The 57,671-nt window shown below is 41.0% G+C and carries 50 protein-coding genes, 1 tRNA gene, 1 pseudogene and 1 riboswitch (1 of these 53 only partly in view); of the genes and pseudogenes, 17 read left to right on the top strand and 35 right to left on the bottom strand.

The features are described 5' to 3' along the window. The 4 genes from thiI to ACYSNU_RS01405 form a co-directional block, all read right to left on the bottom strand. Positions 1 to 517: the start of a tRNA uracil 4-sulfurtransferase ThiI gene (thiI, locus tag ACYSNU_RS01420; RefSeq protein WP_461735443.1), read on the bottom strand. It extends 686 nt beyond the left edge of the window; the window shows 517 of its 1,203 coding nt (coding positions 1–517); the start codon lies at positions 515 to 517; its stop codon lies off the left edge, out of view. Between the two features lie 26 nt (positions 518 to 543). Beyond that, a complete protein-coding gene (locus tag ACYSNU_RS01415; protein WP_461735442.1) occupies positions 544 to 1,686 on the bottom strand; it encodes a cysteine desulfurase family protein in 1,143 nt (380 codons plus the stop codon). Between the two features lie 216 nt (positions 1,687 to 1,902). Continuing rightward, the gene (locus ACYSNU_RS01410) at positions 1,903 to 3,630 is read right to left on the bottom strand and encodes a septation ring formation regulator EzrA (protein WP_461735441.1); all 1,728 of its coding nucleotides are present in this window, start codon (positions 3,628 to 3,630) and stop codon (positions 1,903 to 1,905) included. Positions 3,631 to 4,002: 372 nt separating this feature from the next. Next, positions 4,003 to 4,419: a septation ring formation regulator EzrA gene (locus ACYSNU_RS01405; RefSeq protein WP_461735440.1), complete on the bottom strand. Its 417-nt coding sequence runs from the start codon at positions 4,417 to 4,419 to the stop codon at positions 4,003 to 4,005. Between the two features lie 263 nt (positions 4,420 to 4,682). On the opposite strand from ACYSNU_RS01405, the gene ACYSNU_RS01400 reads away from it, so the two are divergent. Next, positions 4,683 to 6,032: an aspartate kinase gene (locus tag ACYSNU_RS01400; RefSeq protein ID WP_461735439.1), complete on the top strand. Its 1,350-nt coding sequence runs from the start codon at positions 4,683 to 4,685 to the stop codon at positions 6,030 to 6,032. Positions 6,033 to 6,119: 87 nt separating this feature from the next. Here the strand turns inward: ACYSNU_RS01400 and ACYSNU_RS01395 are convergent, their stop codons facing one another. The 3 genes from ACYSNU_RS01395 to ACYSNU_RS01385 are packed head-to-tail and all read right to left on the bottom strand — an operon-like array spanning position 6,120 to position 8,353. Beyond that, positions 6,120 to 6,644, bottom strand: a complete 525-nt coding sequence (locus ACYSNU_RS01395; protein WP_461735438.1) for a pyrophosphohydrolase domain-containing protein — start codon at positions 6,642 to 6,644, stop codon at positions 6,120 to 6,122. A 7-nt stretch (positions 6,645 to 6,651) separates the two neighbouring features. After that, on the bottom strand, positions 6,652 to 7,491 hold the full coding sequence (locus ACYSNU_RS01390; protein WP_461735437.1) for a Cof-type HAD-IIB family hydrolase: 840 nt from the start codon (positions 7,489 to 7,491) through the stop codon (positions 6,652 to 6,654). Positions 7,492 to 7,519: 28 nt separating this feature from the next. Then, positions 7,520 to 8,353, bottom strand: coding sequence for a DUF72 domain-containing protein (locus ACYSNU_RS01385; protein ID WP_461735436.1), 834 nt, complete (start codon positions 8,351 to 8,353; stop codon positions 7,520 to 7,522). An 85-nt stretch (positions 8,354 to 8,438) separates the two neighbouring features. Here ACYSNU_RS01385 and ACYSNU_RS01380 point away from each other — a divergent pair, with 85 nt between their 5' ends. Continuing rightward, the gene (locus ACYSNU_RS01380) at positions 8,439 to 9,401 is read left to right on the top strand and encodes an asparaginase (RefSeq protein ID WP_461735435.1); all 963 of its coding nucleotides are present in this window, start codon (positions 8,439 to 8,441) and stop codon (positions 9,399 to 9,401) included. A 104-nt stretch (positions 9,402 to 9,505) separates the two neighbouring features. On the opposite strand, the gene ACYSNU_RS01375 is transcribed toward ACYSNU_RS01380, so the two are convergent. Next, the gene (locus ACYSNU_RS01375; RefSeq protein ID WP_461735434.1) at positions 9,506 to 10,246 is read right to left on the bottom strand and encodes an acyl-ACP thioesterase domain-containing protein; all 741 of its coding nucleotides are present in this window, start codon (positions 10,244 to 10,246) and stop codon (positions 9,506 to 9,508) included. Positions 10,247 to 10,515: 269 nt separating this feature from the next. Between ACYSNU_RS01375 and ACYSNU_RS01370 the strand changes: the two genes are divergently transcribed. Both ACYSNU_RS01370 and tenA read left to right on the top strand, forming a co-directional pair. Further along, on the top strand, positions 10,516 to 10,776 hold the full coding sequence (locus ACYSNU_RS01370; protein ID WP_265455702.1) for a hypothetical protein: 261 nt from the start codon (positions 10,516 to 10,518) through the stop codon (positions 10,774 to 10,776). Between the two features lie 220 nt (positions 10,777 to 10,996). Beyond that, a riboswitch (TPP riboswitch) is annotated at positions 10,997 to 11,098 on the top strand. A 78-nt stretch (positions 11,099 to 11,176) separates the two neighbouring features. Further along, positions 11,177 to 11,854, top strand: a complete 678-nt coding sequence (tenA, locus tag ACYSNU_RS01365) for a thiaminase II (RefSeq protein WP_461735433.1) — start codon at positions 11,177 to 11,179, stop codon at positions 11,852 to 11,854. 71 nt (positions 11,855 to 11,925) lie between these two features. Here tenA and ACYSNU_RS01360 read toward each other — a convergent pair. From ACYSNU_RS01360 to ACYSNU_RS01300, 13 genes and pseudogenes are all read right to left on the bottom strand, one after another. Beyond that, positions 11,926 to 12,575 (bottom strand): annotated as a pseudogene (locus ACYSNU_RS01360) (MIP/aquaporin family protein). 196 nt (positions 12,576 to 12,771) lie between these two features. Continuing rightward, the gene (locus ACYSNU_RS01355; protein WP_461735432.1) at positions 12,772 to 13,182 is read right to left on the bottom strand and encodes a GNAT family N-acetyltransferase; all 411 of its coding nucleotides are present in this window, start codon (positions 13,180 to 13,182) and stop codon (positions 12,772 to 12,774) included. 400 nt (positions 13,183 to 13,582) lie between these two features. Further along, positions 13,583 to 14,911, bottom strand: coding sequence for a C1 family peptidase (locus ACYSNU_RS01350; RefSeq protein WP_461735431.1), 1,329 nt, complete (start codon positions 14,909 to 14,911; stop codon positions 13,583 to 13,585). A gap of 197 nt (positions 14,912 to 15,108) precedes the next feature. Further along, positions 15,109 to 15,537: a hypothetical protein gene (locus ACYSNU_RS01345; protein WP_461735430.1), complete on the bottom strand. Its 429-nt coding sequence runs from the start codon at positions 15,535 to 15,537 to the stop codon at positions 15,109 to 15,111. Positions 15,538 to 15,839: 302 nt separating this feature from the next. Further along, positions 15,840 to 16,478 carry a TetR/AcrR family transcriptional regulator gene (locus tag ACYSNU_RS01340; RefSeq protein ID WP_461735429.1) on the bottom strand — a complete coding sequence of 213 codons (639 nt, stop codon included), beginning with the start codon at positions 16,476 to 16,478 and terminating at the stop codon, positions 15,840 to 15,842. 4 nt (positions 16,479 to 16,482) lie between these two features. After that, entirely contained in the window at positions 16,483 to 18,084 is a 1,602-nt protein-coding gene (locus ACYSNU_RS01335; protein ID WP_461735428.1) for an ABC transporter permease, read from the bottom strand. Then, positions 18,077 to 18,982: an ABC transporter ATP-binding protein gene (locus ACYSNU_RS01330; RefSeq protein WP_461735427.1), complete on the bottom strand. Its 906-nt coding sequence runs from the start codon at positions 18,980 to 18,982 to the stop codon at positions 18,077 to 18,079. The genes ACYSNU_RS01335 and ACYSNU_RS01330 overlap by 8 nt, the downstream gene beginning before the upstream one ends. 193 nt (positions 18,983 to 19,175) lie before the next feature. Then, positions 19,176 to 19,820, bottom strand: coding sequence for a DUF6891 domain-containing protein (locus tag ACYSNU_RS01325; RefSeq protein WP_461735426.1), 645 nt, complete (start codon positions 19,818 to 19,820; stop codon positions 19,176 to 19,178). A gap of 68 nt (positions 19,821 to 19,888) precedes the next feature. Continuing rightward, on the bottom strand, positions 19,889 to 20,869 hold the full coding sequence (locus tag ACYSNU_RS01320; RefSeq protein WP_461735425.1) for a LacI family DNA-binding transcriptional regulator: 981 nt from the start codon (positions 20,867 to 20,869) through the stop codon (positions 19,889 to 19,891). 32 nt (positions 20,870 to 20,901) lie between these two features. Beyond that, positions 20,902 to 22,380 carry a UDP-glucose--hexose-1-phosphate uridylyltransferase gene (gene galT, locus ACYSNU_RS01315; RefSeq protein ID WP_461735424.1) on the bottom strand — a complete coding sequence of 493 codons (1,479 nt, stop codon included), beginning with the start codon at positions 22,378 to 22,380 and terminating at the stop codon, positions 20,902 to 20,904. A gap of 83 nt (positions 22,381 to 22,463) precedes the next feature. Continuing rightward, positions 22,464 to 23,459, bottom strand: coding sequence for a UDP-glucose 4-epimerase GalE (gene galE, locus ACYSNU_RS01310; RefSeq protein ID WP_461735423.1), 996 nt, complete (start codon positions 23,457 to 23,459; stop codon positions 22,464 to 22,466). A gap of 20 nt (positions 23,460 to 23,479) precedes the next feature. Then, entirely contained in the window at positions 23,480 to 24,637 is a 1,158-nt protein-coding gene (locus ACYSNU_RS01305; RefSeq protein ID WP_461735422.1) for a galactokinase, read from the bottom strand. A 17-nt stretch (positions 24,638 to 24,654) separates the two neighbouring features. After that, positions 24,655 to 25,665 (bottom strand): aldose epimerase family protein, encoded by a 1,011-nt coding sequence (locus ACYSNU_RS01300; protein ID WP_461735421.1) that lies wholly within the window; start codon positions 25,663 to 25,665, stop codon positions 24,655 to 24,657. 525 nt (positions 25,666 to 26,190) lie between these two features. Between ACYSNU_RS01300 and ACYSNU_RS01295 the strand changes: the two genes are divergently transcribed. Both ACYSNU_RS01295 and ACYSNU_RS01290 read left to right on the top strand, forming a co-directional pair. Then, entirely contained in the window at positions 26,191 to 26,388 is a 198-nt protein-coding gene (locus ACYSNU_RS01295; protein ID WP_461735420.1) for a hypothetical protein, read from the top strand. Further along, complete coding sequence (locus tag ACYSNU_RS01290; RefSeq protein ID WP_461735419.1) at positions 26,372 to 26,815, top strand: zeta toxin family protein; 444 nt, start codon at positions 26,372 to 26,374, stop codon at positions 26,813 to 26,815. The genes ACYSNU_RS01295 and ACYSNU_RS01290 overlap by 17 nt, the downstream gene beginning before the upstream one ends. Positions 26,816 to 27,067: 252 nt before the next feature. On the opposite strand, the gene ACYSNU_RS01285 is transcribed toward ACYSNU_RS01290, so the two are convergent. The 3 genes from ACYSNU_RS01285 to ACYSNU_RS01275 form a co-directional block, all read right to left on the bottom strand. After that, positions 27,068 to 27,364: a hypothetical protein gene (locus ACYSNU_RS01285; RefSeq protein ID WP_461735418.1), complete on the bottom strand. Its 297-nt coding sequence runs from the start codon at positions 27,362 to 27,364 to the stop codon at positions 27,068 to 27,070. A gap of 233 nt (positions 27,365 to 27,597) precedes the next feature. Continuing rightward, on the bottom strand, positions 27,598 to 28,644 hold the full coding sequence (locus tag ACYSNU_RS01280) for a HAMP domain-containing sensor histidine kinase (RefSeq protein ID WP_461735417.1): 1,047 nt from the start codon (positions 28,642 to 28,644) through the stop codon (positions 27,598 to 27,600). Further along, positions 28,641 to 29,315 (bottom strand): response regulator transcription factor, encoded by a 675-nt coding sequence (locus tag ACYSNU_RS01275; protein WP_461735416.1) that lies wholly within the window; start codon positions 29,313 to 29,315, stop codon positions 28,641 to 28,643. The genes ACYSNU_RS01280 and ACYSNU_RS01275 overlap by 4 nt, the downstream gene beginning before the upstream one ends. 477 nt (positions 29,316 to 29,792) lie before the next feature. Here ACYSNU_RS01275 and ACYSNU_RS01270 point away from each other — a divergent pair, with 477 nt between their 5' ends. Next, a complete protein-coding gene (locus ACYSNU_RS01270) occupies positions 29,793 to 32,159 on the top strand; it encodes an ABC transporter ATP-binding protein/permease (RefSeq protein ID WP_461735415.1) in 2,367 nt (788 codons plus the stop codon). 124 nt (positions 32,160 to 32,283) lie between these two features. Here the strand turns inward: ACYSNU_RS01270 and ACYSNU_RS01265 are convergent, their stop codons facing one another. Then, complete coding sequence (locus ACYSNU_RS01265) at positions 32,284 to 33,045, bottom strand: alpha/beta fold hydrolase (protein WP_461735414.1); 762 nt, start codon at positions 33,043 to 33,045, stop codon at positions 32,284 to 32,286. Between the two features lie 331 nt (positions 33,046 to 33,376). Here ACYSNU_RS01265 and ACYSNU_RS01260 point away from each other — a divergent pair, with 331 nt between their 5' ends. The 3 genes from ACYSNU_RS01260 to ACYSNU_RS01250 are packed head-to-tail and all read left to right on the top strand — an operon-like array spanning position 33,377 to position 37,460. Next, complete coding sequence (locus ACYSNU_RS01260) at positions 33,377 to 34,699, top strand: citrate transporter (protein WP_461735413.1); 1,323 nt, start codon at positions 33,377 to 33,379, stop codon at positions 34,697 to 34,699. 12 nt (positions 34,700 to 34,711) lie between these two features. Continuing rightward, positions 34,712 to 36,832: a hydantoinase/oxoprolinase family protein gene (locus ACYSNU_RS01255; protein WP_461735412.1), complete on the top strand. Its 2,121-nt coding sequence runs from the start codon at positions 34,712 to 34,714 to the stop codon at positions 36,830 to 36,832. Between the two features lie 16 nt (positions 36,833 to 36,848). Further along, positions 36,849 to 37,460: a hypothetical protein gene (locus ACYSNU_RS01250; protein WP_461735411.1), complete on the top strand. Its 612-nt coding sequence runs from the start codon at positions 36,849 to 36,851 to the stop codon at positions 37,458 to 37,460. A gap of 63 nt (positions 37,461 to 37,523) precedes the next feature. Here the strand turns inward: ACYSNU_RS01250 and ACYSNU_RS01245 are convergent, their stop codons facing one another. Further along, positions 37,524 to 38,243: a GntR family transcriptional regulator gene (locus tag ACYSNU_RS01245; RefSeq protein WP_461735410.1), complete on the bottom strand. Its 720-nt coding sequence runs from the start codon at positions 38,241 to 38,243 to the stop codon at positions 37,524 to 37,526. Positions 38,244 to 38,407: 164 nt separating this feature from the next. On the opposite strand from ACYSNU_RS01245, the gene ACYSNU_RS01240 reads away from it, so the two are divergent. Genes ACYSNU_RS01240 through ACYSNU_RS01230 form a run of 3 tightly spaced genes read left to right on the top strand, consistent with a single transcriptional unit; the run spans position 38,408 to position 42,594 of the window. Then, positions 38,408 to 39,790 (top strand): glycoside hydrolase family 1 protein, encoded by a 1,383-nt coding sequence (locus ACYSNU_RS01240; protein WP_461735409.1) that lies wholly within the window; start codon positions 38,408 to 38,410, stop codon positions 39,788 to 39,790. 32 nt (positions 39,791 to 39,822) lie between these two features. After that, on the top strand, positions 39,823 to 41,136 hold the full coding sequence (locus tag ACYSNU_RS01235) for a PTS sugar transporter subunit IIC (protein WP_461735408.1): 1,314 nt from the start codon (positions 39,823 to 39,825) through the stop codon (positions 41,134 to 41,136). Between the two features lie 42 nt (positions 41,137 to 41,178). Beyond that, the gene (locus ACYSNU_RS01230; RefSeq protein WP_461735407.1) at positions 41,179 to 42,594 is read left to right on the top strand and encodes a glycoside hydrolase family 1 protein; all 1,416 of its coding nucleotides are present in this window, start codon (positions 41,179 to 41,181) and stop codon (positions 42,592 to 42,594) included. 184 nt (positions 42,595 to 42,778) lie between these two features. On the opposite strand, the gene ACYSNU_RS01225 is transcribed toward ACYSNU_RS01230, so the two are convergent. The 5 genes from ACYSNU_RS01225 to ACYSNU_RS01205 are packed head-to-tail and all read right to left on the bottom strand — an operon-like array spanning position 42,779 to position 47,651. Continuing rightward, on the bottom strand, positions 42,779 to 44,110 hold the full coding sequence (locus ACYSNU_RS01225) for a glucosaminidase domain-containing protein (RefSeq protein WP_461735406.1): 1,332 nt from the start codon (positions 44,108 to 44,110) through the stop codon (positions 42,779 to 42,781). A gap of 52 nt (positions 44,111 to 44,162) precedes the next feature. Then, entirely contained in the window at positions 44,163 to 44,537 is a 375-nt protein-coding gene (locus ACYSNU_RS01220) for a hypothetical protein (RefSeq protein WP_461735405.1), read from the bottom strand. A gap of 3 nt (positions 44,538 to 44,540) precedes the next feature. Further along, positions 44,541 to 45,038 (bottom strand): signal peptidase I, encoded by a 498-nt coding sequence (gene lepB, locus ACYSNU_RS01215; protein WP_461735404.1) that lies wholly within the window; start codon positions 45,036 to 45,038, stop codon positions 44,541 to 44,543. 12 nt (positions 45,039 to 45,050) lie between these two features. Next, on the bottom strand, positions 45,051 to 46,361 hold the full coding sequence (locus tag ACYSNU_RS01210) for a hypothetical protein (RefSeq protein WP_461735403.1): 1,311 nt from the start codon (positions 46,359 to 46,361) through the stop codon (positions 45,051 to 45,053). A gap of 42 nt (positions 46,362 to 46,403) precedes the next feature. Next, complete coding sequence (locus ACYSNU_RS01205) at positions 46,404 to 47,651, bottom strand: hypothetical protein (RefSeq protein WP_461735402.1); 1,248 nt, start codon at positions 47,649 to 47,651, stop codon at positions 46,404 to 46,406. Between the two features lie 534 nt (positions 47,652 to 48,185). Here ACYSNU_RS01205 and ACYSNU_RS01200 point away from each other — a divergent pair. Further along, a tRNA-Leu gene (locus ACYSNU_RS01200) sits at positions 48,186 to 48,267 on the top strand. 308 nt (positions 48,268 to 48,575) lie between these two features. Here ACYSNU_RS01200 and ACYSNU_RS01195 read toward each other — a convergent pair. Then, positions 48,576 to 48,830 carry a hypothetical protein gene (locus tag ACYSNU_RS01195; protein WP_461735401.1) on the bottom strand — a complete coding sequence of 85 codons (255 nt, stop codon included), beginning with the start codon at positions 48,828 to 48,830 and terminating at the stop codon, positions 48,576 to 48,578. A 140-nt stretch (positions 48,831 to 48,970) separates the two neighbouring features. On the opposite strand from ACYSNU_RS01195, the gene ACYSNU_RS01190 reads away from it, so the two are divergent. Then, the gene (locus ACYSNU_RS01190; protein WP_461735400.1) at positions 48,971 to 49,837 is read left to right on the top strand and encodes an aldo/keto reductase; all 867 of its coding nucleotides are present in this window, start codon (positions 48,971 to 48,973) and stop codon (positions 49,835 to 49,837) included. 268 nt (positions 49,838 to 50,105) lie between these two features. Here the strand turns inward: ACYSNU_RS01190 and ACYSNU_RS01185 are convergent, their stop codons facing one another. The 3 genes from ACYSNU_RS01185 to ACYSNU_RS01175 are packed head-to-tail and all read right to left on the bottom strand — an operon-like array spanning position 50,106 to position 53,918. Next, on the bottom strand, positions 50,106 to 51,416 hold the full coding sequence (locus tag ACYSNU_RS01185) for a dihydrolipoyl dehydrogenase family protein (protein WP_461735399.1): 1,311 nt from the start codon (positions 51,414 to 51,416) through the stop codon (positions 50,106 to 50,108). Then, positions 51,403 to 52,383 carry an ABC transporter ATP-binding protein gene (locus tag ACYSNU_RS01180; protein ID WP_461735398.1) on the bottom strand — a complete coding sequence of 327 codons (981 nt, stop codon included), beginning with the start codon at positions 52,381 to 52,383 and terminating at the stop codon, positions 51,403 to 51,405. Before ACYSNU_RS01180 ends, ACYSNU_RS01185 begins: the two co-directional genes overlap by 14 nt. 2 nt (positions 52,384 to 52,385) lie before the next feature. Continuing rightward, positions 52,386 to 53,918 carry an ABC transporter permease/substrate-binding protein gene (locus ACYSNU_RS01175; RefSeq protein WP_265455773.1) on the bottom strand — a complete coding sequence of 511 codons (1,533 nt, stop codon included), beginning with the start codon at positions 53,916 to 53,918 and terminating at the stop codon, positions 52,386 to 52,388. Between the two features lie 311 nt (positions 53,919 to 54,229). On the opposite strand from ACYSNU_RS01175, the gene ppdK reads away from it, so the two are divergent. Continuing rightward, positions 54,230 to 56,836: a pyruvate, phosphate dikinase gene (gene ppdK / locus ACYSNU_RS01170; RefSeq protein WP_461735397.1), complete on the top strand. Its 2,607-nt coding sequence runs from the start codon at positions 54,230 to 54,232 to the stop codon at positions 56,834 to 56,836. A 231-nt stretch (positions 56,837 to 57,067) separates the two neighbouring features. Then, a complete protein-coding gene (locus tag ACYSNU_RS01165) occupies positions 57,068 to 57,610 on the top strand; it encodes an NUDIX hydrolase (protein ID WP_461735396.1) in 543 nt (180 codons plus the stop codon). Positions 57,611 to 57,671 lie beyond the last annotated feature (61 nt).

Here is a 57,671-nt window from a genome sequence, read left to right as displayed (position 1 = left end):
GTAAACCGCCAGCACCTTTAATTGTTTCATAGGAAAGATATGCCCCTTCATCTCTGACTTCGACCCGCAGGTTAATATCAGGGCGTTTCATTTGCGCTTTGATGTCTGGAAAAATATCAACAATCGCATTGCCTAAAAATAATTGCAGCTGCTGGCTGTCGATTTCAAAGTGATGGTCGCTGCGCTTGCCGGTAATTTTGAAGGTTTCTGTGCCGGTATAAATTTCTTTCATCATTTCTTGAGCCTTGGCCTTAATCACCGCCAAATCTTTTTCTACTCGAATGCTAGGGGAAAAATTTTGAATGCCGAAAACCTTTGTGAGCTTCGGGATAATTAATTCGCTATCTTCCCCATTTAGCAATAGGTGCATCCGGTCCCGCTCGCCCCGCACCCGTAAGTCGGGGAATTCTGCCAAAGCCTCTTTGACATTTTGGGCCAGCTGCATAATAAAGGTCCGGCGATTTTTGCCTTTCGTGGACAATTCACCGTAACGGACCATAATTTCTGAATATTTCACGTTGGTTCCTCCATTTATCTCGTCTGCTAGTTCACTTTGGAAAAGCGTTGATACAATTGCTGAAAAATAATCATAAACTGTTCCACTTCTGCCATTGTATTGCTCTCATCTAAGCTCACCCGCACAGCACAGGTTGCCAAGCGACTAGGCACATGCATGGCACTTAAAGTTGAGCTAGCCGTTTTTTTGCGGCTAGAGCAGGCACTAGTGGTGGAAAGATAGATTTGCTTTTCTTCAAAGGCGTGGACTAGAACTTCGCCGCGGATTCCTTCAAGGGCAAAGCATAAAATATTAGGCGTAAAATTTTCTTCCCCAGTAAAAAAGTGAACCTTCGGAAAAGTTTTCAAAGCCTCTGTTAAGGCCTTTTTTAAATTTGCTGTGTGCTGCGGGTTTTCCGAAATCTTATCTTGATAAAGTCGCAGTGCTCTAGCAGTAGCGACAATTCCTGGTAAATTTTCCGTGCCGGAGCGCTGATTATTTTCTTGACCGCCGCCATTTAATAATGGGGCTAATTTACGCCCAGCCTTCCAATAAATAAAGCCGACACCTCGTGGACCGTGGAATTTATGAGCAGAAAAAGTGGCAAAGTCCACTCTTTCTGTTAGCCATAATTCCTGCGGCACCTTGCCGATAGCCTGTACCGCATCCACATGAAAATGAATTCGCGGATAAGCCTTTAGCAGTTCGCTGATTGCTTGAATCGGCTGAATGCTGCCAATTTCATTATTGACAGCCATCACAGAAACTAAAATGGTTTCTTTTTTTATCAGCTTGGCCAATTCCTCCACAAGGACAAATCCTTTTTCATCCACTGGCGCGATGCTGACATCAAAGCCGTTAGCCGCTAATTGTTGAGCCGTTTCACTGACTGCTGGATGCTCAATGCCGGAAATAATTAGATGGTTGCCAAATTCTTTTTTGGCAATGGCAGTGCCCTTTAAGACCCAATTATCCCCTTCTGTGCCGCCGCTAGTGAAAAAAATTTCTGCCGGTGCCACCGCCAGCTGTTCTGCAATTTGCTTGCGGGCTTGTTCCAATAAGCGATGGGCCTGATTGCCTAAATCATGCAGGCTGGCCGGGTTCCCAAAAATCCGTTGACTGGTTTTGGTATATGTATCAAGTGCCAGCGGATAAATTGCTGTCGTTGCACTATTGTCAAAGTAAATCATGGTATAGCCTCTTTTCTAAAATTCTTTCCTATTATAAAGGTTCTGTCACTTCCTTTCAAGGCGTTGAAAATTTTGACGGGTAGCAGCGAGTTGACCTTAAAACTTTTTTAATGAAAGCTTCGGCTGATTTACCAGCAGCACATTTTTGCCCGCAAAAAAGCCCCGAAAAATTTTTCAGGGCTTTTTCTATATTGGAAAAACGTCTTTATCGTATTCTCAGACTAGGTCTGGATTCTTAAAGTAAAAGGATTCAATGCGTTGGAAAGCGCCAGGTTCTACTCTTTCCAGGGCAGTGCCAATCGTATCAAGGGATTCTTGATAGCGATAGCCATTGTTGAACAACTCCATCGTTTGTGTGATGGCATCGCGGATTTCTTGATGGCTGTTGCGGTAGCGATTTGCATATTGCAACATTTGCTCAGTTAGAGCAGCAGCATCGACGAGATCATCCGTTTTTTGTTGTAAGGTTGCTAAATCTTCTTCTGATAATTGTAAGAGCTGATTGATTTCATCCATATCAATGCGAATCTTGTTTAAGGATTTGTTGAATTGTTCAATCCGATCAGTCGTTACATAGAAGAATTCCAGATAATCTTCTGGAAGACCAGGTAAACGTTGTTTTTCAACATAACGTTTTAAGGTCCGCAGGCGGAATTCAAACTCTTCCACCTTGACTTGTGCATCACGTTCACCTTTACGCAGATTACGCATATCATCATCGATTGCCATTTGTTGGTTTTCGATGTCATCTAAGACGCGGTAAACGTCTTTGAAAAAGACTTGCGCTTCTGTATAAGGGATTTCGTGATCATTAATTTGGGGTTCCATTTGTTGGTAACGACGCGTTAACTCGTCCAACTCTGTTTGGAAACCACGAGCTCGACCTAACTCATTATGATTTAAAGCATAACTTTGTGAGGTATGATCTAATTCAATCATCAGCTGACGATTGTTTTTCCCAGCGTGATCAATATAGTCTTTGATTACTTGACGGTTTTTCAGCACGTATTTCCGTGCGTTCATTTCCCGTTCTAACGTATCGTACAGGCCATCAATTTGACTGGCTGTATCTCTGTTTGCGACCTCAGCGGTGCTGACTTCAGTTTTTTCGATATCTTTAAGAGAGTTTTCGATACGTTTTTTCACTTGTTCAATACGCTCCGGAAAATCATCCGGCAGCTTGTATTGCTCATCGACCATGCGTTTGTACGCTTCTTCAATTTCTTGAACTTGATCAGGGAATACTCGGTTTAGATCTTCGAAAACGCTAGGAATTCGTTTCACTAAGTCAGATAACTCATAAGTGTGCTGTTCGGCAAGCTCTAACACTTCCCGAGCTTCAATCGGATCACCGGAGGTATTTAAAGTCACAAACTGAGTGAATTCAATTTCAATATTCTTGACTTGTTTTTTCAACTCAGAAAGTGCTGGACCAAAGATTGAGGAATCAGTCTTTAATTCAGCCTGTAACTCTTCATACACATCCAAGGCTTTTTGAACTTCAAGGGAGTTACGTTCTTCTCCATCTCGTAATTCTTCAAGCCCTTTACGGATTTCTTCCACTTCGTTTTCCATCTCATCCATTTTTCCATTTGCGGACTCGATAGCTTGCTTGGCACTGAAAATTTTGCTGGGGCGATTGTTTAAGCCTTCAGCGTCCATAATCATTGTTTCTAAAGTGCCGAACTCAACGGTTGAAACGGCAATCCAACGTTGGCTCCATTCACGGAAAGTATTTTGGCTGGAACCCACCATATGCATCTTCTTGACATCATCAACTTCTTCAAACACCGGTAAGTCAAATAGTTTTTCCTTACGTTTTTCCAGTTCGTCTATTTTACTCAGGTTTTGTCGCCGTAACAGCAGTAAAACCAGTCCTAAAATTGCTAAAATCACTACGACCGCGATGAATATGATGATGATGATGTTCACGTTACTTCCCATTATTGTTCCTCCGTTTTTAGTAACACATAATTGTATAAGAAAAACCGAAGTATTTTACACCTACTTATTAGGGCGCAGACATCTAATCTAGATTATATCATAATCATTATTGGATGGCACGGGATAATCCCGAAAAAATTTACATTTTTTTTCATAAGTAAATTTCTAAATTTTCTTGTAATAGCAAGGTTTTTAAGGCAAATTTTGCTGGGTAGTAATGGCTTTTAGCAATTATTTTTGACACTTAGTTAGTTTAAGGGATTTTTCAAATGAATCCTCTGCTAACCTTTTGCTGGATTCTTTGACTAGCAAAAAAGTCATTTACTTTTGTTTTAGCGAGTAACTAGTTTCCTCCAAACAAGACTGTCTGGACTATGCTTCCTCCTGAAATTTTGCTAAAGTCTGACGAATCTCAAAAATCGTTTTTTCCATTTCCGCCAACCTTTGATTGGCAGACGCAATCTTCCTTTTAGCAGCAAAAACTTTATTTGGGCGGGCATTTAAACTTTCCGCCTTCATAATTATTGTCTCTAGTGTAGCAAAGTCCTCTGTTGTAACGGTTTGCCAGCGCTGATTTACCTCAGCAAAAACGGCTTTTTGGGCAGCCGTCAAAGAAAGTTTCTCTGCTGCTGCAATTTCATCAAAAACTGTCATATCAAACAATTTTTCCTTTTGTCTTTCGAGCTGTTCGAGTTTGTAGCGATTTTGCCAACGCTGAAACAACAAAACTAGTCCAAAACCTAATAGAACAATGATTCCCACAATCAATATGAAAACAACAATTTCCATTTTTTCTCCTTTTCTTGGCAACTTCCCCTTATAACCAGCACTTTAATAACTAGCTGCCATTGCAAGATTTATTTATAGGAATTATATCACACTCCAGTTAAACGCTTTGAGCCGGCAATCATCTCTGACTATTTTTTCCTCTGCTAATTTCTAAATTTTCTTGTAATAACAAGGTTTTCCCTTTAAGTATCCCCAAGAACTACTTGCTTTTATCGACTAGTTTTTGTATTCTTAAAGAATCTAAGAGTTCAGGAGTGAATTTTGTGAAAGTAATAAAATTTGGCGGCAGCTCGTTAGCCTCCGCGAAACAATTAAAAAAAGTTTTGAATATTGTCAGCAGTGACCCCGAACGACGCTTTGTCGTTGTTTCCGCCCCTGGTAAACGGGAAGGCGATGACATTAAAGTCACGGATATGCTGATTGCTTATTACGATACATATGCTTCTGGCGGCGATACTGCAGAAATTTGCGGCGATATCATTGAACGCTATAAAAGCAATACCGATGCACTTGGCATTACCTCCATTATTTTACCGGAAATTGAAAATAATTTAAGAGGCTTGGCCCAGCTGCCGATTGAAAATAATCGCCATTTGCGGGATGCTTTTCTGGCAAGCGGTGAAAACAATAACGCCAAACTGGTGGCGGCTTATTTTGCCCATGAAGGTCTACCGGCTCGTTATATTAATCCAAAAGACTTAGGGATGTTTGTCTCTGATGAACCGGGGAATGCCCGGATTTTAAAAGATTCCTTTGCTAAAATTTACCAAAATCGCGATTCAGCTGAAATTTTGGTTGTCCCTGGTTTCTTCGGCTATACAGAAGATGGCGAAATTTGCACCTTCTCTAGAGGTGGCTCAGATATCAGCGGAGCGATTGTCGCAGCTGGTATGCAGGCTGACCTCTATGAAAACTTTACTGATGTTGACGGCATTTTTGCCGCTCACCCAGGCTTGATTCACAATCCTGAACTGATTGAAGAGCTGACCTTTAAAGAAATGCGGGAGCTGGCCTACGCTGGTTTTAAAGTTTTCCACGATGAAGCACTGCACCCTGCTTATACCTTTAATGTGCCGGTAGTGATTAAAAATACCAATAATCCCAGCGCAAAAGGAACCTTTATCCGCAAAAATCGTGAAATTAATCATCAGCCAGTAGTCGGAATTGCTAGTGATTCTGGTTTCTCCAGCTTATATATTACCAAGCATTTGATGAACCGGGAAGTTGGTTTTGTGCGCCGGATTTTAGAAATTTTTGAAGACCTGAATATCAGTTTTGAACACATGCCATCAGGAATTGATGATGTTTCTATCATTATCCGCGACCGTTATCTGACACCGGAAAAAGAAACGCTATTGATTGAAAAAATTCAAGAAAAATTAGAACCCGATGAAGTTCACATCACCCACGGCCTGAGTTTAATCATGGTTGTTGGTGAAGGTATGCGCCAAAAAATCGGGATCATGGCCAAAAGTGCCAATTCATTTGCCAATAAAGAAGTCAATTTAGAAATGATTAACCAAGGTTCCTCTGAGGTCAGCATCATGTTCGGCATTAAAAGCGAGCACGAAGCTCGGGCGATTCGCTCCTTGTACTACACCTTTTTTGACTAACAAATAATCTGCATGCAAAAAAGCTTGAAAAGCCAGCCAGTTAAACTAACTGATGACTTTTCAAGCTTTTTTAGATTTTAGCCCGTTTTAGTTTTTAGTCTCTGCTTCTTTGATTTGTCGCTGTAGCTCCGCTGCAATTTTGGCTTCTGGAGCAAAATCGATTTGCCAATTAGCCGGCTTCATCACTTTATTGGTGACAGGGTCATAACGGGGCCTGCCATCAGGAAAAAGTTTCCCCATATTGGCTTGGTGAACAATGTTAATAATCGTTTCAGGATTAACTCCCATCAACGAAAAAGAACCGTAAATAAAATACAATAAATCCGTTAGTGCATCCACCTGTCCCACCAATGAATCTGTCACAGGTTCTTTTTTGGCCAAGACTTTTTCCTCAGCCAAATCAATACTTTGGTGGAGGGCTGTAACAAAATCCTGAAATTTTTTCTGGTCATTGTCAGCGGCTGCATATAAAAATTCCACCAGCTCTTCAGCTTTAAAGCCGGTGCGATGAAGCGCATCTGCTTCGTTGAAGGCGGTTGGCTTTAATGGTTTTCTAGGGTCGAAGGTATCATGAAATTCCTCCGCCATTTCAAAAGGGGTTTGTTTACTCATTTTTTCCTCACTCAATCACTCCATAATGTTTCATGGCAAAAGCAATGCCGTCACTCTCGTTGGAATGGGTCACAAAATCGGCAATCTCCTTAACCTCTTGGCGCCCATTGCCCATGGCAACACCATAGCCCACATGGGTCAGCATATCAATATCATTTAAATTATCGCCAAAGGCCATGACTTCGGATAACTTAATATCATGCAGTTGAATAAATGCTTCAATTCCGTGTAATTTCGAACCGCCTTTCGGTGTCACATCCACCGAAAACTGATTGGAGCGCTGAAAATCACAATGGGGCAGCCGTTCCCGTAATAAATGGTCACCGGACTCACTGCTCAACATAATACACTGATAAATCGGCTCATTCAAAATGGACAAGCGCCGGTAGCTCTTCTTTTTCCGAGCCTTGCGCAATTTTTGCAAACCAAACTTCAACACTTTAGAAGTTAAATTTTTCGGCACAAATTTCGTCAGACTTTTGGCAAAGACTGAATTGCCAAAAGACACGGTGCGGCTGCCATCCAGTCGGTTTCTAGCGCCAAATAAAATTTGCCGATTGTGTCCATCGGCGTAGTCGACAATTTCATTCAGCACCTGTTTAGAAAAAGGATTTTTGTAAATATCCCCCTCTGGCGTATAAACTAATTGGCCATTGTAGGTCACAAATACATCCAATTCGATGAAATCAATCATCTCACTTATTTTGACCGGGCTGCGGCCTGTCGCAATGCCGCAGAGAATCCCTTTTTTGCGGGCCTCGGCAATCGCCGCCTTCGTTGTCGCATCCGCCTGAGAATCACTGCCCACCAGCGTCCCATCTATATCAAAAAAAATTGCCTTAATCATGGCCCCACTCTTTCTTTTCATATTCCATTTAAAATAAATCCAGCTGCTTAGGATTTAAACCTTGATAATCCAACCCCAATTCCTTCACCATCATCAAAGCATTACCGGCTGCATGACCGCCGGAATTATTATTGAAAATGACGGCCACTTCCCGACTGGCCTTAGCCGTTTGTCGAATTGAGGCTGCTAATTGTTTAATCTCTGCCCCATTATAATCATACAAGGTGCGTTTTTGCTGCCAATCAGCGCCATTTTCCTGCCAACCAGGAACATTGCGGCCATGAAAACGAAACATCGTAAAATCTGGATTGGTGACAAAGTCATCAAAAGGCACGCTGCGATTGGCCACCTGCGGCTCATCAATTATGACCAAAGAAAATTGATTTTCCTGCATAAACTTTCGCATGGAGTTTAAAACATTTTCCTGATACCAACTTTCAGAACGAAACTCGATGGCTAACGGCACATTCGGTAAAAGATGTCGCAGCTTTTGCAGATAGGCCACATTTTCTGAAGTGCAGTCAAAAAAACTGGGAAACTGACAGAGAAAATAAAAGAGCTGCTTACTGTCAACCAAGGGCTTCAATGCTGTCAGATACGCTTCTGCCATCGCTTCTTCAGAAGAAAAATACTTGTCCTCACGATTTTGTTTGGTTAAACCGCCATACATTTTGATAATAAAACGAAAACTCGGCGGCACCTGTGTCAGCCAATTAGCAACCGTCGTCTCCTTAGGAATTGCATAATAAGCGGTATCCAACTCCACTAGCGGCAGATGGCCAGCATATTCAAAGAGACTAGCTTTGGGTTTCCCAGTTAAGTTAATGTGTTCATCAAAACGGGTTAGGCCGATTCTAATCAATTTTATCTGCTCCTCTTGTTTTGTTATTCATATAGTATACAATAAGCAAAGAATGACATGCAAAAAAATTTCCTGAGGTGATGGTATGAAAATTTTAGCGCTGCACACCGGCGGCACAATCGCAATGAAAGAAAATGCAGCAGGCAAAGTAGCACCTGATGCCGGCAATCCTTTATTAACCTCTGCACCAAACTTACCAGCAGGCGTTGACTTAGTCGTAGAAGAAATTTTTAATGTTCCTTCTCCCCATATTACGCCTGAGCATATGCTTTTATTAAAAAATCGAATTCAACGGGCCGAAACTGAAAATTTCAATGGTGTGGTGATTACCCACGGTACCGATACTTTAGAAGAAACAGCCTATTTTTTAGATACAACCATCGGCGGCATCATGCCGATTGCAATCACAGGAGCCATGCGTTCCAGCAATGAAATCGGTAGCGACGGCCTGTATAATTTTGAGTCGGCCATTCGGGTGGCCGCTTGCCCAGAGGCTCAAGGTAAAGGTGTCCTCGTGGTAATGAATGATGAAATTCACACCGCCCGCTACGTAACCAAAACCCACACCACTAATGTAGCAACTTTTCGCACGCCAACATTAGGACCAATTGGCATCATCACCAAACTCCATATTCGTTTTATGCAGGAACTGACTAGCAGTGACCGCATTGATATCCAAGCGGTCAACGGGCTAATTCCCATCGTCAAAGGTTACGCGGGAATGCATGGAGATTTGATTGAAGCCTTATCAGAATCTGCAATCGACGGCTTAGTCATTGAAGGCTTAGGCGCTGGCAATCTACCTCCGCAAACCTTGCCGGCCCTCAAAAAATTATTGGCCAAAAAAGTACCCGTTGTGCTCGTCTCCCGTTGCTTTAACGGTATCGTTGAACCGATTTACGATTATCAAGGCGGCGGTCAAGAGCTGCAGCAATTAGGTGTCATCTTTTGCAATGGCATTAACAGCCAAAAGGCCCGCTTAAAATTATTGATTGCCATTAATAGCCAGTTGCTGGCCGTTGAACGGCAAGAATTTTTGGAGGAATAGTAAAAAAACTTCAAAAAATTGTGAAAGTCGTGAAACGAAAAACTAGCCTAACTAGCTGGCTTTTCGAAAGTCACTTCAAGATACAATTTTCTGAAGTTTTTTATTTATTTTATTGGCTCCCAAATAAAATTCGCTTCACAGCAAAGCTCGGCCCCCAACCGAATTTCATGGCGGGTCAAAAGCTGACCTTCTTTTTCAACAACTTCCACTAAGCTGTCCACCGTCGCACCATATTCAACCTCTTTATCAAAACGGATATTGACGCTCAGCGGCCGGTGCTCGACTAAAAATTGGTAGTCCAGTGCGTTAATCATCCAATTGAAATAAATTGAATTGTTGACATGATGATTGCTGTCAATATCGTAAAAACGGACCCGAAACGGTAGCGTCTTTCCTGTCTCCACCTTTTCAATTGCGGGAAATCGGCGAATTGATTTTACTTTGGTGCTTTCATAAGGGGCAATGACCTCATCCGGCACACTAGTCACTTTGCGGGCTGCCATGTCCATCAAGACAAACACCGACTCAATTGCCACCAGCTCATTGCCAGCCGCATCATGAAACCAAAAGCTACGGTAACAGAAAAATTTATTGTATTCTTTGGCCTCCGTAGTAACTTGGCAAACTTCGCCGACTGTCGGCATTCTTGTGATAGCAATTTGATAATTGGTAATTACCCAACCTAAGCCCAGCTGATGGATATATTCATTCCCTCGATTAAACAACGCACTCTGATCTTCTGAAACCTTGACGGCAACACTTAAGAGTGCTGGAAAGGTCATCTGCTGATTGACATCACATTCATAAAAGGTTACTTCATGCTCTTTTGTATATTTTTTAGCCACAAACCTGCCTCCTCTTTCCTAATCGCAAATTTTGCGACAAAACTAAAGCTTCAATTCATTTTAGCAAATCTAGGAAACTATCAAAAGAAAATCCGAAAAAAATTATCGCTTTTGCAACTATTTTTGAAAGGATTTCAAAGTTAGTGCTAGTTAAATCTCGTCCGGTCGCTTTTTGCCAACTGCAAAATCTTTTTATTTCACTGTTGAAGCAGATTGTTTCGATAAATATGATTTGTTTGCTATTCTTTTACAAGGAGAGGAGGGAGAAAATGATTTTCTTGCATATTGTATTAGGAATTATTGCCTTTGCTGCATCCGTTAGCCTTGTAGTTGGTTTCCGTGATGTGATGGATCAGTTAAACGGCTTGCAAAAATTTGGTATCATCGGCTCTTTTATCGGAATTATCGGTTCCGCAGTGTTAGGCTTTATGTCTGCCAAAGTGGATATCAGCTTAATTTTCTTAACGTTAGCATTATTAGCAGTCTTCACGATTGTTTTATTTAAGAAAAAAGCACCAAAACAAGATTAATTTTTGCACTTATTTTATAGACTGCTAGCAAACAGTTGGCCTATCTTGAGAAACCATTTCTAATTTTTCACTTTATCGATCTTCAAAGATTGGTAAAGTTTCAAAAATTTTAAAACGGCTTTCCTCCAGATAACCACCGCAGCTAGCGGTTTATTTTTTTGCTTATTCTTGACTTCAATCTGACATCTGTTAGCATATTATTTAGCAAGACAAATAAAAAAATTTCTACTAGGGGCGCCTGCGGGCTGAGATAAACAAAAGTTTAGCACCCTTAGAACCTGAACTGGTTAGGACCAGCGGAGGGAAGTAGAGTTTAAGCAAGCTGAGGGTCTATCTTTAGCTGAATTAAACATACCATCCTGCGTCACGTCTTTAGAAGGACTTGAGGAGGATTTTTTTTATGAGATTTACTGAAGAATTGCGCTTGGCAACAGAAGAAAGTTGGCAAAAAAGTTTACATCATCCTTTTGTAAAAGGAATTGTTCACGGTGATTTGCTTCTGGAAAAGTTTAAATTTTATATTTTGCAGGACATTTATTATCTTAAGCATTACGGTAAAATCCATGCCATTGCTGCTTCACAAGCCGAGGATTTTACTCTGACAGCTGTCTTGGCCGAAAAAGCCAAGCTGACTGCTGAAGCTGAGTTAACTGTCCATCAGGAGCACGCAGAAATTTTGAATATCAGCAAGCAGGAAATGCAAGAATTGAAACCGGCTCCTACGGCTTATGCTTATACCTCGCACCTTTATCGTGCCAGCATGAGTGGCAGCTTGGCCCACACGATTGCGGCAATTCTCCCGTGTTATTGGTTGTATGCAGATATCGGTAAGACCTATGCCACAGCGCAACCGGCACCCAAAATTTATCAAAATTGGCTGGCGACCTATGCCAGTGATTGGTTCCAAACTTCAACACAAGAGATGATTGACTTAATGGATGAATTGGCTGCTGCTTTAACTGACCAGCAAAAAGTCAAAATTAAAGAGGACTTTATTCTTTCCAAAGAATACGAGCTAGCTTTTTGGGAGATGGCCTTCACCGGCGAAACTTGGTTATCAGAAAAAAGCTCACACTAATAAAAGAAGTGCCCACAGAAGTTAGTCTTGAATGCTAACTTTTGTGGGCACTTTTCTTTGGTTAAATTTTTTTATTCTTCACTGCCCATTGCTTTACCAGCCAAAGCTGCCAGTGCACCGCCAACTAATGGAGCCAATAAAAAGACCCAGTAATGGCTGAGAGCTGTACCACCGGCGAACAATGCTGGTCCTAAGCTTCTTGCGGGATTTAAAGAGCCGCCAGTTAAGTTCAAGGCCACAATAATTAAAAGGCTAAGACTAAACCAATTGCAATTGGTGCCATTTGCGCATTACCAAATTGTTTACTGGTGACCATTAAGATAACAAAAATAAATAAGAAGGTAATGATTACTTCCACTAAGAAAGCCATTCCTGCACTGATTTTTGAAAAATCATTTTGCCCGTATTGACCACTTTCTAAACCTAGGGCAGAAATAAACATGGATAACACACCAGAAGCAGCGATTGCTCCTAAAGCTTGGGCGACAATATAAATTAGACCATCTTTGACTGACAATCTCTTATTAATCATCATTGCTGTTGAGACCGCCGGATTAAAATTCCCACCGGAAACGCCACCTACCGCATAGGCCATAATCGTGATGGCTAAACCAAAGCTCAAGCCAATTGCCAAAGTATCCCCTTGGGCAATCACAACTGTGCCGGTTCCTAAAAACACCAGCATAAAAGTTCCTAAAAATTCTGCAAAATACTTTCTCATCGCTTCCACACCTTTTCTTAAACTGAAATAATTGCAGAGTTAATATAACACAAGTTTTAGAAAAAATTAAAGGATAAGTCTTTGAGAAAGCGTTTTAAATTATCTTTAAAACAGTAATTAAAAGCGAACGTTTTCTTTTTCTGTTTCTTTTAAATAAATGAGAAAATATAACATTTTTTTGATAAACAAAAAATACTTAGCAGGTCAAGACCATAATAATTTCTCCATTGTCCGGATCAACTTGATGTGTATTCACAAAACCAGTCGCTTCATAAAATTGAAAAATTTTTTTATTTTCCCGATGAACGCTTAAAAGAATCTGAGTTACAGACCAATTTTGTTGCAAGTAATCAAGTAATTTTTTCATAAATCTTTGGCCGTAACCCTGATGCTGAAATTTTTGATCAATCATCAAGCGGTCAAGCCAAATTGTCTTCGTTTTTTCATCAAAAGCCCCCACCATCGCAAAGCCAACAATGATTTCACCATCTTGCAAAGCTAGAGGAAGCCAATTAAGCGATTTGTCATAAGCCGCTTCTAATAAAGAGTCTTTATTTGTTTCGATATAATTTTTTTGGTCAGTTGTTACTGACAAATTTGCTACCACACGCCAATTTTCTTCGGTAATTTCTTTTAGATATAAGATAAAAAACACTCCAATCTGAATTTATAAAGCAGTTTTTATTTAAAGATAGTACATGCGTGTCTTGGAAATGAAGTGTTAAGTTAGTTTGCTCGTTTTAGTGCTCAACACCAAAAAAATTTCTGACAACGACGAACTAAGCAAACGAAAATCCGGTCAACTGAAACGGAAATCATCGGCCCTTGTAATCTAAGTCAAAATGCAAGTTCATTTTTCCAAAGGGCTCTGAAACAATATTTGTCGCTGATTTCAATTTCTAATAAAAAGACCTGCTAAAGCTCAAAACTGAGTTTTAACAGGTCTATCATTTTATAAATTTGGCCCTTTTTTGGCCCTTTTTCTTTACTAGGGTTCAAAAACCTTATTACGCCAATGCTCCCATTGGGTCCCATGGTGCTAAAACAGTTGGTTTGGCATCAAAGGCTGCCAGTTGCTCGTCAGATAAAAATTCTCGACGGACAACGATTTGATAGGTGTATTCGTCCATCCAAGCATCGCTCATTACGAAGAAGCCTTTGTCGCCGACTTTTTCACCCCAGCTATTTTCAACTTTCCATTTAGTTGATTGGCCGTCAACGATGTCAACACCAGTCAAGACCATCGCATGGGTCATCAAACTTTCACCATAATCCAAACGGTCCGCTTTAGTCATCGTGAAGCTAGTGTCAAAAAGGCTGTTCATGTCATAGGCATCTAACGCCATGATACCAGTATCACGTTTGGAAGATTGACCGACATCGCAACCAAACCAAACGGATTCCCCTTGTTCCAGTTGGGCAATCGCTAGCTTTTTAAAAGTGCTCATATCAACGTTCAGATATTTTACAGCTTTAGCGCCGACCACATTGCCAAGCATTTCCACTGTGTAGGATTTGTTGTAAGGCTTATCGGCAGTTGGTGCATTGATGATGCTGACATATTGATCCAAATCAACGCCAACATATTTATCATAAAAACTCTTCGGTGTTAAGCCGCGATCTAAATAATAATTTTTATCGGCATCCCGGTATTCAAAGTCGAAGGTTTCCGGTGGTGTGCCTAAAGAAATTGCCAAGAAATTATAAACGCCCTCTAGCATTTTTTCTTTGGTAGCTTGGATTTCTTCACTAGAGGCACCATCTGCAACTAATGTCCGCAAGGCAACGGCATCTTTACGTAATAATTTATTTAAATAGTTGTTCAAATCCCGTGAGCTTGAACTATTTTTGCTTTCAGGCATAGCAGCTTTTGGCACGACGCCATATTTTTGGAATAAGGCCACAATCATATCCCATTGGCCGCCATCTTGTTGGGGAGTTGCCAGTAAAAAGGCAACCTTGCGACTAGTTAATTCCTCTTTGGCAGTCGCTAAAATATTTTCATAGAAGTAATTCGCCTTTTCATATTTGTCCCAAAAGAAAGTATAGTTTTGCGATAACTCAAAGTCTTTTAAGTCAAAGCTGTTAATCATTTTGTGGCGGAAAGTATTCAATGCCGCAAACATCCAGCAACGGCCAGATTGCATTTGATTAGCAACTTTACCAGTCGCTAAATCTGTTGAAAATACCGGCACGTTATTGACGTTGCCTTCTAAAGTTTCTCCGCTAGCACTGATTCCATTTTTGACGACAGCTCTTTGCAGGGCAGTTTGTTTGTCATTTTTGGCAAACGCAGCAGCGAAGCCAGCTGTTAATTCTTTTTTAATTTCTGACATCTTTTCCATTCCTCTCAATTTTCGTGAACTACTGATTGCCAGTCTTTACCGAATTTTTTTGATTGCGTCTGGCTTTATACCATTTCATCTTACTCTTTGCGTTAAAAGATTTCAATCATTTACTGCATACAAAAAGGCAGAAAAAACTGCGATTAACAGTTTCTCTGCCTTAATGGGTAAATACATTCGATAATGCCTTACTCAATATATTCAGTCTCATCTAAAGCCTTCATTAACAGTCCTAAACGAATAATACCAATTTTATTTTCATCAGACGCATATTTGCGGGCATTTTTTAAGGTGAGGATTTTAATCTTCCGTTCTTCTTCCTCTGCTTCATCAATTCTTAATTCCACATTGTTTAAAGCGTCGCAAATTTCATCCTTTGTATAAAACACCGTGTCATGGGTCCGAATTTTTTGGCGTTTGGCTTCTTTAGTTAAAGTAAAAGCCAATTTCAAGCGCATATTTGTTAAATCCTTCAATGGAGCTTGGGCTTCGGTTGTGCGGTAGCTGCGAATCTCCTGTTGATTAACGCCAGTGTGGCGGGCAATTTCATTGCTGCTAACATCTGATTCTAATAGACGTTTGACTAAAGTTGGATTGACTACAAATGATTCTCTCATAACTTTTTACCTCCTTTTTCTTTATACTTTTATTTTACTCAGATTGAATGAAAGTATTAGTTTTTTGATTGTCAGACAGATTTTATCATAAAAAAGAAATATAAAAAGATAACAAAATAAAAAAACAGCCATCTTTCCAGACCCCAGAAAAATCGTTATGAAATAAGGAATTCAAAACAACTTTATCTAAAATTTTTGCTTTTAATAACACGCCCCTAGGATAACATCACGGCTTTTCTATTTTTTTATTGTCTCTGAAAAAAAAGAAAAACCGCTCCCATCAAAATTGGGAGCAGCTTTAGCTAATCTTCTGGCATAAAACCAAATTGTAAAATCGTTAATTCTCGCCGTAAACGCTGAATAATCGGCGCTAAATCTTCGACGGTTCGCCATTCAGGGTGTCGAGCCAATTCTTTTTGAATGCGTTGGGTTTCAGCAGCTAAAATCAAATTCAGCAAATCATTGACCTCTTCTCGACTGATTCCTTCCTTCAAAGGAAGCTTAGCGGTTAAAGGCTCCACCAAGGCCAGACTTGTTGAAACATCGGCTGCTAGTCGTTCAGTCAATGCTAGCTTCAGCGACTCAGGTAAGCTGTTCATCTCCCCATAGGCTCGCATTAAAAATTGAAATTGAATTGGAAAATCCAGCTGCAATTGGATTTTATAAGTCGTAGATTCCACCACCATCTCAATTAAATCATTGGCCTTTTGCCAAACTGATAAATCTAAATGGTCATAAAAGAAACCTGTGACATAATCATAAGTTGCCAGATACAACTGGCTTTTATTGCCAAAATAATGAAAGACTAAACCTTTTGAAACGCCGGCAGCTTTGGCGATGGCCTCTGTCTTGGTCTCTCTAAAACCAGCTTGACCAAATAATTCGGCGCTCACCAAAAGCATGGCGGCTTCTTTTTCCGGATCTTTTTGGACTTCTGCCATCTCCTCACCCCTTATCCCTTTGATTGTAGCCAATTAAGCCGAGAATCAAGCAGCCAATCACAGCCACTAATATTAAAAGAATTGGCAAGAGACTGAGCTCTTCAAAAGGCACATTACCAATCCAGCCAAAAGGTGAGACATTATTTAGGCTGTCCGCTAAATTTAGCAAAGGACCAAACAATTTGATTAATGCGCTAAGACCTAAATAGCCCCAGAAAATCAATTTAAATTTAGGCAGGCAGCCAACAATAACAAAAGAAATACTTAAAAAGAACAGCACCTCTGGTAAGCAGCCAGCCACAGTTTGCCAAAAATAACTTAGCGGTATTTTATTTTCTAGCGTAGCATTTCCTGAGAAAAAAGTTCCGCTGATAGTCGCCAAATAAACTAAGACAGCCTGTAAAGTGCCAACAAATAAATAACTACCAATTAAACTAGTGCGGGAAGTTGCCGAAGCGGCGATTAAATCTAAGTAGCCTTTATCTTCATCTTTAACCAGGCGAAAGACAATTAGCGCACCACTAATTGCGGCTAAAATGACATAAAACACACTGACAAAGCCGATAAAATTTAATAATAAGTCTTGATTGGCAGCATCAACTTGGTCGACACCTAACAAAGCTTCATAAGTCGGATTGGTTTTGATAATGTCGCCTACAGTATTAAAAATCGAACCGTAAGCTGCCCCCAAAACAACGCCGCCCACCAGCCAACCCAGCAGACTATTTCTTTCTAAACGCAGCACTAATGCCAACGGAGAATTTAACCAGCGACTCGCCTTGTCTCTTCCTTGGCGGCTTTCGATTAAGCCGCTGCCGATATCACGATTTTTTACCAATTGTAGGGCTAATACCCCCATGACCGCCGCCAATAACAACATCAAAATTACCGGCAGCCAATTGTCTGCTGTATATATTTTTGTTTTTTGCAGCCAGCCGAAGGGGGAAAGCCAAGTGAATTTTGGATTGGCAATATCAGTCATCATGCGCATTAAATAAAATACGCCAAAAATTCCATAGCTGAGAAAATAACCACTGCGGGCATTATTGACGATTTGCGCCACGACTAGTGCAATAAAACCAAACATCACACCGACTGCCGCCAGCACGCAACCCATTAAAATATCACCAGCATTCGTGGCTCCATTTAAACGAGCGGCTAACAAACTTAAATAAAAGAGCAGCCCCATAAGAGCATTGATTAAAATAATTTCAACTCCCGTGGCTACCACTTGGGATAGACGAGCCACTGAACGGGAGCGAACCATTTCCAACAGACCGCTGTCCTCTTGCGCCCGTGTGTTGCCGATGGCTAGCGAAATATTCATGAACACAACAAACATGCCCATAAAGACTAACATTTCTGACGCAAAAACATTCGCCGTCGTGTAAGGGGGCTCAGCTGTAAATTCACCGAACATCGATACCATTGCCGGTAATTTTAGCGTAGCAATAATCGCTTCGATATCTGTCTGAGTACCGAACAAGGTATTAAATTTTAACGCAGCCGCCGCAAAAAGGCCGCACAGCACCACAATCCACAATAGATGGCGAAACCGATTTTGTTTGAGATTGATTTTTAAAAGATCCGTCACATGATTAAGCATCTACGGACACCTCACCATAATACCGCAAAAATAAATCCTCTAAGGTTGGTGGTGTGGCGGTGATGGCCAAGACCGCTTTACTGCTAAGATAATTCATAATGCCGGTCATTTCTTCTTGATCAACTGAAAAAACAGCTTCTGTCTCAGCAGCATTACTGAAGCTGATTTTGTGAACACCTTTTTGCTCTGCTAGATCCGTCATCGGTTCTTTAGTGGTCACAGTCACTTCCATACGGGTCAAATGGCGCATCTCCGCCAAGTCGCCGCTTTCGATAATTTCTCCTTCACGAATAATCGCAATTTTATCGCACATTTTTTCAACCTCAGATAAAATGTGGCTGGACAATAAAACACTTTTGCCAGCTTTTTTTAGATTAAAAACCTCTGTTTGAAATAATTTTTCATTTAGCGGGTCTAAGCCAGAGGTTGGTTCGTCGAATATATATAAATCCGCCTCCTGTGATAAAGCAGCAATCAAGGCAATTTTTTGGCGATTGCCTTTAGAATAAGTGCGGGCTTTTTTCTTGGTGTCCAATTGAAAAATGCTAATCAAACGTTCTGTCTCGGCATTGCGCTGCTGATTATTTAAGCGCAAGAGCAAATCAATAATTTCACCGCCAGTTAGATTGGGCCACAAATAAACATCCCCCGGCACATAGGCCACCCGCGGATGAATTTTCATATCATCCCGCCAGACATCTTCACCAAAAATGGTCGCTGAACCACCACTTTTTTTCAACATGCCTAACAGCACACGAATTGTCGTCGATTTTCCCGCACCATTTGGTCCAATAAAGCCGACAACTTCCCCTTTTCCCACAGTAAAAGTCACATTTTTCAGTGCTTGGAATTTACCAAAGTTTTTTTGCAAGCCTTGAATCTCAATTATATTTTCCACTTTGATCACCTCTTCTGCTTAACAATACTCTTGATTGACTTCCTAGTCAATGACTTACGGGTCAATCATTTTGAAAATAAAAAACTAGAGAAAAGCGACAGTCAAAACTGGGCATTTTCTCTAGTATTCCGTCTATCAAAATTTCTTAGCAACAAGTCATTTTTAGAAAAAATCATTTTGGTAGCTCCTTTAATTAAAAAGCTGCCTTCATGATGCGGATGGCCCGTTCTACACCATAATCGGCCTCTGCATCAAAAACTTTATCCCACTCAAAATTTAAAAGACAAATACGTTCGTCTAAACTACCATCCCAACTTGGTTGCAAGTCTGCTTCGGTGAACAACTCGACTATTTTTTCGCCAACTCGTAAGGCCTGCTCCTCGTCACCATTCGTACTGTGAAAAGCGAGATATAGCCTGCGAGATTCCGAATCCAAAGCTCGTTCAATATCCTGCTGATGGCAAAAGCAATATCCTTGGCGGGGAATCTGCTGCTCTTGCATAAAACGAACAACTTCTCCAACATCTTCAAGTCCTTCACTGATGTCAAAGCCAGCAAAATCAATCGCAATAATGCCTTGCTGATTCAATTGATCGAAAATTTTCCGCAGTCGCAAATAATTCATTTGCTTGTCAGCTGCATGAGCTTGCTGAACTGCTTGAATGATTTCCTGAATCGTTTCTTCAGATGGTTTTGGTAATTCATAATCTTCGAAAATCTCACTTAGATACTCGGTCGCTAGTTCTTGAATTTCACTAACCGAAAAATAGCCACTGTTGATGGTGAAATTCAGCGCCTCAACGATTTCCTCCTGCAAGTCTATATCCAAATTGTTCATCCGCAGTCCCTCCCTCAAGCTACAATAATTTTCACTAGTTCTATCTGCTCAACAAATGCCAACAATTCTCAAAATGATTCCCGCTGAATAAAGCTCGTACCCAACTCAATTTTTAAAGGCACTGGCGGCTTTTCTTCGCTGATGGCCAACAGTGTGTCGACAGCGTGGCGTCCCAGCCACTCGGTATAAACTTTGACGGTGCTCAAAGCCGGATTAGTATATTTGGCAACGCTAGTGTCATTGAAACTGATTAATGCAACCTCAGTGGGAACACTGATTTTCGCTTCTTGCAAAGCACGTAAAGCTCCGATGGCAATCGCATCATTGGAGATGAAAAAAACTTCTGGTAATGGTTTCTCTTCAGCTAAGAAATTCTTCATCACCTGATAGCCTTCGTCAACTGTAAAACCACTAACCAATTGCCACTCTTCGTTAAATAAATTGACATTTTCTAAAGCTTCTTTGAAATAGCGATAGCGTAAATCCTCTAATAGCTGATGTTCCGTCTTGGTATATTCAGCTTCGGCAATCATGCCGATTTTTTGATAGCCTCTTGCTTGAATGGCTGTCATCACCTGCTGAATCGCTTGTTGAAAATCGACAAAAATAGAGGAATGGCCAGCTTCTGTAGCATCGAAATCAACAAATAACAGCTGCTCATTGGCAGTCTCCAATTGCTGGATTTCGGTCTGGTCAAATTTTCCGAGAGCAATCAAGCCATCTGCTTTTTCGCCGCTTAGATTCGATAATTTTTCCCGTTTAATTTGTAAATTTAACTCTTCGGCACGCTTTTCAATTCCTAAGCGAATAGCCAAATAGTATAAATCTTCTAATTCCTCGGCCTCGTTGTACCACTGGACCAATTGAAAACTGGTTTCACGGGGCGCCCGCTTATTTTGATGCTTGGTGTAATTTAAAGCCTCTGCTACTTCAAAAATTTTTCGCTTGGTCTCTTCGGAAACCGAAATTGTGCCGTCATAATTTAAAACGCGGGAAACCGTCGCTGAAGAAACGCCGGCTTGGTCGGCAATATCTTTGATTGTCGCCACTTGATTCCCCCCTTTGTGCTAGTCTTTGAATTTTATAAAGTATCACTGAATTTTTTAAAGGCGTTTTGCCCTTTGGCATCTCGTTTGAAAACACCAGCGTCTTCTAACACTCGTAAAAAGACATAGCCGATTTCATCTTGCAAAATCTGAGTCACATTAGCCGGTGTGATTTCATGTTTTTCTTTAATTGCTGCTGCCCAATCGTGATGGTATTGTGCTAATGCATTTTCTTGGTCCAGTAAATATTTTTCAACTTCGGCCATCTCTTCTTTAAGACGTGGCGGTAAAATCGCCAAGCCCATCACTTCAATCAGACCGATATTTTCTTTTTTAATGTGCTGAACATCTTGATGAGGATGAAAAATTCCATCGGGAAATTCTTCGGACACATTGTTGTCCCGCAATACCAAATCCAATTCAAATAACTCACCGTTTTTGCGGGCAATCGGTGTGATGGTGTGATGCTGCGTACCATCTTCAGAAAACGCCTTGACGCTGACACTTTCATCCGAGTAATTTTTCCAGCTGGCCAAAATATATTCAGCTGCATTGACTAGCTCGTTTATTTCTGCACCTTGCAGACGGATTACCGACATCGGCCATTTGACAATCCCGGCCCGCACTTTATCAAAGCCCAGCAATGTAAATTCTTTTTCGATTGGTGCTAACGCCATCGGAAAATCATGCCGCCCCGCTTGATAATGATCATGGGACAAAATTGAACCGCCGACAATCGGCAAATCTGCATTGGAACCCACAAAATAATGGGGCAGGACTTCAATGATTTGCAAAAGTCTTGCGAAGGTTTCCCGACCAATTCGCATTGGCCGATGCTCCTCTGAAAGAACTATCGAATGCTCGTTGAAATAAGCATAAGGCGAGTATTGAAAGCCCCAGCTCTCACCGGCTAAATTCATGCGGATAATCCGATGATTGGTGCGGGCCGGATAATTGGGCCGGCCGAGATAGCCTTCGTTTTCCATACAGAGCATACACTTCGGATAATTGACCTGAACAGCGTTGCGCTCAGCTGCAATTTGTTTAGGATCTTTTTCAGGCTTAGACAAATTAATCGTGATGCCTAAATCACCGTAGGCCGTTGCGACTGGAAACTCAATGTTTTTGGCAATTGCTCGAGTTTTGATGTAGTCATTATTCTTACTGAGGGCAAAGAAATAGTCTGTGGCTTCCTGTGGTGAGTTGGCGTAATGCTGCGCAAAAAAAGCATTCACAACAGAAGGCGGCGGTGTTAAAAGGTCCATCAGTTGAGCTTCTAAAATATCCACCGCCCATTGCGCGTCTTCAATAGCGTCATTTTTTTTAGCGGTGGCAATTAGTTCATCTAAAAGCTCGACAGCTGGCCGCTCAGTTTTTTCTAAAGGCTCATCAGCTAAGGATTGTTCACCGATTAAGGCAATCACACGATTTTGTAGATATAGGCGGTCCATTTCCATCCAGCCGCCGTTTTCAATGGCGTAAGTTACAAATTGTTTGACTGTTTGACTCGTCATTTCTCACGACTCCTCTATTTTCAATTCCAGTTTTATTGAAGAAAGCCAGCCAACTGAAACCAGCGACTGGCAAGTTTTAAAGCTTATTTTTGATCATCATAGCCTTTAGGATGACTGACATGCCAATTCCAAGCCGTGGCAATGATATCTTCCACACTCGTGTATTTCGGCTGCCAACCTAGAATTTCTTTGGCCTTTTCGCTAGAGGCCACTAAAGCGCTGGGGTCCCCTGCCCGGCGTGGCGAAATTTTCGCCGGAATTTCTTTGCCGGTAACCTTGCGGGCTGCCTCTAACATTTCTTTGACAGAGTAGCCGTTGTTGCTGCCGAGATTAAAGGTATTGCTTTCATTGCCAGCCTTTAAATATTTCAAAGCTAAAATATGGGCGGCAATTAAATCTTCGACGTGGACATAATCACGAATATTAGTCCCATCAGGAGTGTCATAGTCGTCTCCGAAAATCTGTAAAATTTCCCGCTGACCTAACGCCACCTGCAGGATAATCGGTACTAAATGAGTTTCAGGCGTATGGTCTTCGCCAATCGAAGCGTCGGCTTTTGCACCAGCCACATTAAAGTAGCGCAAGGCAACAAACTTCATGTCGTAGGCACCGTCACACCACTTCATCATTTTTTCCATCATCAGCTTGCTTTCGCCGTAAGGATTTTTTGGATTGGTCGGTGTTGTTTCTTTAATCGGCATTTCCTTCGGCTCGCCATAAGTTGCAGCGGTGGAGGAAAAGACAATGTGCTTAACATTGAACTCCTGCATGACTTCCAATAAAATTTCCATACCATACACGTTGTTATTGAAATATTTTAAGGGATTCGCTACAGATTCCGCCACTAAAGAGCTAGCCGCAAAATGGATGACGCCTTCAATACTTTCTTTTTTAAAGACACTTGTTAAAAAAGTTTTGTCCCGCACGTCGCCTTCGTAAAAACGAGCATCTGGGTGGACGGCTTTTCGATGGCCGGTCAATAAATTATCCACGACGGCGACATCATATCCCTTTTCGATTAATTGATCAACTGCATGGGAACCGATATAACCGGCTCCGCCTAAGACTAAAACTGTCATCTTTTCACCTCGTAGATTTTTTATAATTTGCGGGCACCATCATCGATATTGGCTTTGTAAAAATCAGCATTGTAGCCGATTTTTTCTTCATAAGCAGCTCCAACTGCTTTTGTGAAATTGTCTAATTCACTTTCCTTTACTAAGGCGATGGCACAGCCGCCAAAACCAGCCCCTGTCATGCGGGCTCCCAATACACCGGGCTGAGCTTGGGCATTGGCCACTAATGTATCCAATTCGATGCCGGTTACTTCATAATCATCTTTTAAAGATTGGTGGGAGGCATTTAATAGCTGGCCAAACTCAACTAAATCTCCCGCCTGCAAAGCAGCTTTAGCTTTTAAAGTCCGCTGATTTTCATAGACTGCATGTTTTGCCCGACGAATTAAGACTTCATCGCCGATTAAAGCTGTGTTGGCTTCAAATGTTGCTTCGTCTAATTCGCCTAAACTTTGAATATCAAGTTTGGTTTGCAGGCGTTTCAGCGCTTCTTCACATTCACTGCGGCGCTCGTTGTATTTTGAATCCGCTAATTCCCGACGCTTATTGGTATTCATAATGGCAATCACATAGTCCCCAAAGGCGGCCGGTACTAATTCATATTTCAAGGTATTAGTATCCAATAAAATCGCCATATCTTTTTTGCCCATGCCAATCGCAAACTGATCCATAATGCCAGAATTGACACCGATAAATTCATTTTCGACTTTTTTCCCAGTTTTCACTAAGTCCAGCATTGAGACATCTAAATTAAACAAATCCTTCAAGACAACGCCGGTTAACAATTCAATCGATGCTGATGATGAAAGCCCAGCGCCATTAGGAATAGTGCCGTAATACAATACATCAAAGCCTTCGTCAATTTGGTAGCCGGCTTCTTGTAAATATTTGACCATTCCTTTAGGATAATTCGTCCAATTATCCTCTTTGCGGTAATCCAAATTTTCCAAAGGGACTTCAATCACCTCCAGCGCCGCAAAATTTTCTGAATAAAAGCGGATTTTTTGGCTACCGTTTTTGCGGGCATACCCATAAGTGCCGATTGTGATAGAAGCTGGAAAGACATGGCCGCCGTTATAGTCAGTGTGTTCGCCGATTAAATTAATTCGGCCTGGTGCAAAATAAGCACCGGTGGCCTCAACGCCAAAGACTTCTGTAAATCTTTTTTTTAAGTTTTCCATTTTTGTTTCCTCCAAATTTAAAAGATAAATTTGAATGTCGTATGACTTTCAAATGTTTCATCTGCCGCCAATTCAATTTCACCGAAGCCTTCGTGATTACTTGCATCCGGCAGGCCTTGTGTTTCCAACGTAAAGGCGCCGTGAGTTGCAATCGAATCAATTGGGTCAGCTCCCCAATTGTAGGTATAAATCACTACTGAATCTTCTTCGGTGGTCAACTCCACTTGCAAACTGCCATCTTCATTCGAAACCTTGACTTGAGGTGTCGTTGCTTTATTCAAAAGCCATGGATGATCATAACCATTAGCCAGTTTATTTTGTGGGAAATCATTATCAAAGCCCTGTTTGAAGGCTGCACCCTTGCGAAAATCAAAAGAAGTCCCAGCAACATCCAAGATTTTACCAGTTGGCAGGTTATCTTCCTGTAATTCTAAAAATTGATCCGCCAAAAGCTCCATGCGATGATTGTCAATCGGCTGTTTGAAATCGCCGTTTAAATTAAAATATACATGATTGGTTGGATTCAACAGAGTCGCTTTTTCAGTCGTCCCCCGATATTGAATCTTTAATTCATTGTCTTCCGTCAATTGATATTTGACCTGCAAATAAATTGGTCCGGGGAAACCATTAAATCCGTCCGGCACTGTTACATAAAATTTTACTGAATTTTTTTCTTCCTTCACCTGATAATCCCAATAAAATGTTTCCAAGCTATCAGGACCGCCATGCAAAGTGCTGCCTTTTTCATTGGTGGTAAATTGATGAGTGACACCTTGAATTTTTGTTTCACCCTGACTGATACGCCCAGCCACCGGCCCAACAATTGCTCCTACATAAGGATCATTTGCCAAGTAGGCTTCATCACTTTCGTAACCAAAGGCAATATTTGTGGCTTTGCCCTTTAACGGCACAATAATTTTCACAATGCGAGCACCGAAGTTACTCACTGCCACCTGCATGCCATTATTATTTTCCAGTGTTAAAAGTTTTGCTTTTTCAGAACCAAAATTTGTCGTTGTAATCGCCATCTCTGTATCCCCTTTCATGCATTCATTATAAATCATTTGTTTTGATTTTGGAATAGAAAAGTAAAATATTTAGTAAATTTATTACTGAGTTGCGATTTGTTTTGAAAAATTAGTGGTGGGAAAATTGGTAGACGACCGCTTTCGTAACTAGTTGCTTGCTGATATTTAAGCAAAATTGTAGGAATCATCTGGTTAAGAAACACTGTCAGGTTAAAATCAGAAATTGCTACTTCAGACCAGAATCGGTAAAGACAGGTTAAAATTAGTTCAACACTGATAAAACGTAAGCCAGACTACAACTAGTTATGAAGTTAAGGTATCTTTAAAGTTTTTAACTACTACTATGGAATTATGTGCTTTAATTGTAAAATTAAGGTAGGTAAATAGCTCATCTTGAATTAGCTATTAAAGTGATTTAGCAGAATTAATACCTCGAACTGTATGCTACTTGCAAAAATTAGAACAATCAGAAAACTCTAAAAATACTTTTAAGACTATTACTTTAATACGGGGAGGATTTTTGTAATGACTACCAAACAAGATTTATTAATGTCTTTTAAATTAATTAAAGAAGCAGATTTGGCTACTTTGCAGGATTTGGCACTAAATGCAACCGAACCAGAAGAAAGGTCATTTTTTTTAGATTTCTTTAATAAAAACTACAAGAACAGCAAAAAGAAATCATTGAAAAAAGAGATTTTGTACTATGAGAAGGTCAAATAAATTAAAATACATCCTAGTTGCCGGCACAAATGGTGCCGGCAAATCTACTTTATATCAAGCATATCCTGAGCTTTTTAAAGACACAATCAGAATTAACGCAGATGAAGAATTAAAAAAATTTGGTGGAGATTGGCGGAGTACGGCTGATAATTTTCAAGCAATGCGTACTCTAATTAAACTGATGGATAAGGCCTTTAAAAGTAGGTCCGCCTTTCACCAAGAAACAACCCTCTCAGGGTCAGTAGTGGGGCATCAAAATAGAATAAAAAAAGCCAAAAGTTTGGGTTATCACATTACTTTACTATACGTAGGTCTTGACTCATCCGAGATAGCTGTTCAACGTGTTGCCGCACGAGTATCAAAAGGCGGGCATGGGATTCCCATTGAACTCATAAAAAAACGCTATAATCAGTCTTTGAAAATTTAATTCAGCTTGTACCTTTGGCTGACACTGTAATTTTCTTTGACAACACCGAAATTTTTCGCGAGGTTTTTTATCAGGAAAACAAGATTGTAAGGATAAACCAACTATCTTCGATTGCTTGGTTAACGGAAAACGAACTGGATTTAACATAGAAATTGACTAACAAACCCAAAAGACAAAAAAATAGCGCCTTATCTCTAAGACGCCAAGTTCCTGTTTATTCAGTTATTAAGTTAAGTTTGCGACCGTTAATGTCTATGCTTGAAACTCCATAATCGGGCGGAAGGTAATGACCTGCATTTTCCGGTAGAAATCAGCTGGTAATTTTTTCCAAGAGGCGATTAGGCGTTGGAAGAAAGTCGGTTCAGCACTGATTTCATATTCATTTAACGTATAGCCAAAGGATTTTTCGCAATCACCACTGGCAAGTTTTTCAAATTCTATAACAGCGTCGGCTTCCGTTTCAGCAACACTTACTGTATCAATTTCAATATATGAGCCCTCAATACTTTTAGTTTGTTCGATAAAATAAATTTTTTTTATCTCTTTCATATAAATCACCTTTATCCAGTAGATTTAGTTGCTTGTTTGATTAGTTGTTTTATTGCTATGAGACTACTTTAAAGCAAATTAATTAACTATTTATGAACAAAAAGTATAAATTTTGAAAAGAATCATTAAGTTAACTTAAAGATTCTTGGCTTTCTTTAAAGACTTCTTACCACGCTTGGCAAATCAATCTCAGAAGAGTACAATGCGGATTTTTTTATTAACAAGCTATGCTCCTATTCTGTCACCTGTTTTGGTAACCAGACCTGCATCAATGTCCCACGATTTTCTAAGCTCTCAACAGAAATCTTTCCGTGATATAAATCAATAATCTGCTTCACTAAAGCTAAACCCAAGCCATTTCCTTTGGCTTTATGAGCCGTGTCCCCTTGATAAAATTTATCAAACATATGTTTTTGAATCTCCGGTGACATTCCCACCCCGTTGTCTTCAATCTGCACTAAAATTTCATTTTGATTCTCCAATAGTTTGACGCTGATTTGGGCGTCAGTGGCGCTGTACTTAATGGCATTTTCTAAAAGATTCAACCAGACTTGATAAATAATTTCCTCATTGGCCACACAAGTCACCTTTGGCAGCTCAATTTCCCAGTCGATATTCAACGCATTCCATTCCGGCTCTAAAAATAAAATCACATTGCGAATTTGTTCATCCAGACGAAACGGCTCCTGCTCCAAAATAACGCCCTGAGATTCGATCTTACTAATTTTTAAAATATTTTCCGTCAAATGGCTTAATTGGGTCGTGCCATCTAAAATCCGCTGAATATATTCCTGCCGCTCTTCTTCCGCTAAATTCGGATTTTGAATCAGCTGCACATACCCGCGAATTGTTGCTAGTGGTGTCTTAAATTCATGGGAAACATTGGCGATAAAATCACTTCGCAGTGTTTCAATACTGTTTAATTCCCGCACCATGCTGTTAAAGTCATGGGAAAGCTGCTCCAATTCGGTAATTTTATAGCCTTCAGGGACTTGGATACTAAAGTCCCCTTTCGCCACTTGGCCCATTTTTTCACTGAGATTGGTGATAGGCCGCAGAATTTTACGAGCCACTAAAATGGAGACACCGGTGGCTACAATCACCGTTACATATAAAAAGAAAATTAAAAAGAATAGCGGCCGGTCCTGATGGGCGCCAATCACATTAAAATAAAAAAGAAAAGCTCCGACTAACGACAGCAGACAGGCGGTTAAGAGCAGCATGCCAAAAATTATGCAGGCAAAATAAATCCACAGCTGCGAATGAATTTTCTTTTTCATATCTTTTGCACCGCCTTATAACCGAGACCACGAATCGTGATGATTTCAAAATCATCACTGTCGGCAAATTTATCTCTTAGCCGTTTGACATGGACATCGACAGTCCGCTCCAAAGTATCCGTATCCATCCCCCAAATTTCTTCCATCAACTGCTGGCGGGTAAAAATTTTATTGGGATAAGACAGCAACTTATATAGAAGTAAAAACTCTTTTTGCGGCAGCTCGGTCACCTGCTCGCCTTTTGTGACTTCATAGGTCTCCTGGTTTAACAAGGTCTTTCCCACTGCGAGTTCTTTTTCGTGGGCAATTCGGGCCCGCCGTAAAAGCGCCTCTACCCGCAAGACCATTTCGTTGACATCAATCGGTTTGACCATATAATCATCTACGCCGATGCCAAAGCCTTTGCGTTTATCTTCATAGGATTCCTTGGCGGTTATAACTAAAATCGGCAGCTCAAAGCCGCTTTGCCGCAGCTCCTTGGCCAACTCAAAGCCATCCATTTCCGGCATCATAATATCTGTGATAATTAAATCAACATGGTGCTCCTCTAAAACGGTCAGCGCTTCTTCGCCATTATTGGCGGAGAGAATTTTAAACCCAGCCGTCTTTAAAACGCTTTGGTACAATGCGTTCAAATTTTCGTCATCTTCTACGATTAAAATTGTAATCATCTTTTCACATCCTGTTTGCCTGTCGCAAGATTTATTCTCATTATACTAAATATAGGCAACTTCTATTAACTAACTGTGAAGTCTTTTATTGAAAAATTAGCCTGCTGTTCACAAACAGTTAATAATGATTGCCTATTATCAGCCCATTCACCAGAAAAATTGCCAATGTCGAGACAAAATGAATCAATTCTGACAAGTTGTTCCTAGTCGCTTCATTGGTATTTTTGTTCATTTTAGGTTAATAATAGAATGATAGTTTTAGTCAAATGGAATTGTCGGCAGCTTTTTTCAAATAAAACCAAGCCTGTTTTACCTCCTTCTTTTAAATGTTCTTGATGCAAATGTCCTTTATGTAAAACAGATTTGGTTATCTTTTAAAAGCTCGCCGCAACTGCAAAAAAGCCTGAGACCATCACACACCTCAGGCTTTTTCTGCGGCCTAAAATAAATTGTTTTGCAATGAAGGGATGTTGTTTAATGTTAGAACTAAAGGATATCAAAAAATATTATAAAGTCGGCGACACAATTACCAAGGCTTTGGATGGCGTGTCCGTGGCTTTTCGTAAAAAGGAGTTTGTCGCTATTTTAGGTCAGAGTGGTTCTGGGAAAACCACCATGCTGAACGTCATCGGCGGCTTAGACAACTATGATTCCGGTGACATGGTCATTAACGGCAAGTCGACAAAAACTTTTAAAGACTCCGATTGGGATGCCTACCGCAATAATTCTATCGGTTTTGTCTTTCAAAGCTACAACCTAATCAGCCATCTGGGAATTATCGAAAATGTTGAGCTGGGGATGACTTTAAGCGGCGTGCCGCGGGAAGAGAAAAAGAAAAAAGCAGAGGAGGCTTTGATTCGTGTTGGCTTAGAAGCCCACATGCATAAAAAGCCTAATCAATTATCCGGCGGTCAAATGCAGCGGGTGGCGATTGCCCGAGCGCTAGCCAATGACCCAGATATTCTACTTTGTGATGAACCGACGGGCGCACTGGATTCAGAAACCAGCCTGCAGATTATGGAATTGATTCAAGAGCTGTCTAAAGAAAAATTAGTGGTGATGGTGACGCATAATCCTGAGCTGGCCAAAAATTATGCCGACCGGATTATCGAATTTTCCGACGGTCGAATTATCAGTGACTCCCATCCCCACATTGAAGGAAAAAAAGGCGATGAATTCACTCTAAAACGCACCAAAATGCGTTTTATCACAGCCTTGAATCTTTCCTTCAACAATATTCGCACTAAAAAAGGCCGCACCTTTTTAACGGCCTTTGCCTCCAGTATTGGCATTATCGGGATTGCGATTGTTTTATCTTTGTCGACAGGTTTCCAAACACAAATCGACAATACTCAGACGGAAACCTTGTCTCAGTTTCCCATCACGATTTCTCAGGTAACCACGTCAGCCATTGGTTCATCGACTACTGCCACGACTGACAGTTCAGATACCGACACAACGGACAGCAGCAGTGACAATCAAGCGGCAGCTGATAATCAAGTAATTGCCCAAACTAGTCAGCAGGATGCGGCGACCCACATCAACAAAATTGATCAGGATTTTGTCGATTATATCAACGACCTTGATGCTGATTTATCCAATAATATCGGCTATTCCCGTGGCGTCAATATGAATTTAATTCGTGACATTGACGGCAGCTATCAGCAGGTCAGCTTCTCAAATCAAGCGGCCACCTCTAACAGTGCGGCCAGTTCTTTTTCGAGTGCCTCTGGTGTTGGGATTTCAACATTTCCCCATCAGCAATCAACTGACAACGGTAGTTTTTTAGAGGAAAATTATGATTTATTAGACGGCAGCTATCCCAGTGCGGCCACCGATGTCGTTTTAATTGTCGATGAGGACAACACGACAAATATCAATGCCCTGACCAACTTAGGCTTTGACGTTACGAACGGTGAAGCAATTGATTACAGTCAAATTGTCGGCACGACTATTGATGTCGTGAACAATAATGACTACTATACTCAATTACCAACTGGAACATTTATTCCCAATACCGATTTGGAAAGCCTGTATAACAATAGCAACAATACAACTTTGACAATTTCGGGTATTTTACGGATTAAAGCTGATTCCAACTTAAATCTTTTGGCAACCGGCATTGCCTACAGTGATACTTTGAGCCAACAAATTATTGACGACAATCAAAATTCGGCAATTGTTGAAGCACAAGAAAATAGCAGTACCAATGTGATGACCGGTGAAGCCTTGGACGACACTAGCAAAGAGCAACTACTAGCTTATCTAGGTGGCTCTAGCTTGCCAACAACAATTTATATTTATCCGAATAGCTTTAATGATAAAACAGAAATTCTAGACTATTTAGATGCCTACAATGAAGGCAAAGACGAAGCGGATCAAATTGTTTATACCGATTTGGCGGGAACTGTGACCACTTTGACTGGCGGCATTATGGACGCCATCACCTATGTCTTGATTGCCTTTGCGGCGATTTCGTTGGTGACCTCGATGATTATGATTTCCATCATCACCTACACTTCTGTTATTGAACGCACCAAGGAAATTGGTGTGTTAAAAGCTTTAGGTGCCCGTAAAAAGGATATCACCCGCGTCTTTGATGCTGAAACCTTTATTTTAGGGATTGCCTCTGGCGCTTTAGGGGTGCTGATTGCTTGGTTAGCAACCTTCCCAATTAACGCAATCTTGTACAATATGACCGACTTAGAAAATGTGGCCCGCTTAGAACCAATGCAGGGTATCATCTTAATTCTAGTCAGTACAATTCTTACCATGCTAGGCGGTCACATTCCAGCCCGCATGGCAGCCAAAAAAGATGCTGCGATCGCCTTACGCGCAGATTAGTTTCATTTTAAAAAAAGTCAGAAAGCCTGTTACGGCCTTCTGACTTTTTTGCTGTGAATGGATTATTGTGATAACTCGTAAGACATTTTTCATTTCTAACCTCAGATTACTTCAACCTTTGCGATTAGTCTCGGTCAATCAACATTTCCTTTAAAAAGAAACTGGCTTTTTCCATCGTGGGAATTTTTAATAAATGACCCTCACCGACACCAATATGCAGTGAGATATTACGTCCTGCATCTGTATTGCGATTTTCGTCAACAAATTTTACCACGCTGTCAATCGGAATTTTCCAATCCTCTGTCCCGTGCCAGAAAAATAAAGGGCGGCCATTAAGCGTTTCTGGATGAGCGCTTAAATCATAGGCCGGCGTCCAACTCATTAAATCGCGATAATCACTAGGCAAAAAGATATTCGCTTCTTTCCGACGCATAATCGTCGTATCGATGAAGGCCTTAGGGCTAGGCGTACCCATCAAACAGACTGCCGCATCAATCTCCGGGTGGTGGGTTAATAAAGCGGCCGTCGTCATGCCCCCCATTGAAAAACCACCAACGCCAAGGCGACCATTATTCGGTCGTTTTTTTAAAAAGAAGTCACGAATTTTTTCAAATTCAAAAAGATTGCCATGAATCGTTTCCCAAAAAGTTAACGAAGGCACTGTTGAAACCGGCTGATGCCGCTCCCCGTGATTCGGAGCATCCGGCAAACACACCCGAAAGCCTAGTCCTGCTAGCCGGCGAGCTTGTGTCATCGCCAAATTTTTATTGGTCTGCCAACCATGATAATAGATAATCAGCGGCAGCTCGGCCTCCTGCAGAGCTTCCTCCACCACTTCAAATGCCGGAATATCATCAATCACTAGATGAATTTTTTTACTTGGCATTTTAAAAACCCCTTTCATTTGTCTTCATTATAACAAAAATTATTTTAGGATTCTCACGATTGGCTTATGACTTTTTGCACGAAAGAAAAAGCTGGTGCTTAACTGTTTCAACTTGTGAAAAATATTTAGATGAGATTTTTATTAGAAATAATTTTTCATTCCCCTATGAAAAAAGTTTGCAAAATAAATTACCAGCTATCATTTTTGGGAAAAGCTGAGGAAAATCAGGCTCTTTTCTCTGAATTCAAGCAAAGATATCTGATGAAAAGTATTTAATAATTCTTTCAGAAAGAGTATAATAAGCCAATAATCTTTTCTTGAGGAGTGCGTTATGGATTTACTTATTGGCATTATTTTAATTTTATCTTTCTTTGGGCTAGTCCTTTATTCAGTAAAGGGCTTTAACCTAATGGTCGGCTTTTTTTTAATGGCCTCTTTGTGGACTATTTTACCGATTATCGGCCATCTTTCTGTAGGTGTCAGCTGGTCTGAAATCGGTACGATGCTGCAGGCTGTCTATCAAAATGCCCCTGAAACCTGGGGCGCTGTTTTAGTCAATGTCTTCTTTGGGGCTTTTTTTGGACGAGTCCTCTTAGATACCGGGATTGCGGCGACGATTATTCGTAAGTCAGTCGAGCTTGGCGGCGATAATAGCGGTTTAATACTAGTTATTGTGAATGTTATAACAGGTATCATTTTTACCTCTCTAGCTGGTGCTGGTCCGGTAATTTCAATTGCGATTGTCGTATTGCCGATTTTATTTTCAATTGGAATTCCCAAGTCGGTGGCTCTGTTTTCTTTTACCGGCTCTGTGGCGGCCGGAATTTTTATCAATCCGATAAACTTTACCCAGTATCATGCTTTTTTTGAAACAGGCTCAAGTTACACCTATAACCAATATTTTAATTTTGGGATTATTGGTTTTATCGTGATGCTTGCGGTTGTCTCATCCTTTGCCCTCTTCTTTTTGAAAAGAGCCAATCCGGTCTTCAATTGGGATAGTGCCGACATCGAAGAAGATGAAAGTGACGTCAAGAATGCGCCAAATATTGCTCTATTAACCCCCTTTCTCCCGGTAATTGGTGTAATCTTCTTAAAACTGCCGGTGATTCTCTGTTTTATTTTGGCCTCAATTTTTGCTTTAGTTGTTTGCCGAGAATTAACTGAGGGCTTCCGGGCGGCCAGTCGAACCTTTACAAAATTATACTCTGATGCTGTCAAGGATACCTCGGCTCTAGTTGGATTTTGGATGGCCTTGTCGATGTTTAATGCCGCTTCATCCTTTGCTGGCCCTTATTTTCAAACAATGATTGGCGGAACTATTCCGACTTCGGCTTTGGCCCTCTGTGTTTTATTTATTGTCCTGAGTCCTTTGACTTGGTTTAGAGGCCCGATGAATTTAGTCGGCTCTGGTGCGGCCATCTTAGCCGTGATTATGCAAGTGAATCCCGACTTACCGATTACTTTTTTATATCCCCTCTTCCTGTCGATTTTAGTCGGCATGGGTCACTTTGATATCACAACTTCTTGGATTTCATGGGGGCTAGGTTATGCCAAGGTCGAGAGCCGCGATTACATGAAAATGGCGCTGCTTCCCGGGATGCTGATTTGTCTGATTTTAGAAATGCTAACCTTTATCTGGTTTGGCAATTAAGGAGGTCCACCAATGAATAGAAAAGTCCGTGTCGGCATTGATGTTGGCGGAACCCATACAAAAGCGGTGGCGATTGACAATGCCACCAAAGAAATTATTGGCAAATCTTCTGTCAAAACGACCCATGACGATCAAAAAGGGGTCGCAACTGGTGTGGTCAATGCCTTTTTAAAATGTCTTCAGGAATATTCAATTGCCCCTGAAGAAGTCGTTTTTGTTGCCCATAGTACCACACAGGCGACCAATGCTTTACTTGAAGGCGATGTCGCTAAAATTGGGATTATTTCTACAGCGGAGGGTTTCTTTGAAGGCTTAATTACCCGCAAACAAATGAACATGAAAAATATTGATTTAGGCACCGGACGGGAAATTGAAATTCACAGTCGTTTTATTAAGCCTAGAGAGTTCAATCCTAGCCGGGTTAATCAAGCCATCGATGAGCTCCATGATTTAGGAGTGGAGGTCTTTGTTGTCACAAGCGCTTTTGGTGTTGATAGCAGCAAAAAAGAGCGCCTGATTGCTGAGACTATAAAAAAACGCGGCTACCTCTACACTGTTGCTTCAGAAATGACAAAATTGTACGGCCTTTCCCGTCGGACTCGCACCGCCGTCTTGAACGGCTCAATTTTACCGAAGATGTTGGAAACCGCCAATTCAACAGAAGCCAGTGTTCATTCCTCTGGAGTGGATGTGCCTTTGATGATTATGCGGGGCGACGGTGGCGTCATGGACGTCGCCGAAATGAAAAAAAGACCCGTGCTGACCATGCTATCCGGGCCAGCCGCTAGTGTCATGGGCTCTCTTATTTATTTGCGGGCCTCAAATGGTGTTTACTTTGAAGTTGGCGGCACCTCCACCAATATTGGCGTCATTAAAGATGGTCGCCCAGCCATTGACTATTCTCAAATCAGCGGCCGCAATACCTATATTAGTTCCTTAGATGTCAAAGTTTTAGGGGTGGCTGGCGGCAGTATGGTGCGGGCCAATCAGCAGCAATTGGCTGATGTTGGACCTCGAAGCGCCCATATTGCAGGTTTAGACTATGCCGTTTTTACCCCTCTTGAAGAAATTGTCGACCCGCAATTAGAATTTTTTGCACCAAAAGAAGGCGATCCTAAAGATTATGTAGCCATTCGCCTAGCTAGTGGCAAACGAGTCACCATCACCACAACCTGTGCTGCCAATATCTTGGGCTTAGTTAAGCCAGAACATTTTTCTTATGGAAACGTTGAATCCGCCCGCAAAGCGATTCAGCCTTTAGCAGATTATCTGCAGCAGACACCTGAAGAAGTCGCAGAAGGCATTTTGGAAAAAGCCTTTGCTAAAATTAAACCCGTGATTCTTGGCTTAGCCAATAAATATAAGCTAGAGCAAGAACAGATTTCTTTGGTAGGTGTCGGCGGTGGCGCCTCTTCCTTAATCGTTTACTGTGCCGACAAGCTGGGTTTGAAGTACAGTATTCCTGAAAATGCTGAGGTCATTTCTTCAATTGGTGTCGCCTTGGCTCTCGTTCAAGATGTAGTGGAACGGATGATTCCTAATCCCAGCAAAAATGATATCAAACAAATTAAACAAGAAGCTATGGATAAGGCAATTGAAAGCGGCGCAACCAAAGAAAGCGTTGAAGTCCATATCGACATTGACTCGCAAACACAAAAAGTAACAGCGATTGCCACAGGCTCCACCGAAGTTCAAACTGGCGAAGACAATTTGAAAATTTCCCAAGCTGAAGCCTTTGAGTTAGCCCGGCAAGATTTCCAAGCTCTGCCGGAAGCGGTTAGTCTAATCGACAGTACCAATTACTTTTCGGTCTTTGGCATGAATGCAGCCACCGGCGAAGCGATTCGTTTATTGGACGATAAAGGCTTTATTAAGGTCCAGCGGGGCAATGCTCGTGTCCGTAAAACCTTTATTCAAAATTATTTAGATGTCCTGCAAAACTTCTGGGAGGACATGGCCAATTATAAATCAGATTTAATTATTCGCCCTGATTTTTATATCTGCGTCGGTCCTAGACTAATGGATTTTTCAACCCAGGATTTCCAGCAATTATTAATGCTTGTGGACTTGGAGTTGGCCAATGTCAACTCGGAAGAAGAAGTCATGATTATCGCTGCCAATCAACTTTATTAACAGGAGGCTTATGGCTATGCTAACTGATTTAGAATTAGCCTATTGGCAGCTAAAAAAAGACCGTCTCTTTTTTAAAATTCCTAAAAAAGAGATTTTACCTGAATGCCGTCTAGCCTTAAAAAAAGGCCATGATTATTTTGAAGCTTTTCAAAAGTATGACAGCTTTGCACTATTAGAAACCTTGCCCATCACCCTGATTGAATCAGAAAAAGAAACTTCTCTGCGGGGGCAACTGGAAATTTTTCCAAAAAGACAACAGGCTGAGCTGACCATTTTCACAAACACAATAAAAAAATTGCAGCAGCAAACAGGCCTTCCCTTCTCACAAATTAAAGAATTGGTTATTGCCCATGAGCTTTACCATTATCTCAGCGAATTTCAACTTGGTCCGCAAAGGGAATACCCAAAATTGCAGATAACCACCATTCGCTTGGGGCCGCTACATTCTGTTGCAAATTTGCAGGAATCAAAAGAAATCACAGCCCATAAATTTGCTCAGCTAATGACTGGCCTTCCCTATTTAGGAAATGCTCTGGATTTTTCAGACTTGTGGCAGTCGGAAGGAACGAGCAGCCAGAGAGTTCGGCAGATTCAAGAGGAAGTTGCTGGGCTTGTAACAGAGGAATAAAAAATAAAAAAAGCAGTAAAGATAAAAATCACCAAAGATTTTTTATCTTTACTGCTTTTTCATTTACTTCTTACTCGCCTGAATCATCAGGACATCCCCTTTGTCATACCGCCTTCTGGTTTTTGAGTATTCAAAAGGGACACCAGAATTTAAATAGACGACTTGTTCGACTTCAAGCACAGGATCGGTGATTTCGCAGTCAAGATATTGTTGGTCCAGCTCACTTGGTTTATCGGCATGGATACGCCGATTGGCTAGCCCCATTTCCAGCCCCAAATCATGTTTTATATAATGATAAATCGAACTGTTCAAGACCTCTTCAGAAACTCTGGGAATAACCTCAACTGGCATAATTGTATATTCTAATAAAAGTGGCTCACCGTTAAAAAAACGTAGCCGATTGATTTCATAGACTGCCGAGGATTTGGGAATTAATAATTTTTCCATCTCCAACGGGCTTGGAAAACGAACATCAAAGCTTAAAATCTGACTAGTAATTTCTCCTTGCGAGCTAAAGCTGGCAGTCACACCATCATAGACATCAATCTGATTGTCTAAATTCGCTAAGGTATTGGTATTTTCTTTAACAAAAGTACCTGAGCCCTGTCGACTGTATATTAGCCCCTCTGCTTTTAAGATATCCAAAGCCTTTTGAATAGTTACCCGACTCGTCTGATACTCTTTTGCCAGTAAAACCTGTTCTGGTAACGCGCTGCCGCCGACATAACTGCCATCTAAAATTTTTGAACGCAAATCATCTGCAATTCTTTTATATAAACTCATCTCCACAACCTCATTTCTCATTTTCAAATCCATTATATTGGTTCTTTTAAAAGAACACAACAAAATTTGTGTTTACAAATTTTAAAATTTGAGTTGTCATTATTAAAAAATCGTGCTAAACTTCTTTTGTAAGCGTTACAAAAAGAAAGGAGCGCAAGAATTTGATGAAGAAAGAAAAATTTTTTTGGGGCAATTCTGTTTCAAGTATGCAAACGGAAGGTGGCTGGAATGAGGGTGGAAAAAGCCTATCTGTCTATGATATTCGCGAAGCCACCGAGACAGCCAGCGATTGGAAAGTAGCCAACGATAATTTCCATTCCTATGATGAGGATTTTGATTTTATCAAAGACCTCGGCATGAATATGTATCGTTTCCAAATTTCTTGGAGCAGAGTTGTTACAGATGGCGATGGCGAATTTAACGAAGAAGGAATTGCCTATTACGACAAATTGATTGATGCCTTATTGGAACGTGGAATTGAACCGATGATTTGTCTTTATCATTTTGATATGCCTTTACATCTTGCTGAAAAATATAACGGCTTTATGAGTAAAGAAGTCTTAGCTGCTTTTGTGCGATACGGCAATGAGATGGTCAAACGTTTTGCCAGCAAAGTTAAATATTGGATTATTTTTAATGAACAAAATCTTTATCACACACCCGAAGCTTTCAGAATCAGCGGCTATCAAATGGGTGAAAAAAATGTCGATGATTTGTATAAAATTTTGCATAACGTGATGGTTGCCCATGCCCGCATCGCCACTTTTATTAATGAACAAACTTCAGCTTATGTTGGTGGGATGTTGGCTTATTCTGAAGTTTATCCGGCTACTAGTAAACCTGAAGATATTTTAGCTGCTCGTAAATGGGATGAGTTTATCAACTATACCTTGTTAGATGCTTATACAAAGGGTGTTTACTCCAAAGAGATGATGACCTTTGTTGAGACGAACAATATCCAGATGAATATTCTAGATGGTGAATTAGCCGATATTAAAAAAATGAAAAATGATTTTCTCAGCTTTAGCTATTATGCATCGACTACGGTTAATTCAGAAATGATTCCTGAAGGGACAGCCCCTAATTTTTACTTGTCCTTTGGGAAACAAGACAATCCCAACATTCCAACCACCGAATGGAATTGGCAGATTGATCCTCTGGGCTTCAGAGATGTCTTAAATAAAATGTATCAACGGTATCGCCTGCCAGTCTTTCCGATTGAAAATGGCGTCGGTGTTCAAGAGGAATGGGACGGCAGCAATCCAATTGATGACCAATACCGCATTGATTATCATAAAAATCATTTACAGGCGATGTATGACGCCATGTTTATTGATGGTGTTGAAGTGATGGGCTATCTAGGCTGGGGCTTAATCGATATCTTGAGTTCTCAAGGGGATATGCGCAAGAGATACGGTCTGGTCTATGTCAACAGAACCAATCATGATTTGCGGGATATGAAGCGTGTTCCGAAGAAAAGCTATTATTGGTTTAAAGATGTTATCGCCAGCAATGGTGAGTTGATTTACAAAAAACAGGCAGATTAAATTCAGAAGGTTTAGTTTAGGAGGTTTTTTAAATGGATGGTAAATCATCAAAAAGAATGGATAAGTTTGTTGAGATTGCTTCAAAAGTTGGGGAACAAATTCATTTACGGTCTTTGAGGGATTCCTTTGCGACAATTATGCCGCTATTTATTCTCGCTGGGTTGGCGGTACTCGTCAACTCGGTTATCTTCCCCTTTTTATTTGAAGGTGATTTTTTAGTCACCGTTCAACAATTTGGGACAGCAATTACCAACGGAACACTGAATATTGCCGGATTATTGTTATGTCCGACCATTGGTTACTTTTTATCAAGAAATCGGAATTTTGAAAATCCGATTTCAGCCGCAATTATGGCCTTGGCAACTTTAATTGTAATGATGCCCTTGCAGCTCTCGATTTCATCGGTAACCGGTGATGTTGAAATTGCAGCAACCGGAGTTCTTTCCTTCTCAAATCTTGGTACTTCATCAATGTTTGCCGGAATTATTATCGGATTAGTCGAAACAGAATTACTAGTATTCCTTTCAAAAAGAAAACATTTAAAAATTAATTTAGGCGAAGATGTCCCGCCAGCGGTGTCGAAATCATTTAACGTTTTGATTCCAGCAATTTTAAGTATCTCAGTTTTTGCTGTATTGGCTTTGGTGCTGAACATCACCTTAGGAACAGATTTAATCACCTTGATTGTCAATTTAATCCAAGAACCGTTACGGGGCATTAGTACCAGTCTCTTTGGCTATATTTTCTTGTATAGCTTTGGTAATTTTCTGTTTACCTTTGGGATTCACCAATCGGTTATTAACGGCTCCTTCACTGAGCCTTTTATGACACAAAATATCAATGACAATATGCTCGCCTTTGCCAATGGTATCGAGCCGCCACATATTTTGACGGTCTCATTTCAAACCGCCTTTGCACAGATGGGCGGTACTGGCGCAACCATTTCGCTAGTGATTGCTATTTTAATCTTTTCTAAGTTTAAACCTTACCGGGAAATTGCCAAATTGGGAGCGGCACCAAGTCTTTTTGAAATCAACGAGCCGATCATTTTTGGTTTGCCGATTGTCTTTAATATTCCAATGATGATTCCCTTCGTTTGCTTACCTGCCCTGCAAACTTTAATCGCTTATTTTGCAACGTCGATTGGATTAGTCAGTAAGACCGTGGTCCTCGTTCCATGGATAACGCCGCCTGTCATCAGCGGCTGGTTAGCGACTGCCGGCGATTGGCGAGCTCCTGTCCTCCAAGTATTACTGATTGTCTTAGGGGTTATCATCTATCTGCCTTTCCTTAAAATCAGTGAAAAAGTATCGATTAAACAGGCAGAATTAGCACGCGAGTTTTAATCAGTCAACTATTGAAATTATTTTTTGTAAAGAAGGTATGTTATGAACAAGCAACTTAAATTTCCGGAAAATTTTTGGTGGGGCTCAGCCTGGTCAGCAGAACAGGCTGAAGGCCGCGGAACCACCGGCAAGGCTGAAACCATTTGGGAGCGTTGGTTTAAAGAAGAACCTAATCGCTTTTATCAAGGCGTCAGTTCTGCCGTGACGGATGACCATCTCCATCGCTTCAAAGAAGATGTCGCATTGATGGTCGCAACGGGACATAATTCATTTCGAACTTCGATTTCTTGGGCTAGAATGTTTCCTGCCGGTGGCACTGGTGAAGTCAATCCGCAAGCCATCAGCTTTTATCGAGCATTATTTACTGAAATGAAGTCCAATGGTATAGAAGTTTTTGCTAATTTATATCACTTCGACATGCCCGCTAAGCTACAGGACATTGGCGGCTGGGAATCCCGGGATGTTGTGGCGGCTTATGTTCATTTCGCAGATACTTGTTTTAAAGAATTTGGTGATTTAGTTGCGCATTGGTTTACTTTTAATGAACCCCTTGGACCAATTTTAGGTGGTTATTTAGAGGACTTTCACTATCCAAACCTGATTGATTTTAAACGAGGTGCTCAAGCTGCTTTCTTTACGATTTTAGCTCATGCAAAGGCCATTGAAGCCTTCAAACGCCATCAGCTTCCCAGTAGGATTGGCGTCATTTTAAACCTGAGCCCAACTTATCCTCGAAGTAAAAATGAAGCAGATGTCAAAGCTGCTGAGATTGCCGATTTGTTCTATACGAGAAGCTATTTAGATCCGATGGTGAAAGGTGTTTTTCCAAGCAAGTTAGTTCAGCTGCTTGAAGAATACGATCAATTACCGCTTGATTTTCAACCAGCCGATCTCGACTGTATCAAAAATAATGTCGCCCAGATTTTAGGTTTAAATTATTATGAGCCCCGCCGGGTAAAGGCTCGCTTGACCGCGATTAATGAAGCGGGCCCTTTTCTACCAGACTGGTTTTTTGAGCACCATATTATGCCAGGCCGGCGCATGAATGAATACCGAGGCTGGGAGATTTATCCTAAAGGCATTTTGGACCTTTGTCTGGATATTAAAAATAATTACGGAAATATCGAAGCCTTTATCTCAGAAAATGGCATGGGAGTTGCAGATGAGGAACGCTTTATGAATCAAGCGGGAAAGATTGAAGATACCTACCGCATTGATTATATAAAAGATCATCTAGCTTATGTCTGGTTGGCAATTGAAGCCGGCTGTAATCTCAAAGGGTATCATCTCTGGACTTTTATTGACTGCTGGTCTTGGATTAATGCCTACAAAAATCGCTATGGCTTAGTTTCTCTAGATTTGGCCACGCAAAAGCGAACCATCAAACAAAGCGGCATTTTTTACAAAAATTTGAGTGCTGAAAATGGCTTCGAGTATCATACAGAAAATCTAAGCTAATTATCAAACTGAAGGATTTCAAAAAAATCAGTCACGCCCCTAGTGCAATTGCCTTGGGGAATGACTGATTTTTGTTTGGAAATTTTATTTAAAAATGTCTCTGCCTCTGACTAATTTCTTATAAAAAAACACCTGATTCAATCTACTAGACCATTGTCTCTTGAAAGAATCAGGTGATTTAAGTTTATTGATTAATTTTATTCCATGGTGAAAGACTGCCTAAAATTTGGTTCGCTGGGCTTTGAATAATCGATTTGGTAATGACATCATTGGCTAAGCTATTGCCGGAAATCTTAGTGGCAGCAATCGTTGCCCCTTGGCTGCTTCGATTATTTGTTGAGATGCTGTTGACCTTTGTATTGCCAGAAAGCTGTGCTGAGTTGTTACTAGCTTCAGCGGACTCAGTAGCAGCGGAACTAGTTTCGCCAGCATTTGGTTTTTGATCGTAGTCAGCTAAATTATAGGCCTCAATCAAAGCGTTTAGTTTCAAATTATAATTGGTATCTGTAGCGTAACGGCCAGTTAAAAAGGCGGTGACGTCTTGATAAGAGTCAGCATTGACTTTCCAAGTTTGGCTGTAGAAGGAACTGTTACCTTGAATTCCCCCCCGCAAAAGTTCAGCGTAATCTTCTAAAGATTGACGGTAGCTAGGATATTTTCTGAAGCTGGCTTGAATGGTATATAAAGTACCTGAGCCGTCATCTTCTTGGGTGTTAAAGCTGACACTTTCACCGTTGTAGCTGCCTTTAATCCCAAATAAATTAAAGTTTGGCTCTGATGATAGGCGGCTATTCCCTGAGCCGGTTTCTAAAATGGCTTGGGCAATCATAACAGATGCATATAAATCAGCATTCCAAGCGATTTCTTGGGCGTCTTTACCGATGGCTTCGATAAATTCTGCCGTCGTTTTGTTGGCAGTGACAGAATAATTATAATTGCTTTCTACAGAACCGCTAGTTAATGGCGGTTGAATCGCTTGAATTACCTGCTGTTCGGCAGGTGTTGCGGTTGTTGTTTCCTCAGGAGCCGGTGTTGGCGTTGGTGTCGGCGTTTCTGTGTTGCCCCCTGAAGGATTTTCTGGTGCTGGTGTCGTCGAGCTATCGGTAGTCGATGAGTCATCAGTGGCCGTGCTTGAACTGGAGTCAGTCGTTTCAGACGGCTCAGTTGAAGAACTTTCTATCGGCGCTTCGCTGCTTGAAGTGGATTCAGTTGGCTCGGTGCTGACGGAAGGCTCTGTCGTTGATTCTGTCACTGGCGGTGTTGTTGATTCGACAACCGGCTGTGAGCTTTCGGAAGTCTCTTCAACTATCACAGCAGAACTCTCTGAGCTGACAACATCAGCAACCTCCTGACTGCTGTCGCTAACGGCCTCACTCTCGCTGCTTTGCACAACTATTCCCGATTGCTCCTGGGCAGATGTTTCATTAAATAAATGGGACTGAAGATAAAAGGCGCCAGCGCTGACCAACACAGCACTGCAAATCAACAGACCATTGACAACTTTTTTATATTTCATTTTTCAGTGTTCCTCCCTAGCAGACTTGCATAAAACAGAGTCCCGTATTCCTCTAGTATCTTTCTTTTTTACCCGAAACCGAGATTTTTTTTCGAGAACGATTACTGCCCCCACTAATTCGATTGCGGTTTGAATTCAAATTGCTTTTAAGTTTCACTGGTGCTTTTGCCTCTTCTTTGCTTGAATCCTTATCATCGCGATTCGCCATTCTTTCATAATTAAAGGCGTTAAAGCGGAGATAAAAGACCATTAACAAACAGAAAAGCAGGAAAAACAAGTGACTAATTGTAACATTATCCCGAAAAGGCGTGAGATAAAAGACAATCAACAGAATTAAAAATAACAACATAAAGACAAGCGAGGCAATAAAGTAAATTAATGTCAGCAGCTTGTATTGTTTTGTCAGTGCATCTTTGCTAAATTTCATTAACTATCCTCCAACAATTCCTATAATCTCCTCTTGGGAAACCAACCCAAAAATTCGACTATCTAAAGATATTTCTCGGTTATCCCCTAAAACTAAATAATAGTTGGCGGGAATTTCTTCAATCCCGAATAATTCTTCAAGGGAAAAATTATTCGTAATTGTCGAAAATGTATCACCGACTGGAAGAGCGTTTATGTACAATTGCCCATCTGCATAATACACATTTTCACCCGGCAAACCAATTACCCGTTTGATATAGGTTTCCTCCTCATCCGTTGGGGGATGAAGAACAACAACATCAAAGCGTTCCGGTTCACCGTGACTGGTGATTTGGACAATTTCATCACTTAATAACGTGGGTTCCATAGATTCGCCATGCACGATATACTTTGGAAAAATAAAACCATAAAGCAGCATACCGCAATTTGCTAGTAACAATACTAGACCGGCGATTATTAAACTAATCATCAATTTTGACTTGTTTGCCACTTTATTTTCCAACATTAAGCTCCTTTAGTCAATATCAGCTCGATCTTCACTGGCGATTTTTTCTAAGATAATCGTTTCGCCCTGTAATAAATCGAAGTAAGCCGCTTTGCTGACTAGATTATCATAATCCATTTTCATGATTTTAACATGGGGTTTGCCGATGCCAAACCATGTTCTAGCGTGAACCTTAACCCGCTGTTCAATCATCTGCGATTCGTAAAGCGCAAAGCTGATTTCGTTGGCGGAAAAATTATCTTTAATATGGTCGACTTGGCTGCGTTCATAAGTAATCCGGTCGCTAGAAACCGTCATTCTTTCAGAACGATTTAACATTTTACCATTCATCTGCCACATTTGTTCCAAGTATTTAGTTTTCTGAATCAGATAGGTGTATTCCCGTAAATCAATTTTAAGAATCTTATCCCAATCTTCATCCGCTTCGTCAGCTTCACCAAAATAGCTGATGCTATTAGCTATCAATGATTGTTCTAAGCGCTCAATCATCAGCTCCAGCTTCTTATTGGTATTCTTCACCTTTTGACGGTTAAGTTTTTCGTGTTTCAGCCGATTTTGTAAATCCTCGACTTTTAAGGCTAGTTCTGGAAAAGCTTCATCTTCAGCAAGCGAAAGCGTCTCGGTCGGGACCTCTGCCTCAGCTTCCTCCTCAAACTCTTCATCGTCAGCTAACACTTCGTCGACTGCTTCTTCAAAGGCCTCATCGACTGCTGCTTCAGCTAGTTCTTCTTCAAGGTCTTCGGGTTCTTCAAGCTGATCAAGTTCCGCTTGTAGCTCTTCTAAGGAAATCATTTCCTCGCTGGAAGCCATATCACCGCTATTTTGAACCGCCTGTTGAATCTCACGAATCATCTCGGAAATTTTTTCCTCCACCAAAGCCATCGCCTTGCCGGAAACTGACGCAAATTGTTGAAGCACACTTTCTTGAAAATTAATCTCAAAAGGAAATGGTTTCTCCGTACTAGCCAACGGAACAAAAGATGCATAATAGAGATATTGCTGACGGCTTTCCGTCTCTTTCAAAAAAATCCAGGCGAATTGCGGAAAAGCTGCCTCCAGCTGCTGCCAAAGCTCTTGGGTCATTGACAACGGCTGATCGGCAATAATTTCCACATGGTAGGTTGGATCTGTAAGTTGAAAAATATTTTGAAAATAGTCGCGAATCGCTTCATCTGAAGGCGCTCCTGTCAGCTGTTTGTTTTCAATCATCTGACGACAAGCTGCCGTTAAACTCTGAAACTTATCTTTTTCAATTATCGTTACTCCAACCGCCGGTGCTGGCGTTGGATAGATAGCGGTTTGAATCATTTGATTTTTCAAGCTATCCTTCCTTTCCAATGGTTTGATTTGATTGTGAGAAGTTTAATCTAAATACTGATCAAATACTTCCATTGTTTCGCCTTTGATTTTAGCTAAAGTTTCTTTGAACTTGTTGATTTCATCTTCATATTCCTGCACCCGCGCTTGGGCTTCAGCAATCATCTGCTGAGCTTCCAGCTGGGCATCGGCAATAATCCGTTCACTCTCTGCTCTGGCGTCAAAAATCATATTTTCTTCTGCTTCAGATAATTTCGGAGCAGCCGATGTTGGTTGTTCCACAGCAACTACAGGCTCTGTCGGTGTGGTAACCGGTTCTTCAACTGCTGCAAATGCCGAGTCCATTTCTTCAACGACAGCTGCCGCTTCAACTGTCGGCTCCATTACAGGTTCCGTCTCCACTGGAGTTGAAACTGGCTCTTGTAGTGCTTGAGCTTCTTTTTCAGCCAACTGTTGCTGGAGCATTTCTACTGATTTAGCTAGCTCATCGTTTTTATTCGTAATCTCAGCTTGCAATTGTTTTTCCTGCTGGCTGATTGTTTCGGCCATTCGCGCGTATTCTTGATCTCTTTGGGACAGTTGTTCCTGCAGCTTGGAAACAATTGCTTCAAATTCTTGAGTGACCGCAGCTGGTGCTGGTTCTGGTGCAACAACCGGTGCCTTCTCCGCAAAGCTCGTTGCAATTCTAGTCACTTCTTCTTGTTTTAATTCTAATTGTTCCTTCAAACGAGCCACGGTTTCCTCTAAGCGATCAATTTCTGCTGTAGACTGCGGTTCTGCTGTTTCAGAATAATAAGCTTGATCAGGAGTTTCATAACCAGACTGTTTTTTCTTAGGACTGGATTTAGGTTTAGCCTTAGCTGCTGGTTTTTTCTTACGAACAGGTTCTTCATACTCTTCCTCTTCGTCCTCATCATCCCAGTCATCGTCGTCTTCGTCTTCATCCCAATCGTCATCATCTTCGTCGTCCCAGTCCTCATCATCCTCGTCGTCTTCGTCCCAGTCGTCGTCATCATCATCTTTTTTCTTACGACCAAAACCAAAGAAGCCGCGTTTTTTCTTTACTGGTTCGTCATCTTCATCGTCGTCCCAGTCGTCATCATCGTCCTCGTCATCTTCGTCGTCCCAGTCCTCATCGTCGTCATCATAATCCTCATCATCTTCGTCGTCCCAGTCTTCCTCGTCTTCGTCGTCCCAATCTTCTTCATCATATTCGTCATATTCATCTTCAAACTCTTCATCGTAACGACGTTTTTTATTTTTTTTGTTTTTGTTTTTCCCTTTACCAAACATAGTGACCCTCCAAGATTTTTAATTTTCTATTCATATATACAATAAGTTCTTTCCATAATTTTCCTTAAGAAAATGCTGATGTAAGCAATTATCTGAAAAATTGCTATATATATTAAATTATAGTATTAATCGGCTTTCTGGTCAATTTAATTATGAATTTTTCGGATATAAGAAAATGACTTATAAAAAAAGCAGAATAATAGCTTCTTCACTTAATCACAGGAAAATTATTAGTTACATAAAACAGGGATTTTCTCTGATAAACACTGAGTTTTTGCAGCATTTACCAACTTTAATCCACAATGATGATGCTATGCTGACAGCTGAGCTTCTTGATAGCCAAAAACAACAGCAATCCTTTTGGCGACAGTCCCTACTAATTATAACTTAGTTGCCGGACAATATTGGATATTAATTAAAAAAATAATAAAAAAAGTTTTTAATCGTTTTTTTGTCCCCGCTCATTTATTGACACGGAAAAAATTTTTTAGTTGCTTTATTCGATATTTTGGACTATTCTATTGCTAGTCAAACGCGGAAGTGGCGGAATGGCAGACGCGCACGCTTCAGGCGCGTGTGAGCTTAGCTCGTGTGGGTTCAACTCCCATCTTCCGCATAAAAATCGATTGAGGGTGCCTGAAATTTCAGGCACCCTCAATTTTTTTGTTTAAAAACACTACACGCACATCTTTCGGTTAGCATTAAATTAATATGTCAAAACACTATTCACTGAGAATCACTAAACATTTTCAATTTTCGTTTCACATCTTCAAATCACTGAAACACTCGCAACATCTATTTCAAATCTTGCAAGACCCAGAGGCAATTCAAACTGGTTCCGTGAATTATAATCTCAAAAAAACTTGACCTGCACTTTTTTTGCTTCCACAGAAAGCTACCACGCAAATAAAAAACTTCCGTTTATTAGCTGATAATTCCTGCCACAAAAAAGACTAGTCCAAGCACCAGACAAGTGATGGCTGCGAGTTGTCGACGTTTAACTAATTTAGTATCCTTTTGACCAGCGCCGATTGGTACATTAATTATGCGAACAAAAAATTCCGCTTTTGTGAAATAAACCACTCCAGCTAATAGTAGCAAAAGCCCCCCCCCCGCTAAAAGAAGCAACACACGAGCTGAAGGTAAGCCAAGCTGTCCCAAATATAAAATCCGCTGCATTTTCACCACATCCTTTTTTATAATTCTAGCTCCCTTTAATTATATCATGTCTATTAAAAAAAATTTCAAACTTTCTACTTGCCTTAAAGTCAGCTTTAAGTTGTATGATGGGTTTACAAACTTAGAAAGAAGGAATACAGATGTTAAATGAAACTTATACCTTAGCAAACGGCCTATCCATTCCTAAAATTGGTTTTGGAACCTGGATGATTGCCGATGAAAAGGTCGCTGACGATGTCAAAAATGCGATTGCTGTCGGTTATCGCCATATTGATACCGCTCAAGCCTATGCAAATGAAGTCGGTGTCGGAGCAGGCGTTAGAGATTCTGGCGTAGCAAGAGAAGACCTTTTTGTGACAACTAAACTCGCAGCTGAGATTAAAGATTATGATCAGGCAGTGGCTGCAATTGATGAGTCGTTAAAAAAATTAGACCTCGGTTACATTGATTTAATGATTATCCACAGTCCCAAGCCTTGGGCGGAGTTTCAAAATGACGAAGAGCGCTTCTTTGAAGGTAATCTAGCAGCGTGGAAGGCTTTAGAAGAAGCCTATGAAGCAGGGAAAATCAAAGCGATTGGCGTTTCAAACTTTGAAGAAGCCGACCTGCAAAATCTTTTAGACCATGCCAAAATTAAACCGATGGTCAATCAAGTGCTGGCTCATATTGGCCACACACCTTTTGCTGTTATTGAATTTTCGCAAAAACACGATATTTTTGTAGAGGCTTATTCGCCAATTGCCCATGGCGAAATGATGAGTAATCCGCAAATTACTGAAATAGCCGCAAAATATGGCGTCTCAATTCCGCAATTAGCGATTCGCTATTGTCTGCAATTGAATCTTCTGCCATTGCCAAAAACTGAAAGTGTTGACCATATGAAAAACAATGCGGATGTTGCTTTTGAGATTTCAGCCGCAGACATGGCTATTTTAAAAGCCATCAATGACTTTGATTACGGCACCAACAGTGACATCCCCGTCTTTAAACGTGCATCAAAAAAATAGTTGAGGACTGCAACAAAGTTTCAAGATGGCTTTAGTTTTTAACTTGAGAAGCCAATTGCCTAACTCTCACAGCAAAGTTACCAGAGTTGATTAGAACAATTGGCTTGTCTTAATTTCCAATTAGGTTTGGAGAGGCGTTGCAGAATAGTTTTAAAAGCCTCAATCAATTTTTTTGGACAAGTAACAAAACAACAGGAAAAAAATAAATTTGCACCGCCTCGTAAAGGGAGGCTGATGCAAATTTATTTTTTTATTTTAAATTCTCTTTTTAAACTAAATACGCTAAATCACTGGCAACGGTTGGATAACCGATAATGTAGTCCTTCATAGTATCATGGGAAATTTTTTGGTCGATAACCATAGCTAGATAATTTATCAATTCATCGGCTTGACCACTTAAAGTCGTCGCCCCTACCAACTGGTTATCTTGATCAAAATAAAGTTTTGCTTTAGCAGTTGGTTCATTTAATCGTTGATAAGTAAACCAAGCAGTCAAATCCTGCTCTACCATTTTGATGCCGTCCCCTTCAATGGTAACGCCAACTTTTGCTAATTTAGGACTGCCATAAACAATTGTCGTAATTGTCGAGTAGCTGATAGGAGTTTGATTGCCTAGCATAGCCGAGACTGCGTACTCACCCTCAAAAGTTGAAACCGGCGTTAACCGCGGCTGTGTTTTTGCTAAGACATCTCCGCAGGCATAAATATTTTCAGCAGAAGTCTGCAAATAGTCATTGACGTTGATCCCTTTTTTTGAATACTCAACTTGGGCTGCCTCGAGATTTAACTCTTCGACATTAGGAATCCGACCAGTAGCACACAAGACAAAATCAGCCTCCAAAGTTGTGTCGTCAGCTGAAAGATGGTAGCCCTCGTCCGTTTTCACTATTTTTTTGATATCTGTATCGTATACGAAACGAATTCCCCGCTCCTTTAGTTGAGCAACCATTTCGTCAACTAATGCTGCATCAAATTCTTTTAATGGCCGGCGATTATGCAAAATAATTGTCACCTCTGAACCGGCTGCATTGGCAATTGTTGCCAACTCAAAGGCAATATAGCCACCGCCGATAACGGCCATTCTCTTTGGCATGTGTGATAAAGCTAAAAAGTCGGTGCTATTGCTTAAATATTCTTGACCATCCAAATTTAACAGATTAGCCCGCTGACCTGTCGCAATTAAAAATTGCGCTGCTTCAATCTCCTCATCATTGACCGTGATGTGATTAGCATCTGTAAAACGAGCTTGGCCATAAATAGTTGTAACACCGTAGTCGGCTAAGCCTTTTTGACGGCTTTCAGGCACCGGGTCGGTGAAGCTGCGTTTAAAGGCTTCAATTTCCTCCCAATTCATCGGCGCTAGCTCACTGAAACCTTTGCCGACTAATTGATTCACTCGATCGCGGGCCTCCACGCCGGCGATTAGAATTTTTTTGGGATCACAGCCGCGATTTGGACAGGTGCCTCCCCAAAGGTCTTCTTCAATGATGGCGACTTTTTTGCCGGCATCCTTTAATTTATAAGCAGCGCTGAGACCAGCGACGCCGGAACCGATGACAACAGCATCAAACTTCAACATGAGTTTTTCCTCCTTTTTTTTGACTGAGGTATTGGAAAACATTTTTACTAGTTAAGTGACCAATCACTTGCTGTGTGTGATCAACAATTTGCAATTTTTCTGCATCGGCTAATAAAAAATAGGCCTGATCTAACGTCTCACTCAAAGAGATTTGCGGCAATGTATCAACAGCCGTCGCCTCTTCGTAAAAGCCATCCTCCACCAACAATCCAATGGAGATAAAATCAGCTTGAATCTCACCTTCTTCTTCAAAAAAGGCTTCGATAAAATCAGACTCCGGATGAGCCAAAATCTGTTCCGGTGTATCGCATTGCAGCACTTTACCATCCCGCATCACGGCGATTCGGTCACCTAATTTTAACGCTTCTTTCATGTTATGGGTAACAAAGACAATCGTCGTTTTTAAATCTTGATGAATTTTCAAAACAAGTTCCTGTAGAGCCGTCCGGGAAATCGGATCTAAGGCGCTAAAGGGCTCATCCATCAAAATAACTTCTGGGCTGGCAGCTAGCGCCCGCAAAATACCAATCCGCTGTTGTTCCCCACCGGATAATTCACTCGGCAGGCGGTGGCGATATTCTTCTGGATCTAAATCCACCTGAGCCAATAATTGATCGACTCGGGCATGTCGTTTTTCCTTTTCCCAGCCTAACATTTCCGGGATAACTTCAATATTTTGGCGGACAGTCATTGTTGGAAAAAGCGCAATTTGTTGCAGCACATAGCCCATTTGCCAGCGCATTTTTTTGATGTCGTAGTCTTTAATCCGCTGTTCTTTAAAGTAGACATTGCCATCAGTCGGCACTGTCAAACCGTTAATCATTTTCATCGTGGTGGTCTTTCCGCTCCCGGAAGGACCTACCATTACAAAAATTTCACCTTTATTAATTGTCAGATTTAAATTTTCAATGACACGATTGCCATTAAATTCCTTGCTGACCTCTTTAAACTCAATTATTTTTTCCATTTTTATTCCTCCAACAAGCCTTGATCTACTAAAAAGTCGTGGGCCACATCGGCAGGATCGGCACCTTCTACATTAACCTGATAATTCATATTACTCATCTGTTCCTCTGTAATCAGCCCTTGTAATTTATTTAAGGCCGTCACCACTTCCGGATGTTCGTCGGCAAAGCTGGTCTTCATCAACGGTGCCCCTTGGTATGGCGGGAATAAAGCCCGGTCATCTTGTAAGACTACTAAATCATATTGCGCAATTTCACTATCTGTCGAATATGCATCCAACAAATTAATGTCGCCATTATTAATCGCTTGGTAACGCAGCGCAGGCTCCATACTTTGCACACTTGGGAAGTTCAAGCCGTACAATTCTTGAATGCCTTTATAGCCGTCTTCACGGTCGATAAACTCTAAAGTGAAACCGGCTTTGATTTGATCTTGAACCTTCATCAAATCAGAAATTGTCGTAATATCATTGGCTTCAGCAAAGTCTTTTTTGACCGCTAAAGCATAGGTATTTTGGTAAGCCATCGGTTCTAAGAAACTCATTTGGAATTGTTCATCCAATAATTTCTTGGCCTCGGTATAAGTATCCTCAGCAGAGAACTTCACCCCTTGGTCATCTTCAGGTAAGGTGACTAAGCTTTCTAAAACTGTTCCAGTAAATTCTGGATAAATATCAATTTGATCATTTTCCAATGCGCTAAATAAGAAACTCGTTTTCCCAAAGTTTTCTTTTAATTCAACATTAGCATCTGGATCTTCTTGTTCAATTAGTTCCTTATACATATTAATTAAAATATCTGGTTCTGCACCTAATTTCCCGGCAATTGTGATGGTGTCCTTTGCAAAAAAGCCACTTTGATAAACGGAGAAGCCACCAAAAATTAAGACCAACACGGCTAAGGTAAGCACAGTAAATTTTGGTTTCAAATACTGCATCAATTTGATTAGACCAGAGAAAATAATTGCCAGTAAAGCCGAACAAATCGCACCAATTAAAGTTAATGTCGGATCGTTACGATCAATCCCTAACATGATAAAGGTTCCGAGACCGCCAGCCCCGATTAAGGCTGCCAATGTCGCTGTTCCGATAATTAAAACCAGTGCTGTCCGAATACCTGAAACAATCACCGGTAAAGCAATTGGTAGTTCAACTTTAATCAAGCGGCGCATCCGTGACATCCCAAAGGCTGTTGCCGCTTCTTCAATTGAAGGATCAATTTCTGAAAGACCAATATAAGTATTTTGAAAAATTGGCAAAAGCGCATAGACCACCAGTGCAATTAACGCTGGTGCTGTACCAATCCCGACAAAGGGAATTAATAATCCTAATAAAGCGAGCGACGGAATAGTTTGCAGCACGCTGGTAATTTGCAGCATCACTTCCGCCATTCGTTTATGGTTGGCCAGCCAAATGGCCAACGGTACCGCAATCAAAATTGCAATTAACAAGGCAATAATCGAAATCGATAAATGCTGGAAGGTGGCGGTTAATAAATCGTCCTTCCGTTCTAAAAACGTAGAAATTAAATTATCCATAATAAACTTAACCCATTCCTCTTTTAAATTTATTTTAAGTATAGCGAAAGCCTGCTTTTCCACCAAGCAGGTTGACTTGCTTCAGAGAAAAGCGCTAAAGATGGATACTTTTGAGGAAGCCTGAGAAGCCCCTCTTGGCCAACTAACTTTAAAATGGACCACTTCTCTTCATTTTTTTAATTTAAAATAAATTTTTGACTTTTCACTGCTAGAAAATGTTTTTTATTAGAACACGCTATTGACATTTAATGTGTCATACTATATATTTTTTTTAGATTGATAAGAACATCACATTAAAAGGAGAGCAGTAGATGAGCAAACTTATTTATGATTTTTCAGAGGGTACAAAGGAAGATTTGGACTTATTAGGCGGTAAAGGAGCAAACTTAGCGGAGATGACCAGCTTAGAATTACCTGTGCCTTTTGGCTTCACCATCACCACTGGCGCCTGCATGGATTATTTAGATACCCTTTGCCTTTCCCAAAACTTACTGGAGACAATCAAACAGTATGTCACATTACTGGAAAATAAAACAAATAAACAATTTGGTGCTACTCGCAATCCCCTCTTGGTGTCAGTCCGCAGCGGGTCAAAATTTTCGATGCCCGGCATGATGGACACTATTTTAAATTTAGGTTTAAACGATCAAACCGTGGTAGCTTTGGCAACAGCTACCGGCAATCCGGCCTTTGCCTATGATTGCTACCGTCGGCTAATTCAAATGTATGCCGATGTTGTCAAAGGTGTTGACCGCAGTTATTTTGAAAATTATTTAGACCATTACAAAAAGGAACATGATTATACAGAAGATAATCAATTAACAGGGGCTGACTGGCAACGGGTCACAGAAGCCTATCAGTTAATTTATATGGAACATATTAAAGAAAAATTTCCCCAAGATCCTTTTGAGCAATTAACCGCAGCGGTGCAAGCAGTTTTTGCCTCTTGGAATAATCCTCGAGCCAAAACCTATCGCCGGCTGCACCAAATTTCTGATGATTTGGGTACTGCGGTTAATATCCAAGCGATGGTCTTTGGCAATACTGGCGACCAAAGCGGCACAGGCGTGGCCTTCACCCGCAATCCCGCAACCGGCGAGACTGGTATTTTCGGAGAATATTTAATCAACGCGCAAGGGGAAGATGTCGTTGCGGGGATTCGAACCCCTAAAGAAATCAGTCAGCTACAAACAGAGCAGCCTGAGGTCTATCAACAATTTGAGAAAATTTGCGGGATTTTAGAAGACCATAATCGGGACATGCAGGATATCGAATTTACGATTGAAAATGGTGAATTATTTATTTTGCAAACTAGAAACGGTAAGCGGACTGCCAAAGCCGCCATGAAAATTGCGATTGATTTAGCTGAAAGCGGAGCGATTACCAAACAAGAGGCCTTGAATCGAATTACACCAGAAATGATTAATCAATCACTCCATCCTGTGTTCGATGAAGAAGCCTTAAAAAACGCCGAAGCTTTAGTCAGCGGTTTGCCAGCAAGTCCCGGTGCTGCTACCGGAAAAATTTATTTCACAGCAGCAGCGGCGAAGGATGCCCATGACGCTGGCGAAAAAGTTATTTTGCTGCGGCAAGACACTTCTCCAGAGGATATTGAGGGCATGGTGGTCAGTGAAGCCATCGTCACATCCAGAGGCGGCATGACTTCCCACGCCGCCGTGGTCGCCCGTGGAATGGGGACCTGCTGTATTGTGGGCTGTGAAGCCTTAGAGGTGGATGAATTTATGAAACGGGCCAAAACCGGTGACGTTGTTTTAGAAGAAGGCGACATTATTTCCGTGAACGGCAGCAGCGGCAAAGTTTATCTCGGCAAAATTCCGACAACCTTAGACAATGATTTTTCAAAATTATCGAAGATTTTGGAATGGGGCTTAGCGCTTGGCGATTTAAAAGTGCGTGCCAACGCTGAAACTGCTGAAGATATTCAGACAGCTTTAAAATTTGGCGCTGCCGGCATCGGCTTAGCCCGCACTGAGCACATGTTTTTCGGTGAAGAGCGCATTTGGGAAATGCGCAAAATGATTTTAGCTGATACTAAAGCCAGTCGTGAACAGGCTTTAGCTAATTTAGAAGTCTTTCAAATTCAAGATTTTCGGGAAATCTTTAGTTTGACGGCTGGCCTGCCCTGCACCATTCGCCTGTTAGATCCGCCACTGCACGAATTTGTGCCAAAGGAAGAGGACTTGAAACGGGCCGCTACAGAAACCCGTAAAAGTCTAAGCGATATTCGCCAGCGGATTGCTGAATTAGAAGAGGTTAACCCAATGCTCGGTCATCGGGGTTGTCGTCTGGGGGTTACCTACCCAGAAATTTATGAGATGCAGACCAGAGCGATTATCAAAGCTGCTCTAGAAGTTTCTCAGGCGCAAAACATTCAGGTGATTCCAGAAATTATGCTGCCGCTAATCAGTGAAAAACGTGAGTTAGATTTTCTGCGGGAGGTTTTAGAAAAAACGATTCAGGAAGTCTTTGACGAATATAATTTTGCGACGCCGTATAAAATCGGCTCGATGCTAGAAATTCCTCGGGCTTGCTTGACAGCGGATCAACTAGCTGAAAACAGCGACTTCTTTAGCTTTGGTACAAACGATTTGACCCAGCTAACTTACGGTTTTTCCCGGGATGATTCTGTTAAATTTATTCCCGAGTACATGGAAAAACATATTTTAGCTAATGACCCGTATCAACATTTAGATACGCAGGGAGTTGGTGAGTTGATGCGTACGGCGGTGAATAAAGTCACACCGCTGAATCAAAAAATTTCCTTTGGCGTCTGCGGAGAAGTCGGTGGTGATCCTGCTTCAATCGCCTTTTTAAGAGAAATCGGCGTCGATTACGTTTCTTGTTCTCCTTATCGGATTCCCGCTGCTATTTTGGCAGTCGCCCAAAGCAGCGTTTAATTTATAGCAACAGGAGTTTGAAGAGGCTGTCTAATTAGTCTTTTAGCAGATTAAAACCCAAACTATATTGTATTTGCTCTTTGGTCCATTAGGCCCTCGGCGCAAATCAGCAATATTTAGTGATTTTACTAGATATTGTTTGTAAAGTTCGGTTCTGCTTTAACTAATTACACAGCCTCTTCATTCTTTTTGCTATGATAAAGGAAAAAGTTTTCTAAAAGGAGTTTTATGATGTCCCTCTTTCACCGGCAGCACCGCAAGATTATTTTAGAAAATCCTTGGTATAATCTTTATCTCGATGCGATCACCGAGGAGAGAACCGGACAAAAGTTGAATTATTATGTCATTGATGTCCACAACGAATCTGTGGCGGGAATTATTTTAAACCCTCGCCAAGAAATTTTATTCGTGGCAGTGCCCCGATATTTACTAGACACTCTTAGCTGGGAAGTTCCCGCCGGCAGTCTTGAAGCTGATGAAACTCCCGAAACAGGATTGGCAAGGGAATGTCTGGAGGAAACCGGCTATCAAGTAACAATCACTGAAAAACTATACGAGTATTATCCTAGTAATAGTATCACCAACCAAAAATTTGCTATTTATTTAGGCTATTTACAAGAAGAACTACCGCAAAAAGTTTTTGATCAAAATGAAGTGCAACAAGTCAAATGGCTGACTATGACCAAAGTCAAAGAATTAATTCAACAAAATACGATTACTGACGGGCTAACCCTGACAGCCTTATTACTCTATTTGCAATATTTGACTGAATAAATCTGCATTTTTTGTGCAACATGCAATTGAGTTTTTCTTGTAACTCCCTTAAAATAACTTT

The sequence above is a fragment of the Enterococcus sp. LJL120 genome, from assembly GCF_054871765.1.
The sequence above is the reverse complement of the archived record's forward strand: the minus strand, read 5'-3'. Positions and strand labels throughout refer to the sequence as shown.

Excerpts from the sequence above, each read along its gene's own strand:
- ACYSNU_RS01415 (WP_461735442.1), bottom strand. The coding sequence starts at position 1,686 with ATGATTTACTTTGACAATAGTGCAACGACAGCAATTTATCCGCTGGCA.
- ACYSNU_RS01410 (WP_461735441.1), bottom strand. The coding sequence starts at position 3,630 with ATGGGAAGTAACGTGAACATCATCATCATCATATTCATCGCGGTCGTA.
- ACYSNU_RS01405 (WP_461735440.1), bottom strand. The coding sequence starts at position 4,419 with ATGGAAATTGTTGTTTTCATATTGATTGTGGGAATCATTGTTCTATTA.
- ACYSNU_RS01395 (WP_461735438.1), bottom strand. The coding sequence starts at position 6,644 with ATGAGTAAACAAACCCCTTTTGAAATGGCGGAGGAATTTCATGATACC.
- ACYSNU_RS01390 (WP_461735437.1), bottom strand. The coding sequence starts at position 7,491 with ATGATTAAGGCAATTTTTTTTGATATAGATGGGACGCTGGTGGGCAGT.
- ACYSNU_RS01380 (WP_461735435.1), top strand. The coding sequence starts at position 8,439 with ATGAAAATTTTAGCGCTGCACACCGGCGGCACAATCGCAATGAAAGAA.
- ACYSNU_RS01370 (WP_265455702.1), top strand. The coding sequence starts at position 10,516 with ATGATTTTCTTGCATATTGTATTAGGAATTATTGCCTTTGCTGCATCC.
- tenA (WP_461735433.1), top strand. The coding sequence starts at position 11,177 with ATGAGATTTACTGAAGAATTGCGCTTGGCAACAGAAGAAAGTTGGCAA.
- ACYSNU_RS01350 (WP_461735431.1), bottom strand. The coding sequence starts at position 14,911 with ATGTCAGAAATTAAAAAAGAATTAACAGCTGGCTTCGCTGCTGCGTTT.
- ACYSNU_RS01345 (WP_461735430.1), bottom strand. The coding sequence starts at position 15,537 with ATGAGAGAATCATTTGTAGTCAATCCAACTTTAGTCAAACGTCTATTA.
- ACYSNU_RS01340 (WP_461735429.1), bottom strand. The coding sequence starts at position 16,478 with ATGGCAGAAGTCCAAAAAGATCCGGAAAAAGAAGCCGCCATGCTTTTG.
- ACYSNU_RS01335 (WP_461735428.1), bottom strand. The coding sequence starts at position 18,084 with ATGCTTAATCATGTGACGGATCTTTTAAAAATCAATCTCAAACAAAAT.
- ACYSNU_RS01325 (WP_461735426.1), bottom strand. The coding sequence starts at position 19,820 with ATGAACAATTTGGATATAGACTTGCAGGAGGAAATCGTTGAGGCGCTG.
- galT (WP_461735424.1), bottom strand. The coding sequence starts at position 22,380 with ATGACGAGTCAAACAGTCAAACAATTTGTAACTTACGCCATTGAAAAC.
- galE (WP_461735423.1), bottom strand. The coding sequence starts at position 23,459 with ATGACAGTTTTAGTCTTAGGCGGAGCCGGTTATATCGGTTCCCATGCA.
- ACYSNU_RS01305 (WP_461735422.1), bottom strand. The coding sequence starts at position 24,637 with ATGGAAAACTTAAAAAAAAGATTTACAGAAGTCTTTGGCGTTGAGGCC.
- ACYSNU_RS01300 (WP_461735421.1), bottom strand. The coding sequence starts at position 25,665 with ATGGCGATTACAACGACAAATTTTGGTTCTGAAAAAGCAAAACTTTTA.
- ACYSNU_RS01295 (WP_461735420.1), top strand. The coding sequence starts at position 26,191 with ATGACTACCAAACAAGATTTATTAATGTCTTTTAAATTAATTAAAGAA.
- ACYSNU_RS01290 (WP_461735419.1), top strand. The coding sequence starts at position 26,372 with ATGAGAAGGTCAAATAAATTAAAATACATCCTAGTTGCCGGCACAAAT.
- ACYSNU_RS01285 (WP_461735418.1), bottom strand. The coding sequence starts at position 27,364 with ATGAAAGAGATAAAAAAAATTTATTTTATCGAACAAACTAAAAGTATT.
- ACYSNU_RS01280 (WP_461735417.1), bottom strand. The coding sequence starts at position 28,644 with ATGAAAAAGAAAATTCATTCGCAGCTGTGGATTTATTTTGCCTGCATA.
- ACYSNU_RS01275 (WP_461735416.1), bottom strand. The coding sequence starts at position 29,315 with ATGATTACAATTTTAATCGTAGAAGATGACGAAAATTTGAACGCATTG.
- ACYSNU_RS01270 (WP_461735415.1), top strand. The coding sequence starts at position 29,793 with ATGTTAGAACTAAAGGATATCAAAAAATATTATAAAGTCGGCGACACA.
- ACYSNU_RS01265 (WP_461735414.1), bottom strand. The coding sequence starts at position 33,045 with ATGCCAAGTAAAAAAATTCATCTAGTGATTGATGATATTCCGGCATTT.
- ACYSNU_RS01260 (WP_461735413.1), top strand. The coding sequence starts at position 33,377 with ATGGATTTACTTATTGGCATTATTTTAATTTTATCTTTCTTTGGGCTA.
- ACYSNU_RS01255 (WP_461735412.1), top strand. The coding sequence starts at position 34,712 with ATGAATAGAAAAGTCCGTGTCGGCATTGATGTTGGCGGAACCCATACA.
- ACYSNU_RS01250 (WP_461735411.1), top strand. The coding sequence starts at position 36,849 with ATGCTAACTGATTTAGAATTAGCCTATTGGCAGCTAAAAAAAGACCGT.
- ACYSNU_RS01245 (WP_461735410.1), bottom strand. The coding sequence starts at position 38,243 with ATGAGTTTATATAAAAGAATTGCAGATGATTTGCGTTCAAAAATTTTA.
- ACYSNU_RS01240 (WP_461735409.1), top strand. The coding sequence starts at position 38,408 with ATGAAGAAAGAAAAATTTTTTTGGGGCAATTCTGTTTCAAGTATGCAA.
- ACYSNU_RS01235 (WP_461735408.1), top strand. The coding sequence starts at position 39,823 with ATGGATGGTAAATCATCAAAAAGAATGGATAAGTTTGTTGAGATTGCT.
- ACYSNU_RS01230 (WP_461735407.1), top strand. The coding sequence starts at position 41,179 with ATGAACAAGCAACTTAAATTTCCGGAAAATTTTTGGTGGGGCTCAGCC.
- ACYSNU_RS01225 (WP_461735406.1), bottom strand. The coding sequence starts at position 44,110 with ATGAAATATAAAAAAGTTGTCAATGGTCTGTTGATTTGCAGTGCTGTG.
- ACYSNU_RS01220 (WP_461735405.1), bottom strand. The coding sequence starts at position 44,537 with ATGAAATTTAGCAAAGATGCACTGACAAAACAATACAAGCTGCTGACA.
- ACYSNU_RS01205 (WP_461735402.1), bottom strand. The coding sequence starts at position 47,651 with ATGTTTGGTAAAGGGAAAAACAAAAACAAAAAAAATAAAAAACGTCGT.
- ACYSNU_RS01195 (WP_461735401.1), bottom strand. The coding sequence starts at position 48,830 with ATGCAGCGGATTTTATATTTGGGACAGCTTGGCTTACCTTCAGCTCGT.
- ACYSNU_RS01190 (WP_461735400.1), top strand. The coding sequence starts at position 48,971 with ATGTTAAATGAAACTTATACCTTAGCAAACGGCCTATCCATTCCTAAA.
- ACYSNU_RS01185 (WP_461735399.1), bottom strand. The coding sequence starts at position 51,416 with ATGTTGAAGTTTGATGCTGTTGTCATCGGTTCCGGCGTCGCTGGTCTC.
- ACYSNU_RS01180 (WP_461735398.1), bottom strand. The coding sequence starts at position 52,383 with ATGGAAAAAATAATTGAGTTTAAAGAGGTCAGCAAGGAATTTAATGGC.
- ACYSNU_RS01175 (WP_265455773.1), bottom strand. The coding sequence starts at position 53,918 with ATGGATAATTTAATTTCTACGTTTTTAGAACGGAAGGACGATTTATTA.
- ppdK (WP_461735397.1), top strand. The coding sequence starts at position 54,230 with ATGAGCAAACTTATTTATGATTTTTCAGAGGGTACAAAGGAAGATTTG.
- ACYSNU_RS01165 (WP_461735396.1), top strand. The coding sequence starts at position 57,068 with ATGTCCCTCTTTCACCGGCAGCACCGCAAGATTATTTTAGAAAATCCT.